The organism is Clostridium nigeriense (genome assembly GCF_050585245.1).
Taxonomy (GTDB): Bacteria; Bacillota; Clostridia; order Clostridiales; family Clostridiaceae; genus Clostridium; species Clostridium nigeriense_A.
Window position 1 is genome coordinate 230,686 of sequence record NZ_JBNOOF010000004.1, and the last position, 57,671, is coordinate 288,356.

The window sequence follows — 57,671 nt, forward strand, 5'->3', positions numbered from 1 at the left end:
TAATTGGAACTTTAACAACTAATTTGAAAAATTTTAAATTAAGTATAAAGAATAGTCTTAAATTTAAAATAATATTCAAAAAAATATTCTATACAATTACATTTTCGGCAGCGGTAATTTTTATTATTTATCAATTAAAAACAAGCAGTAATTATAGTATTTTTATAATATTAAATTTAATACCAGTATTTATTTTAGCATTACCAGAAGAAATTCTATTTAGGTGGTTTTTTCAAGAAAATTTAGAAGAACTTATTTCAAATAAGTTTATAGCAACGTTAATAACTGGGCTTTTATTTGCTATTATACATATTCCTAATGATATAAACTTGCATAAAAATATTGTAGCAATAGTATTTTTAATTGGTAGAAGAACAACGTTTCATTTTTTTATGAATTTTATTAAAGAAAAATCAAATTCAATTATAGTTCCAACTATAGTACATGCTATTTATAATTATATATTGTAGTATATAAAAAATATAAAATTTATTAATTTAGTATTATATAAAGAGTTATATAAATAGGAATTTGTAGGAGAAAAGATGATTATTTGTGAATACAAACCATCAGATTGCAAAGAAGTAGCAGAGCTATTTTATAATACTGTCCACACAGTTAATGCAAGAGATTACACAAAAGAACAATTAAATGTATGGGCAACAGGGAGGGTTGATTTAGAAAATTGGAATAAGTCATTTCAAGAGCATTATAGTATTGTTGCACTTGATGATAAACTTATCATTGGTTTTGGAGATATAGATAAAACAGGCTATCTTGATAGATTGTTTGTTCATAAAGATTATCAAGGAAAAGGTGTTGCTACTGCTATTTGTGATAGATTGGAAAAGGCAGTTCAAAAGAAAGTTATTACCAACGCTTCCATTACAGCAAAACCTTTCTTTGAAAAAAGAGGTTACAAGGTTATTAAAGAGCAACAGGTTAAGAGACACGGAATTGTTATTATAAACTTTGCTATGGAAAAAAGTTTCTGTTGAAGAATTATTTAAATTTGAAGATTAATAAATATATTTAAAGGGTCAAATTTAATATGGCCCTTTAAATTTTTAAAAAAATAATTATTTAAAATATATTAATCCTTGAAATTTTAGTCAAAAAGCCTTTATATGCAGATTTAATTTCTTCATTTTCTTCAAGCTTAATTAATAAATTTAATCTTGCTACTAATATTTTTCTAAAATCTCTCTCTATCTTTCCCATATAATCACCTCTATAGCTATTTTTTATTCGTATCACTTAAATTTTACATATATAGCATATTCCTTAGAGTTAACTTTAAGTCAAGAGTTTTTTATTTATATAATCATTATTTATAAATAAAAACATATTATATTAGGGTAATTTAGAGAGTTCAATAGTGAAATTCATTAAGAAAATTCCGAGGAATGAGGAATTTTTCCCTTTAGCTACAAATTAGGAGGTATCATATTTCGGTGACTTGGAGTTTACGACGGAACAAGAAATATGATACCTCCTAATTACTATTTTTTGAATGCAAAGAATTTTAATAGTATAAAGGTTACTGGTATTCCTATTATTGCTGCTAAACAATAAGCTATTAATTTATGTAATCCTAAAATATTAAAGGTTATTATTACTACTATATTTTGAATTATAAAGTTTGGTATATATGAAATAGCAAACTTTATGAACTTTGCAAAGGCTAGCTTTTCTTTGAAAGTTATATAACTATTTAAAATATAGGATACAGCTAGTCCAGAAATATATCCTAAAATAAAGGCTATATTTTCATTCAGTAAACTTGAATATATGAAGGAAAATACTACTCCATTAAAGGTATTTATAACACCTATAATTATGAATAATATAAATTCTTTATTTAAAAATATTTTCTTTAGATTGTCCATAATATTCATTTATCTTTTCATCCTTATTACTTATTAATTTATCCTTAATAATATATCTTGGTCTAGCTTTAGTTTCATTATATATCTTTCCTATATATTCTCCTATTACCCCTAATGAAAGTAGTTGAATTCCTCCTATCATCCAAATAGAAATTACAAGTGAGGTCCAACCTATTTGTGTTTTTCCAAGGAATTTTACTACTAGTGAATATATTAATGCAATTACGCTCATAAAGAATATTCCAAATCCTAAAAATGAAATTAATCTTATAGGTTTAATACTAAATGAAGTTATTCCATCTACTGCAAATGCAAGCATTTTCTTTAATGGATATTTAGACTCTCCTGCAAATCTTTCATGTCTTTCATATTCAACAATAGAATGCTTGTATCCAATTAATGGTACTATACCTCTTAAGAATAAATTTACTTCTTTGAATTCAGCTAGTCCCTCTAAAGCTCTTTTGCTCATAAGTCTATAATCAGCATGATTATAAACAACATTTACTCCTAAATTATTCATAACTTTATAAAAACCTAGAGCTGTTGTTCTTTTAAAGAAGGTATCTGTTTTTCTAGAACTTCTAACTCCATAAACTACATCACTACCTGAATAATATTCTTCAACAAACTTTTCTATAACATCTACATCATCCTGCAAATCTGCATCTAAAGAAATAACCATATCCGCATATTCCTTAGCTGTCATTAATCCTGATAGCAAAGCATTTTGATGTCCCCTATTTCTTGATAGATTTATCCCTGAAAATATACAATTACTATTATGCAATTCCTCTATTATGTCCCAAGTTCTATCTTTAGATCCATCATTAACGAATAATATTTTGCTATTCTCTGAAATTTGCTCATGATCAATCATTTTATTTATTTTTTCTAAAAGTCTTTTACTCGTTTCTCTTAAAACTTCTTCCTCATTGTAACAAGGGATTACTAAATATAATGTTTCTTTCATAGCACACTCTCTCCATATTTATTATATAAAAATTTAATTCCTTCTATAGCCATAATTATAAATGCCCATGCTATTATTAGTGAATATCTTCCTTGTGATTCTGTTACTAAATACATAACTCCATATCCACATAGGATTATATATAATAAATTAATCTCTGAATCTTTATTATTATTTTTTCTATTAATTAAACCTAAGAACACAAGTATCATAATAAATGCATAAATAATTTGAACTAACCAAATAGATAAGTCTATTTTAATATTATCTTCTGGTATATCTAACTCAGACCAAGAAATACCACCAAAATCTCCTATACTCCATTGTACTGCAAATTTAACCAAATAAAATCCAACTACTTTTAATGGATTATTAGTAGTTAATCTTTCTATAATAATTTCTTTACTAGCTTCAGTTATCTTATCATAATCGTAATTATATTTATCTACAATAGAGGCATCTTCTTCATTCCATCTTCCAAAGTTATCCATATTGGTTCCTTTTAAAATACTAGTGATTTTCGGCTCACTACCTTTCCATAATGGATATTCAGTTATACCTATCCCCTGCAAAGTACCACTTACAGTAAATAAAATTAAAAGATATGGTATTAAGTAAAAACCTATTTTCTTAACTTTTTCAAATAACTTATCCTTTGTATAAATTATTAAATACATTGCAAAAGCTATAACCATAATTGTTGCTACCATTCTAAATAAATTTCCAATAGCTAAGGTAATTCCCGATAATATTAAATAATATTTACTTTTTTTATTTTTAACTACTAATATAAATAAATATGTACTTATTAAATAAAATGGTATTGCTATATTTTCAGTACAAAAAACTCCAACATAAGTTACTAATGGTGGAAAAAAGGAAGCTAACCCTGCTGCGTATAATCCTAATTTTTTAGAGTTAAATATCTCTTTTGCTAGAATATATATAAAGTAAATTGTTAAGACACCAAAAAATAAATTAAAACCCTTCATTACAATTAAGTTACTAGCTGGAAATATCTTTATCATAAAAGCCATATATAGTACCATTATTGTTAAGTGTGGAAATCTAGCTATATATCCAGTTCCCCAAAAAGCTCCTGTATCTCCTGTTAGTAAATTCTGAGCACATTCATATATTACTTTAAAATCCGATGTTGGAACAGTATTTATATTTAGCAACCATAATCCTCTTAAAATAAATCCTATAGCTAAAATTAATAATATCTTCCACTTTGTACTTATTTTCTTTTTAATAATAAACAATTCTAAAGCAACTGTAATTGCTAAAATTAAAATTGGTATTATAACTTCTATAGTAAATCTCTCATAAGCTATTAAACTCCCAATAGCAATTACTCCACAGGAAAATATAACTATCCCCATTAAAACTGTTAATATATTTGTATAAAACTTTGTAAAACCTATTTTAAACTTATCCAAATCTGCCTCCTAATTTATACGATGGATAACTAGTCCACTTTTTTAGTCTTATAATAGTAATTATTTTTTATTATTTTATCCGCTATATCATATGCTTTCTTTAGCATCTCTTCTTCTTCCTCTGATGGATTTCCAACTACTATTCCCCCTTTAATAACAGTTGCATCCCTATTAGTATTTAATAAATTTCTCCCCATTTGATATCCCTTTGTATCTAATCCCATAAGATATGAAACAGTTGGCATAATATCTATTTGTCCGCCATAACTTTCAACAATCTTACTAGGTATATCACTTCCACAGATAATTAAAGGAACTTTATTATCCTTTTCTTGCCACCAATCACCTTCGAAATTACTAGCTTCTACGTCCTCCATATAATATTTATGAACTCCCCCATGATCTCCATAAATTACCACTATAGTATTATCTAACAAATTTTTTTCCTCTAATAATTCAAAAAATAATCCTATTTGCTTATCTGCATAATGAATACTTTGAAAATATCCACCTAATCTATTTTGATCTAATTCTGTTGGTAAATATAGTTCTCTATACTTTTCAGCTATATCAAAAGGTCCATGACTAGTTAAAGTAGGAACAACAGCTAAAAATGGTCCTTCTTCCTTCGAAAGCTTATCCACAAATTGTGTGTAAAGACTTCTATCAGATAATCCAAAACCTGCATATTCATCTATATTATAATCATTTATATCCCATATTGTCTTATATCCCGCTGCTGATTTACCTGCCTCAGCCCAATTCCAATCACCAGCTCTTTCAGCATGAGTTAAAATGGTATTATATCCCTCTTCATTTAGCAGTCTTGGTAACGAACTATATTTTACTTCTGGATAATTTAAATAAGTTATAACATCACCTAAAGGTAATACCCCTGAGGCTGCCATCATATCCATATCTATACTGTTTCCAGCATTATTTTGTTCATATATATTTTTAAAATATATATTATTTTTAATTAGCTTATTTAAATTAGGCGTGATTTCTTGTCCAAATACTTCTTCGTTAATTACAAAGTTTTCTAAAGACTCAATTTGAAGAAATATAACATTTTTACCTTTTGCAATAGCTTTATACTCATTATCTTCTATATCTTCTTTATTCCAAGCTAACCATTCATCTATTTCCTTAATTTCAGCTTCATTAACTCCCTTTATAAGCTTTAATACAGTTTTATAATCTTCATAAATATGGTTTCCCAAAAAAGATCTATAACAAACTCTAGTATAAGTATTCCATGATGCTTCCCAATCATCTTGAATAAATTTAACTTCTCCATTTGATACATCCCTTATATCAAATATATAATGATATAATCCTAAAATACTAAAACAAGCAGCTATAAGTGAAATTGAAATGCCTATCTTCTTTTTAAAATTAATTTTATTAACTACTTTTCTATAGATAAACATAATAAGAATAATATCAACTACAAAAATTAAATCCTTCATATTAGGATTAATTATTCCTTTATTTAAAGTGTTAAACCCTTCATTATAAAATAAGAATTTAAGAGCTAGTAAATGTCCTGTACCTCTGTAAGTCCATAAATCTAGAATAATAAAAATAGAATATATAATATCTATAAAAATTAAATATTTAATAGATGCTTTTCCTTTAAATAATAAACAAGGAAATATTATTATTCCTAATATAGCTATATGAGGAATTAATAATGCCTTCTCTATTTCTATTCCACTAAATAAAAGCCCATTATCTGAGTTAATAAATGATGTGAAAATTAACCCTTTTATATATAAAACTCCTATAATTAAAATAATCCATCTATATCTTTTCAAAGATTTCCTCCCTATTAGATTTTCTAAATAAAAATCTAATTCCTTCTGTTGCTAAAATAATAAATACCCATGCAATTATTAACGAATATCTTCCTTGTGATTCTGTTACTAAATACATAACTCCATATCCACATAAGATTAAATATAATAAATTAATTTCTAAATCCTTATGATTTTTTCTTCTATTGATTATTCCTAAAAATACAAGTATCATAACTAATATATAAATTATTTGTAGTAATTCAAGTGATACATCAAATATTATCTCATCTTCTGGAACATCTAGTTCAGACCAAAAAACTCCTCCGAAATCTCCTTCATTCCATTGCATAGCAAATTTATCTAGATAAAACTTAGCTAAATTTAAAGGATGTGTCGTAGTTAGTCTTTCAATTATAATTTCTTTACTTGCTTCTTCTATCATATCATAATCATACTCATATTCATCTACTATAGATGCATCTTCTTCATTCCATCTTCCTCCACTTTCTAAGTTACTGCCCTTTAATATGCTAGTACCCTTAGGCTCACTGCCTTTCCACAAGTGAAATTCAGTTACTTCAATCCACTGTAAAGTAAAACTTACTGTAAATAAAACTACTAAATATGGAATTAAATAAAGTCCTATTTTTCTAATTTTTTCAAATATCTTATCCTTTGTATATATTATTAAATACATTCCAAAGGCTATTATCATAATAGTTGCAACCATTCTGAATAAATTTCCAATAGATAAAATTACACCAGATAATATCAAATAATATTTACTTTTTTTATTTTTAACTACCAATATAAATATATAAGTACTTAATAAATATAAAGGAATAGCAATGTTTTCTGTACAATAAACTCCAACATATGTTACTAACGGAGGAAAAACTGAAGCTAAGCTAGCTGCATATAATCCTAATTTCTTAGAGTTAAATATTTCTTTTGCTAAAAGATATATTAAATAGATAGTTATAATTCCAAATGCTAAATTAAATATCTTCATTATAATTAAGTTATTAACAGGAAAAATTTTTATCATTACAGCCATATATATTACCATAATAGTTAAATGTGGAAACCTTGCTATATATCCACTTCCCCAAAAAGCGCTAGTATCTCCAGTTAATAAATTCTGTGCACATTCATAAATTACTCTAAAATCTGAAGTTGGCATACTATTTACATTTAATAGCCATAACCCTCTTAAGACAAATCCTAAAAATAAAATAGATATGAGTGTCCATCTTAGATTTAGATTCTTATTCACAATAAATAATTCCAAAGTAATTACAAATATCAAAATTATTCCTGGTACTATATCTGATTTATCAAGCTTTTCTAAATAAATAAAACAATAATATATAATTATTGACATTAGCACTAGTAATATATTTATATAAAATTTAGTAAAACAATTTTTAAACTTATCCAAAGCCAGACTCCTTACCTAGAATTTTTTGTATTTTTTTACATATACATATTGAATTATAGCATAAATATATTAATGTTCCTGTAATAAATTCTTAAGGAATAATTAAATAATTACTTATTTTATATTAATAACTTTCCTATGCTAACTTTTTCTTAATAAAATATAAAACTCAGACTATAACAAGCCTGAGTTTTATATTTTATTCTATTTATTTGAATATTTTTTATGAGTCAAAATAACTTCTTTTGCCATTCCTTTTAATAATTCAGTAGTCATTAATTGATCTTCTGCATGCATTAAAAGTAATGATATTTGGACTTTATCTCCTGATGCTTCTTGCATAATTAAAGAGCTGTGAGATTCATGAGCTTTAATTAATGAATCTTCTGCTTCTGCAACCAATTTATCTGCTTCTTCAAAACATTCTTCTCTTGCTGCTCTCATAGCTTCAAATAAAGCTGATCTAGCTTCTCCAACATTGCTTATTAATTGAAATGATATTAATTCTAAATTATCCATAGTTAACCCTCCATTTTATCTTGCTACATTTGTTTTTATTGCTGCTGTCTTTACTGCTTCTGCAACCTTTTCTCCAATGCCCTTTTCAAAGGCCTTTGGAAGTATTTTTTCTTCATTTAAGTCTTCTTTAGAAACTAAATCTGCAATAGCATATGCTGCTGCAATTTTCATTTCTTCATTAATCTCCTTTGCCCTAACATCTAAAGCCCCTCTAAATATTCCTGGAAAAGCAAGCACGTTATTTATTTGATTTGAATAATCTGATCTTCCTGTTCCAACTATTCTTGCACCAGCTTTCTTTGCATCTTCTGGGAATATTTCTGGAACAGGATTTGCCATAGCAAATATTATGGCATCCTTATTCATTTTTGAAACCATATCCTTACTTAAGATATTTCCAACAGAAACTCCAATAAATAAGTCTGCTCCATTTATAACTTTATTTAAAGTTCCTTTTTCATTATTCGGGTTAGATATTTGTGCTAGTTCTCTTATTGCTTCATTTGGATAATTCATCCCTTTATATATTGCTCCGTCTTTATCGCATATTACTAAATTCTTGACTCCTGAAGATAATAATAATCTGCTTATAGCACTACCGGCAGAACCAGCACCATTGACTATTACTTTTAAATCTTCTAATCTTTTATTTACTAACTTTAATGAATTAATTAAAGCTGCTAATACTACTATTGCAGTTCCATGTTGGTCATCGTGGAAAACTGGAATATCAAGTCTTTCTTTTAATAATCTTTCCACTTCAAAACATCTTGGTGCAGATATATCTTCAAGATTAACTCCACCTAAAGTTGGAGCTATTCTTACTATAGTTTCTACAATTTCATTAGTATCCTTAGTATCTAAAACTAAAGGAAATGCATCTACATCTGCAAACTTCTTAAATAATATACTCTTTCCTTCCATAACTGGAAGTGCTGCTAAAGGCCCAATATCCCCCAGTCCTAAAACTGCTGTTCCATCTGATACAACTGCTACTGTATTCCACTTTCTAGTGTAAATATAGGCTGCTTCTGGGTCTTTATGTATTTCTCTACAAGGCTCTGCAACTCCAGGAGTGTAAGCTAAACTTAAGTCCTTTTCATTTTCTATAGAAACTCTTGAAGATATTTCAAATTTCCCCCTAACTTCTTTGTGAAACTTTAAGGATTCCTCATATATATTCATCTTAATACCTCCATTTTATACTAAACTACTTTAGTTCCATGAATTTCTTTAGCTCCAGTATATTCTAAGATATACTCTCTATTTTCCTTATTTACACCTTTTCCTGGCATAATTATAATTCTATCATTAGCATATTCAACTAGATCCCTTAAGACATCCTTACCTGCTAGGGCATTTTCCATTCCACCCTTAGTTAGTATTCTATGAACTCCAAGTTCTACTAGTTCATCAATAGCTGCTTTTTTATCTTCGATACTATCAAAGGCCATGTGAAAAGTTATTTTCATAGGCTTAGCCTCTTCTACTAACTTCTTAGTTAAGTCTAAATCTATTTTGTTTCCCTTTAACGCTCCAATTACAACTCCATAAGCACCAATTTCTTTGCACATTCTAATATCTTCTAGCATAATCTCTGCTTCATCTTCAGAATACTCAAAGTTACCACCTCTTGGTCTTATAATGACCATTACTGGAACCTTAAGAGTTTTAATAGCCTTTTTAATATTTCCAAAGCTAGGTGTTGTTCCATCTTCTAAAAGATTATCACAAAACTCTATTCTATTAGCTCCTAAAGCTTCTGCTCTAATAGCTTCATTATAATTTCCTACACATGCCTCAAATATTTTCATAAAATTTACTCCTTATCTTAATCAAATGTTATAGGAGACTTAATTCTCTTTAAGTATGCATCTAACCATTCTTCACTTGCTACTTCATAAGTAGTTTTACCATTTTCTTGTTTATTACATACATAAACTGTTGGTTCTAATTCATCTGTAACTACTGAAAATGAAAAGCCTTCAATATTAGTAGCAACGCCAAATTCTCCTTTGTTATTTAATGCTACTACTGATAAATCTCCTGCTTTACCTCTTCTTCTAATAAGTTCTTTATCTAATCTTTCTACAGCCATGTCTGCTGCTTCCTGCGGATGATGTCCTTCTTTCATTAATCTAACTATTTCATAAGAAATACATCCCTTCATTAAATCTTCTCCAAGCCCAGTTGCAGTAGCTCCACCAACTTCGCTATCAACATAAAAACCTGAACCTGATAATGGAGAATCTCCAACTCTTCCCTTTTTCTTCATAAATAATCCACTTGTAGAAGTTCCGGCTACCATCTTATTATCACAATCTAATGCTACCATTCCAACTGTATCATGTCCATCGTATGGACTTAAACCTTCTCTTGAAATTTCTCTTCTCTTCTTCTCATAATGTAATTTTGCTCTATCTGTAAGCATATTTGCTCTTTCAAATCCATTTTTATGAGCAAATGCTTCTGCTCCTAGACCTTGTAAGAAGCAATTTACTTGTTCTTTGCTTAATCTTCTTGCTATACTAATTGGATTTTTAAAATCTTTAATTCCTGCTACAGCACCAATTGAAAGTGAGTCACCATCCATATAAGCAGCATCTAATTCTACTTCACACTCTTCATTTGGTAAGCCACCATATCCTACTGATTTATAGAAGGGAAAGTCCTCAACCATTTTTATAGCATTTTCTATTGCATCTCCTGCTGAATTTCCATCTTTTAATAATTCTGCAGAACTAGTTATTCCTTCTACAGCCATTCTCCATGTTGCTATCATTGCATATTTCATAAGTCTATCCTCCAAATTAATTTGTATGCAATAATTAAAAGCAATATCTATGCCAACCTTTTGCGTGATATGTATTTTGAAGAATATTAAAACTATTATTTTGCTTTCTTATTAAGTGTATTGTAAAATGATACATATAACAATAAATTCGATACAGTATGTTAAGATTTTAATTACAAAAATACAATTTATATATATTTTCTATACAATGACTATACGGGTAGAAAGGATCAACTTATGAAGAGAATAGATTTAATTTATAATACTATTAAAAATCTAGATAGTGGTGAAGGGGTTACTACTTTGGAAATAAGTAAATATCTAAATTTAGAGCGTTCTAATGTTAGTAAGGATTTAAATTTATTATTAAAAAATGGTAAGCTATTTAAAAATAATAGTCGTCCTGTGAAATACTTCTTTAATAACCCTAATGCTACTGACTTTTCTAAGAAGTCTGCTTTAGATAAACTTAGTTATTTATATCCGTCTCTTGCACCTGCTGTTAAATTAGCAAAGACTGCTATATTATATCCACCTAACGGAATGAACTCTTTAATAATAGGGGATACAGGTGTTGGTAAATCAATGCTAGCAAAGCTTATGCATGAATATGCTAACTCTTTAGATACTAGTAAAGATATGCCATTTATACATTTTAACTGTTCTGACTACTCAAATAATACCCAATTATTAAGTGCTCAATTGTTTGGAGTTAAAAAAGGTACCTTCACAGGTGCTAATGAAGATAGACCTGGATTAATAGAAGAAGCAAATGGTGGTATTTTATTTTTAGATGAAATTCATAACCTTCCAAGTGAAGGGCAAGAAATGCTATTTGTATTTATGGATACTGGGTATTTTAAAAGACTTGGAGAAGTATCTAAAAGAATAAAATCTTCTGCAAGAATAATCTGTGCTACTAATAAAGATATTAATCAATCATTATTAAATACTTTTATAAGAAGAATTCCTATTAAAATAAACTTACCTGATTTAAATGAAAGACTTATCGAAGAACGTTTAACCTTAGTAGAATACTTTATTAAAGAAGAAAGCTTAAAGTTAGATAAACCTATACTTGTTTCAAAGAATTCTATGCTAAGTTTATTATCATATGATTGTCCGTATAATGTAGGGCAATTAAAAAGCGATATTACACTAGCAGTAGCTAATTCTTACACAGATTATTTTATAAATAATAAAAAACATATTAAGATTAATAGTCCTGATTTGCCTAAAGATATTAAAAGTGCTCTTAATAAAAACTTAGATAAGGAAAGAAAATTACTTGAATCTTTAAATTGTGTAGATGGCTATTTTGTTTATGATAAAAATACTGAGATAACTAGTCATTCCTTTATTAAACAAAAGCATATTATTTTATCTAAATACAAGGACTTAATTAACAATATAGATGGGGCTATACATCATAAAGATAGTTGCACAAATTCTATAGTAAATCACTTTAATAACTATATAGATACAGTAATAGAAAATCAAAGTAACTTTAGCTATACTTTTGAAGAATCAGCTTATGATGAGCTTTTATCTAAGCTTCTAATCTTAGATAAAGATTTAAAAGAAAGGCTATCTAATGATACATTTAAAAGATTCCTTCATATACATATAGATATGATATATGACAGAATTGATCTTATAGATTCTACTACATTGCCATCGCTAAATAAACTAAAATCAATTTATAAGGATTACTATCCTTTAACTTTAGAAATAAAATCATTAATCGAGAAAAATTATAATATAAATCTATCAGATTTAGAAGTTGTTTTCTTAATAACACTTGTAATACTAATTAAGAATGAAAAATAAAAATGTAAATATAATGAAGAAATTCAGCCTGTAGCTGAATTTCTTCATTAATTATTTATTCTTAATTTTTCACTATACATTTCTTTTAGCTAACTTTAATCATGTCTTTAATATTCAATATTTTTGCAACTTCATTTTCTTTCATTCCACATTCTTCAACTGCTATATCTTTAACATATCTTTCTGTTTTCAAAGCTGTTTTAGCAATTGAAGCTGCCTTTTCATATCCTAATACTGGTGCTAATGCAGTTACTATACCAATACTTCCGTTTACAAGGTTATTGCATCTTCTTTCATTAGCTTCAATTCCTTTAATACAGTTATCCACAAAAGTTTTTACACCATTTGTTAATATTATTATAGATTCATAAAGATTGTGCATAATTATTGGATAAAAAGCATTTAACTCTAATTGTCCACTTTGAGTCGCCATAGTTATAGTTAAATCATTACCCATAATTTGAAATGCTATTTGTTTCATTACTTCTGGCATTACTGGATTAACTTTTCCAGGCATAATTGATGATCCATTTTGTTTTGCTGGTAACTTAATTTCAGCAAAACCAGTTCTTGGACCTGATGACATTAATATTAAGTCTCCTGAAATCTTACTAATATTCACTGCACAAACCTTTAATTGTGAAGATATCTCTGCATATTTATCTAGATTTTGAGTTCCATCTACTAAGTCATCAGCTTGATTAACTGCTTCTCCAAATAGTCCTGCTAATACATCATTAACTTTTTCAATGTATTCTTTACTAGCTGTAATACCTGTTCCCACTGCAGTACCACCAAGATTTACTGTAAGCAATGAATCTTTAATATTATTTAATCTTTTAACATCTCTTCCTATTGCTAGAGCAAAAGCTCTAAATTCTGAAGCTAAACTTATTGGAACTGCATCTTGCATTTCAGTTCTTCCCATTTTTATTATATCTTCAAACTCATTAGCCTTTTCTTCTAATGCTTCTTCTAAAACCTTTATGTTTTCAATGCACTTAACTAATAATTTATATCCTGTTATACTTGCAGCTGTTGGAATAACATCATTAGTTGATTGTCCCATATTAACATGATCATTTGGATGAATTGGATAATATTTTCCTTTTTCAAATCCTAATATTTCATTAGCCCTATTTGCTATAATTTCATTCATGTTCATATTCATAGATGTTCCTGCTCCTCCTTGGATAGGATCTATAATAAATTCATCTATAAATTCTCCAGAATAAACTTCATCACATGCTTTTACAATTGCATCACATAAATCACTTTTTAATTCTCCAACTTTTTCATTAGTAATAGCAGCTGCCTTCTTAACTAATGCTAGGTTTTTTATAAATTCTATATTTGTATTTAAGCCACTTATTCTAAAATTTTCATATCCTCTTAAGCTTTGCACCCCATAATAAGCTTCTTTCTTAACCTTCTTTTCACCAATAGAGTCTCTTTCATTTCTAAATTCCATACATATTCCCTCCTAAGTAATTTAAACACTTAAATATTTATCTTACTTATTGATAAAGCAATATATATGCCAAGTAAATTTAATTAGATTTTTAGTAACTATTTTTTATATTTTTCTATTCACTATAGATAACTGTATTAATAGAAGTCATTAACAATTTATACATCGACACACTATTTTATTTTTTAATAATATTTTATACACTATTTAAAAAATATATATTTTTTTATACTCTATTGTTTATAAAAATAATATCAAAGCTTTATATTAACAATAAAAATTCATATTATCACTAATGAAAATTTAGTTACTATAATTTTTAAAAGTAAAAAAGTCCTAAAGAGTTAAATTCTCTAGGACTTTTTATCTATTTTGCTAATTCATAAATTGCTCTTGCATAGGTTTCAACGCATTTTTTTAACTGAGCAACTTCGATATATTCATTTTTTTGATGAGCTAAATCAGGTTCCCCTTCATTAAGAGGGCCAAAAGCTACTGTATTAGGCATTAATTTAGCATATGTTCCTCCCCCTGAAGCTAAAAGTCTAGCTTCTTCATTGAAAGCTCCTTCATATGCTATTTTTAAGCTTTGAATAAGTTTATGATCCTTTGGAAAATGTAGTGGATAATTATGATTTCCCATAACAAAATCTATAGTACTTAACTTAACCTTTTCTTCTACCTTTTTTACTATCTCTTTAAAATCTATAGTAACAGGATATCTTATATTAAATCTCATTCTTATTTCTTCAGAGTTTCCATTTATAATTCCTAAATTCATAGTTAACTTTCCTGATTCTTCATCTTCAAAGTTAATTTCTAAATTTTCTCCATTATAACCTTTTCCAATAAGCTTATTAAAATCCTTTAAAAATGCTGTAAAATCATCTTCAAGGTCTAAAGTTTTATATAAGTATTCCATCATCTTACATACTGCATTATCTCCTTCTTCTGGAGTGCTAGCATGAGCAGATTTTCCAAAAGCCTTTATAATTATTGAATCTTCATTTACTAAGGTTTCAATATTATACTTCTTATTTAAATCTACATTATTGAAGTTATTTAAAAATTCTTTATCCTTAAAAGATAACTTAACTTCACAAATATCTGGAACTATATTAGATTTTTTCCCACCCTTGATATATTCAAGTTTATATTTTTCACTAGGCGATACTTTGTGAGTAAGCTCAAAAGTTAATATACCTTTTTCTGATGTTACTATTGGAAAGTATGCATCAGGAGTAAAACATAATACTGGTGGCTTTTCTCTTTCTAAGTAGTAATCTATATCTTCAGTTCCTGACTCCTCATTAGTTCCAAATATAATTCTAACATTCTTAGATAGTTTAATCCCTGAATCCTTTAAAAGTTTTAAAGCATATAATGATGCAAATAATGGACCCTTATCATCTAAAGCCCCTCTTGCATATAACTTTCCTTCTTTTATTACAGGTTTAAATGGGTCTGTATTCCAGCCATCACCTACTGGAACAACATCAATATGTCCAAGTACTCCTACATATTCATCACTATCTTCATTTTTATATTCTGCATAGCCTATATAGTTATCTAAGTTAGTTGTTTTAAAGCCATAGCTTTTACATATATCTAGTATGCATTCTAAACCTAGTTTAATGCCACCCCCAAAAGGAGCGGCATCTTTCTTTTCAGCTTTAATAGTATTTATTTCAAGAATTTTAAATAGATCTTGGAAAAATTCATATTCTAAATTTATATTCTCAAATAAATTCATATTTATTACCCCACTTTTAAATTATAGTGAGAAATCAAAATCATCATCATCTTCTTCAGCTTCTTTTATTTCTAATTCATATTGCTTCTTGTCCATCATCTTAATAAATGGATACCATATTCCCATAACAACAAACATATCGAATAATTGTAATAATGAACCTCTTATACTTCCTGTAATTAAGTATCCTTGAATTATTGGAGGAGTTGTCCAAGGCAAATAAATTCCGTTTGGTTTTGGTACTATTCCGGTACTCATGGCAAAGTAGTTTATACAAATAAGAGCAACTGGTGCTACTATTAATGGAATAAATGCAATTGGATTTAAAACCATAGGTAATCCAAACATAATTGGCTCATTAATATTGAACATACCTGGAACTGCTGATAACTTACCAATTTCCTTGTATTGTTTTGATTTTGCTCTTAAAGCTAAGAATATACAAACTGCAAGAGTTGCACCAATACCTCCCATCCATATTAGATCATAGAATTGTTCTGTTAAAATATGTGGTGGTTGTAATCCTGCTTGAATTGCAGCCATATTTTCTTCTTGTAATTGTAACCAGAATGGTCTAATAACACCATTTAATGTTGAAGTTGCATTAACTCCTAAGAACCAGAATAAAGTAGATAATATTGCTAATCCTATAGCTCCAAATATATTGTTACCAACTAAAGCTTGTGCTGGTGCTGATATAAGAGTATAAATCATATCAAATATTGATCCATATGAAGTCATTTGGAATAATGTACGAACTATTAACATTAATGTAATAATTACAAATCCAGGAATAAGTGCTGAGAAGGCCTTTGAAACTGCTTCTGGTACACTTGGTGGCATTTTAATTGCAATATTTTTCTTTACAAATATATTAAATATTTCTGTAACTGCAATACCTACAAATATAGCAACTATAATCCCTTTTGCTCCTACCCAGTTACCAATCTCGATCATTCTTCCAACATAGTGAGAAGTTCCTTCTATCTCAATATATTGATCAAATGGCATTAAAAGAATAAAGCTTGCTATACTTAACAAAGATACTGTAAAAGCATCTATTCTATATCTCTTCGAAAGGTTATATGCTATAGCACCTGCTATATATACAGCCATAAAATCAAATGTCACTCTAACTGGAGTCTTTATTAATTGATAAAAACCTTCCCCAAAAAGCTTAACTTGCAAGTCTTCCCAACCTGGAATAGGGAAATCAGCTATAATCATAAATACTGACCCTATAATTAAGAAAGTCATTATTGTTGCAAATGAATCACGAATAGCTCTTAAGTGCCTTTGTGCAGATATCTTTTGAGCTATTGGAATAACCTTTTCTTCTAACATTGCCTCAAACTTATTCATTATATCCCCTCTTCTTTCTTACTAATACTATTGATTAGCTTTTATCATTTTTATTGCTTGTTTTAAAACTTTTTCACCATTCATAGTTCCATAATCAGCGGCATTAATAACAGCTACAGGAACATTTTTTTCTTTACAAGGTCCTTCTATATCTTTAAGTAAGAACTTAACTTGTGGTCCTAAAAGTACACAATCAACTTGCTTTTCATTTAATGTTTCAAAAGACTTTGCAAATGGAAGCGCTTCTATGTTAACATTTACATTATGCTTAGCTGCAACCTCTCTCATTTTTGTTACTAATAAGCTTGTTGACATTCCAGCGTCACAGAATAAATAGATATTTTTCATAATAAATCCTCCTAAAAAATTATTTTATTATTTCTGAAATTATATATAGCAATTATTATACCAACTTTAAAAATATTTAGTAATCCCTTTATTTTCTTAAGATTTTTTATATTTTTTAAAGTATAAAAACATAGTAAATGCTAGTGTATAACTTATTAACACACTTATTTTTATATTTTTTCGACTTTTTTGTATAGTGTATCATTTTAAAAATCAATCTATACATTGTGATTGTTTACAAAATACATATTAAGATACATATTATTTTTTTACTTGTCGTAAACTCCAAGTCATGGAATATGATATAAAGAAGATTAATGGTTTAAAGCAGAGTTAGAAGTTATAAATAAAAAATAGCCCTAATAGTTCCAAAATTTCCATGCTAAAAGCTAATGAATGTATTGAATCTAAAAAGGCTATATTCCATATCTTAGTCATTTATCTTTTGCAACTTAATATTATTTTACTTAAGATAAATTTATGTGTCTACTATATTAAATTATAATATTGTATTTTGTGATAAACTCTTATATCTTTCGTATCTTTCCTTAGCATTTTGCTCTGTTTTTTCAAATAACTCATCTGCTATTTCCGGGAAAGCTTTAGCTAATGATGCATATCTAACTTCTCCCATCAAGAAATCTCTTAAGCTATTACTTGGCTCCTTAGAATCTAAGTTAAATGGATTCTTTCCTTCAACCTTTAAATCTGGATTATATCTATATAGATGCCAGTATCCTGAATCAACAGCTCTCTTTTCTTCATATGGAGTATTAGACATACCAATCTTAATTCCATGAGATATACAAGTAGCATAAGCTATTACTAATGAAGGGCCCTTATAAGCCTCTGCTTCTGCAATTGCTTTAAGAGTTTGATTTAAGTTAGCTCCCATACATACTTGTGCTACATAAACATAACCATATGTCATAGCCATTAGACCTAAATCTTTCTTCTTAGTTCTCTTTCCATTTGCTGCAAACTTAGCAACAGCTGCTTCTGGTGTAGATTTAGAAGACTGTCCTCCAGTATTTGAATAAATTTCAGTATCAAATACTAAAACATTTATATCTTCTCCAGATGCTAATACGTGATCAAGGCCACCATATCCAATATCGTAAGCCCATCCGTCTCCACCAAATATCCATTGAGATCTCTTAACAAAAAATTCTTTATCCTTTAATATTTCTTTTGCTATATCTGAATTTTGTGCTTCTAGAACTCTTCTTAAGCTTTCAGCTCTTTGTCTTGTTCCTTCTCCATTATCTACATTATCTAACCAATCTTTTAATACAGCATTAGTTTCTTCAGACATATTTCCTTCTTCTAAAGCTATTCTTACATTATCAGCAATTCTATCTCTAATTGTCTTAACTCCTAAGAACATTCCTAATCCGTATTCTGCATTATCTTCAAATAATGAATTAGCCCAAGCTGGACCATGGCCATTATGGTTTGGTCTATATGCAGTAGCAGCTCCTGACGCAGCCCATATTGATGAACATCCTGTTGCATTGGCAATCATCATTCTATCACCAAATAATTGGGTTACAAGTTTAGCATAAGCAGTTTCACCACATCCTGCACATGCTCCTGAGAATTCAAGTAATGGTTCTTCAAATTGGCTACCCTTAACTGTAGTCTTACTCATTGGATTTTCTTTTGGAGTAAGTTCTTCAATAGCATAATTCCATGCTTCAATTTGTTCACTTTGAGTATCCATAGGCTTCATTACTAAAGCTTTTCCTGGTGCTGGACAAATTTGAGCACAGTTTCCACATCCAGTACAATCTAAAGGAGTTATTCCAATAGTATAATGGAATTCTTTATCTCCCTTAACTCCATTAGCCTTTACACTCTTATAACTATCTGGAGCATTTTCTATCTCCTTTTTAGTTGCTAAGAATGGTCTAATAACTGCATGAGGACAAACAAATGAACATTGGTTACATTGAATACACTTATCTGGAAGCCATTCAGGAACATTAACTGCTATTCCTCTCTTTTCAAAGGCAGTTGTACCAGCCATAAATGTTCCATCTGAAACTCCTGAATCTACAAATGTTGATACAGGTAAACTACCGCCCTCTAATTTATTTATTGGAATACATATTTCTTCTACAAACTTCGGAACATTCATCTTTTCTTCAAGCATATCATCTTCAGCATTTTTCCAATCTTCTGGAAGATTTACTTTAATTAATGATTCTAATCCCTTATCAATGGCTTCAAAGTTCATATTGATAACTTTTTCACCTTTTTTACCGTAGGAAGTAACTACTGCATCCTTTAAATACTTAACAGCATCTTCAATAGGAATAATATTAGCTAGCTTAAAGAATGCTGCTTGCATTATCATATTAATTCTTCCCCCAAGACCTATTTCTTGAGCTATTTTTATTGCATTAATAATATAGAACTGTATATTATTTTCTGCTATATATCTCTTCATCTCAGCAGGAAGCTTTTTATTTAATTCTTCCTCACTCCAAATAGTATTTAAAACAAATACTCCATTCTTTTTAAGTCCTTTTAATACGTCATAATTATAAACATAAGATTGATTATGACATGCAACAAAATCTGCTTTATCTATTTCATAGTGAGATTTTATTGGAGTTTTACCAAATCTTAAGTGGGAAACTGTAATTCCTCCTGATTTTTTAGAATCATAGGCAAAATATCCTTGTGCATACATATTTGTATGATCACCTATAATTTTAATAGCACTCTTATTCGCCCCAACTGTACCATCTGAACCTAGCCCCCAGAACTTACATGCTGTTATTCCTTCTGGTGTAGCATCTATATCTTCCTTAGGTGATAGTGATAAATAAGTTACATCATCTTCTATTCCTATAGTAAATCTATTCTTTGGTTTCTCTTCTTTTAAGTTATCAAAAACTGCTGCTATATGAGATGGGTATGGATCCTTTGAACCAAGTCCAAATCTACCTCCATATACCTTTGGTGGATTTTCCATTTCATTAACTGCTCTAACTATATCTAAATATAAAGGCTCGCCAATAGAACCAGGCTCCTTAGTCCTGTCTAATGCAGCAATCTTTTTAACACTCTTTGGAATAACCTTTAATAACTTTTCTATTGAAAATGGTCTATAAAGTCTTACCTTTACAAGTCCTACTTTTTCTCCCTTTGATCTTAAGTAATCTATAGTTTCTTCTGCAACTTCAATTACTGAACCCATAGCTACTAATATTCTATCTGCTTCTGGATCTCCATAGTAATCAAAACAATGATATTCTCTTCCAGTAAGCTCAGTTATTTTTGACATATATTCTTCAACTATATCAGGAATATCTTCATAATACTTATTTAATGATTCAGTTAATTGGAAGTATACATCTGGATTTTGTGCTGTTCCTCTTATAACTGGATGATCAGGATTTAAAGCACTTTTTCTAAACTCATTTAAAGCTTCATAATCAACAAGATTTGCTAATTCATCATATTCTAAAACCTCAATCTTTTGTATCTCATGAGATATTCTAAATCCGTCAAAGAAATTTACAAAAGGCATTCTAGCTTTAATTGCTGTTAAGTGAGCTACAGGTGCTAGGTCCATAACTTCTTGAACAGATCCTTCTGAAAGCATTGCAAAACCAGTTTGTCTTGCTGCCATAACGTCTTGGTGATCACCAAATATACTTAATGATGATGTTGCAATTGCTCTTGCAGCTACATGAATAACTGCTGGAAGCCTTTCACCAACAATCTTATACATATTAGGAACCATAAGTAATAAACCTTGTGAAGCTGTAAAAGTAGTACTTAAAGCTCCTGCTTGAAGGGAACCATGAAGTGCTCCTGCTGCTCCTGCCTCAGATTGCATTTCAACTACATTTACTGGTTTACCGAAAATATTTTTTCTTCCTTTTGCAACCCACTCATCTACATGCTCAGCCATAGGTGAAGAAGGGGTGATTGGGAAAATTGAACTTACTTCTGTAAGAGCATAAGCAACATAAGCTGCTGCGGTATTTCCATCCATGGTTTTTGTTTTTCTCATTTGCCTGTTAATCCTCCTTTAAATTCTAATAAGATATAATTTCCTAAATAATAAAATTAATTTATATAAAAACACTTTAATATTTTAAGTATTTGCATTGCCATGTTCTATTATGCAATTAATATTTTCTCTAATAAACATAGCGTAAATTCACTATACCAAATTTTTCTTGTATTTAAAAGATAATAATTATTTTAAAATAATTACTGTAATCAAAATAAGAGAAGCTGTATCAAACAGCCTCTCTTATTTTAATTATGCGACAGCACCTACCACTTTAATGCTTTTTTCATTTCAATAACAAGTATATGTGATTTTTTATTTGCTTTAATTTTTATATCTTCCTCAACTATTTCAAGTCCATCTCTTTCATCAATATCAATATTATTAATAGTAGAATCTCCTTCTATTTGAACTAAATACCCTTGTCTTCCTTTGCCTACTGGAAAATCTATTTCTTTTCCTTCATCTAATTCAACTACATAAAAGTTTGCATCTTGATTAATCTTTATAGGTGCATTTCCTTCATTACTTGATACTATATTAAGCCATTTATTTTGTCTATCTTCTTCTTTAAATCTGTGATCTCCATATGCTGGCTTATATCCCTTATTATCTGGAACTATCCATATTTGAAGTATTCTTGTAGTTTCAGTACCTAAGTTATGCTCGCTATGATAAACTCCTGTTCCAGCACTCATATATTGAACTTCGCCTCTATATACAGTGTTTTTATGCCCCATTGTATCTGCATGGGTTAATCCACCATTAATAACATAAGATACAATTTCCATATCCTTATGTGGATGAAAATCAAAACCAGTTCCTGCTGATATTAAATCATCATTTATAACTCTTAAAACTCCAAAGTTCATGTTATCAATATTAAAATAATCTGCAAAAGAAAAATGGAATATACTTCGTAGCCATCCTAAATCACTCTTTCCCATATTTCTATGATCTAACTTTCGTAACATTTTAACCTCCTTATTTTAAGACTTTAACCCTATCTTCTATTGGATTAAAAGCTTTTTCACCTGCTCCTGCTACAATCTTACCAAAAGGCATTTGGGCCATCATCTTCCAAGTACTTGGTATATTGAATTCCTTCTTAACTCCTGCATCTATTAATTCAGTATAGTGTTGAAGACTTGCTCCAAGACCTTCTGTTGCAAAAGCAGTCCAAACTGAGAATTGCATCATACCTGAAGTTTGTACAGCCCATACTGGGAAATTATCCTTATATAACTCAAATTGTTGTTGTAATGATTCTACCATTCCAAAATCTTCAAAGAATAATACTGTTCCATATCCACCCTTAAAAGAATTAATTTTTCCTTCAGTTGATGCAAAATCACTTACTGGAACTATCTTTCTTAAAGCTTCCATAGTTATATCCCATAGTTTATCATGAGATTCTCCTAATAAAATAACAGTTCTTGTTGTTTGAGAATTAAAAGCAGATGGTACGTGCTTTACTATATCCTCTACTATTTCCTTAATTCTTTCATCTGATATTGGTGACTCCTTACTTATTGCATAAATACTTCTTCTTTCCTTTATTGCATCATAAAAATTTTTATTCATTTATAATCCTCTCCTATCTTCCATTACCCTATTTTATTTTTATATATTTTCAATGAAAAAAATTACTTTAAAACTTTTCTTAATTGAATTAAATTTTCAAGAAGTTGAATTTTATTTTCTTCACTTATATCTTTAAATAAATTATCTATAAAGTCCTTGTGCTTAGGAAATATATAGTCTATAAAATCATGTCCCTTTTCCGTTAATGAAACATAATAAACTCTTTTATCTTTATTACATTTTCTACGAACTACAAAATCCTTTTTTTCTAGCTTATTTATTACATAAGTAATAGTCCCACTAGTAACAAGAATCTTTTCGGCTACCTTTTGCACAGGTTGATCACCTTTATGATATAACATTTCTAAAACACCAAATTCACTTATATTTAGCTCAAATTCTTTAAGACTTTTTTCTACTTCAAAAAATAAACTATCATAAGTTCTAGCCATTGCAATAACTAGCTTTAAATTCACATTATCCATATATTCACCTACATTATCTTGATTTCAAGATAATTATAATCCTATTATATCTTGAAGTCAAGATAATTATTGAAAATTATTTTCAATTACTTATTAAAACCCTTTTTGATTTAGAAATTCATAAAAAAATAAGTAAAATAGGTGTTGCAAAATTACTTGATATTTTAAAAAAGCTATGCATCTTTTGATGCATAGCTTTTAGTTGAAATTTATATATTAGTTAGCTGATGTTTCAGATAACTGCTCTAAGTCTTTAATTATTACTTTCACTAGGTCTAGCTTCCCCATAGCATAGTCCTTTTCATTTAACCAATCTATTCCTAATTCTAAGGCTTTTTCTGTCTCCTTATAATCTTCTAATAATTTTTTAACTAATTCTTCTCTCATATTATTTCTCTCCTTAAATATATCATTACTCAACAGTAACTGATTTTGCTAGGTTACGAGGCTTGTCTACATCACAACCCTTTTGTTTTGCCATATAATAAGATATTAATTGAAGTGGTACTACTGATAATACTGGACTTAATAATGGGTTTGTTTTTGGTATATAAATTACATCATCACACACTTCTTTAGCATCTTCGTCACCTTCATTTGCTATTCCTAAAACTCTTGCACCTCTTGTAACTACTTCTCTAATATTGCTTATCATCTTATCTTTTAACCTATCTTCAGTTAATAATGCTATTACTGGAGTTTCTTTTTCTATTAATGCTATTGGACCATGCTTAAGTTCTCCACCAGCATATGCTTCTGAATGAATATAAGATATTTCTTTAAGTTTTAATGACCCTTCTAATGCTACAGCATAATCAACTCCTCTTCCTAAGAAGAATAAGTCTTTATTCATATAATGCTTTGAAGCATATTTTTGTAATTCATCTTTTTTATTTAAGATTAATTCCACTTTTTCAGGTAATTCTAGTAATTCTTCTTTTATTTCTTCTGATAAGTTACTATCTAAAGTTCCCTTAAGCTCTCCAAAGTATAATCCTACAACATAAAATGCTATTAATTGTGTTTCATATGCCTTTGTTGATGCAACTGCAATTTCTGGACCTGCCCAAGTATAAATAACATGATGAGCTTCTCTTGAAACTGAGCTTCCAACAACATTTGTAATAGCAAGAACCTTTGCTCCTATTTTCTTAGCATCTCTTAAAACTGCTAGAGTATCTGCTGTTTCTCCAGATTGGCTAACAACTATTACTAATGATTTTTCTGTTATAAGTGGATCTCTATATCTAAATTCTGAAGCTATATCAACCTCTACTGGTATCTTAGCTAATTTTTCTATTATAGTTTTTCCAACTAATCCTGCATGATAAGCTGTTCCACATGCAACTATAAATACTCTATCGAAAGATTCTAGTTCTTCCTTTGTAAGATTTATATCATCTAATTTAACTGGTGTATTCTTTAAAACTCTAGATGTTAATGTATCTTTTATTGCCTTTGGCTGTTCATGGATTTCTTTTAACATGAAATCTTCATAACCACCTTTTTCTGCTGCATCTACATCCCAAGTAACGTGATAAACTTCCTTAGTAATTTCTTCCCCATCTTCTGTTTTAATTTCTACTCCATCATTAGTTATTATTACGAATTCTTTATCTTCTAATAAATAAACTTCTCTTGTATGATTAAGAACTGCTGGTATATCAGAAGCTATGAAATATTCACCTTTTCCAAGTCCAACTATTAATGGACTATCTTTTCTAACTGCTACTATTTTATCTGGCTCATTTTTACAGATAACTCCAATAGCATAACTTCCTTCCATCTTTGATGTAGCTTTAGTTACAGCTTCAAATAAATCTCCATTATAATAGTAATCTACTAAGTTTGGAATTACTTCTGTATCAGTTTCTGAATAAAATTTATATCCCTTAGTTTTTAACCATTCTTTTAATTTTATATAATTTTCTATAATCCCATTATGAACAACACTAATTGTTGCATCCCCATTGGTATGAGGATGTGAATTAACATCTGATGGTTCTCCATGAGTTGCCCATCTAGTATGTCCAATCCCTATATTCCCATTTAAAGGATTTTGCTTTAAGTTATCTTCTAAATTCTTTAAGCGACCCTTATACTTTCTAACTTCTATTTCTCCGTCTTCTAATACAGCCACTCCTGCTGAGTCATATCCTCTATATTCTAACTTTGATAATCCCTCAACTAATATTGGAGATGCTTCTTTCTTTCCTACGAATCCAACTATTCCGCACATATTTCTTTCTTCCTTCCATTGTCTATTATTTTTTGCTTCTAAATTAAGGATCTGTCACATACATCGCAAAATTTAAAATTTAGAATGTAAAATATCTAATTACCTATTTACTTTAAAATAAACTACTAAAAATATATTTATTTTAGTAGCTACTTAAAGATTTTCTTCTTTAATTTTACATTTTCATTGTGAGACATCACCTTGAAGGCTTTAACACCAAGCTAATATTGTCCTGCAAATCACTTCACAGTTTTGTTAGCTGTTAACGGTAGTGTGCAATACCGTGGGGCACCCGCCGAAGTATCGATACTCCCCAACCTCGTCCACTTAAGTAAGCCTCTAAGTTTTATTTTTGGCTATTAGAGCTTCCCTTTACATCTTTTAGGAAACTCCTTCTCATATTCATTCGAATGAGTAAGTTCGCCTGACTAAATCATAGATTTAGAGGCTCACTTAAGTTCTGGCGCTTTATTTTCTTTTTCTATCCTCCTTTATTTTATTATGTCCTTTAATTTATAGTACATCGTATGCACTTAAAATTAAAATCTACACTAATTTTATCATACTTTTCATCAAAATCAACGATTTTAATTTAAATTTAATTATTTTTAGTTATTTTATAAGTTTATTTTTATATTTCTCTCATTTACTCTTGTTTACTCTTATTAACAACTATACATGTAGATGTCTAGACATATTTACAATTCATAATAGTTAATGTATAATTGCTGAAACGTAGCTTAATCTGAGTTTTCATTATTCACTTTTCTATCTATTAATTTTAATTTTTCTTGCCTAGATAATTGCTTTATGGCATATTCTCTTTTCATAGCTTCTATCTTATTATCAAATTCTTCAAAATAAACTATTTCTACTGGTAACCTAGCCTTAGTATATTTTGCTCCTTTTCCACTATTATGAGCCTTAAGTCTTTTTTCTAAAGAGGTTGTCCATCCAGTATATAAAGTATTATCACAACATTTTAATATATAAACGTAATTCATTTAATCTCTCCAATATAATCTATTTATTAACTTTAATAAATAGATTATACATTAAAAAAGTGCTTCTATATAATTCCCTAAATATTAAACAAAGGTTATCTTAAAACAATGATATTTAAGATAACCTTTTAATTATTTATTTAAATGCATTTTCAATTCTTGTTTTTATCTCCTCAACTTTATCTTTAGCGACAGTTGATTTTTCTCTTATAGCTGTATCATATTCATTAAATAGATTTTCCATATCAGTAACAGTGCTTCTTAAAGAAGCGTCTTCAACTGTATTCTTTAAATTGGTAAGTTTCCCTTTAAATTCAGTACTATATTTATCCCAGTCCTCAGTTTTTATATTCTCTATTCCACCTTCAACTTTTCCCTTAAATTCTGTATATAAATTATTTACAGAAGTTCTACTTTCATCCATTGATGATCCAGGCATATTGGCGCCATTAGTATTTGGGTTAGTTCCACCGATTCCATCTGTTACACCTGTACCATTTGTATTTCCATTTGTTCCATCTGTTACACCTGTACCATTTGTATTTCCATTTGTTCCGTCTGTTACACCTGTACCAGCATTATTATTTGTTGATGGGTTTTCTGTATTAGTTTTTCCACAAGCAACTATTCCTAAACTACAAGTTATCAACATTCCAATTAATATTTTTTTCACTTTAACTCCTCCTCTCTTGCTACATAATTATTTTCTCTCTAATTTTATAAATTATACTGTTAGTGAAATGTTATATTTCTTGTAGCACCTGAATCTAAAAGTTAAAACAAAAAAAATATATTAAAATCTTATTTTAGTAATTTAAATAAATTACTTTCCTAATTGTCCATTGTTAACTGTTAATTATTAATTGTAATAATACTCCACCTAATATAGTTAAAGCATAAACTAAATTCGTAATTACAAAATTCTTCACAGCCAATATAAATGTATCTTTTTTTGTTTGAAGTTTGTTGAATTTATTTATATTTCCTTGAACTAATTTTAAGGCTAGTAGAGTTACTATTGAAATTGTAGGTAATGCTCCAATTAATACACCTATAACTATTGCTATAAAGCCAATATAATATAAGAATTTAAATAACTTTAATGCATTTTCCTTTCCTATATAAATTGGTAATGTATATCTCTTATTTTCAATATCATCTTCTATATCACAAATATTATTTGCAAGCATTATATTGGATATTCCCATTATTGGACATACGCTTATTAAAAATATATTTATTAACTCAATAATATTAAAGCTAATACTTATATTACTTAATTCATTAAAACTTATATTTAATATTCCCGCATCAAATACATGAATATAAATAGTTAGAAATGTTATTATAAATCCCATAGCTAGTCCCGAAAAAATTTCACCAAAAGGTGTTCTTGAAATTGGAATTGGTCCAAAAGAATATGTAATTCCTATAACAAAGGATACTGCTCCAATTAATAGAACTATTATATTTGTATTTTTAACTAATAATAATCCTAAAGTAGTCGCCATGATTAGCATAGTGAAAATAGTTACTCTTACTATCTTTGGATTTAAATTATGGCTTACTATTGCATTATGCGTTTCATATCCATAGCCTTCTTTTTTTATTGCTTTAGAATAATCCATATAATTATTTATAGCTGTAGTAGTCATATCAAATATTATCATTGAAGAAAACATTATAATAGCATTCTTCACATTAAAAGTATCAAATCTATATATTGCATAAAATGTTCCTAATAAAAAAGGAATAACACTTGCTACCTTTGTTCGAATCTCTACTAAATTTAAAAAACTTTTAATATTCATTTAATTTCCTCCTTATTTATTACTTAATATTTTAGCATAAACTAAAAAAATATATAAATAATTTCAAATAAAAAAGTATTAAAATATCATATCTAGGTTCTGTCGCTTCGCTCCAAGTCACCTTGCTATGATATTTTAATACTTCAAAACTGAAGGATGGAAATTATAAAAGCTACCTTTCGGCAGCCTTTATATTAATCTAACTTCTTAGCATCTATCCAACTCATCATTTCTCTAAGTTCTTTACCAACTACTTCAATTGGATGTTCTGCTTCCATTTTTCTTCTTGCATTAAACATTGGTCTTCCAACTTGGTTTTCTAATAACCAGTTCTTTGCAAATGTTCCATCTTGGATTTCTTTTAATACTTTCTTCATTTCTTTCTTTGTTTCATCTGTTACTATTCTATCCCCAACCATGTAATCACCATATTCAGCAGTATCAGATATTGAATATCTCATCATGCTCATACCACCTTGATATAGTAAGTCTACAATTAATTTCATTTCGTGTAAACACTCAAAATATGCATTTTCTTGTGCATATCCAGCTTCAACTAAAGTTTCAAAACCTGCTTTTATAAGAGCTGTACAACCTCCACAAAGAACTGCTTGTTCTCCAAATAGGTCTGTTTCTGTTTCATCTTTAAATGTAGTTTCTAGAACTCCTGCTCTAGCTCCACCTATTCCATTAGAATATGCAAGTGCTAAATCACGAGCATTTCCTGTTGCATTTTGATATACAGCTATTAAACATGGTACTCCTGATCCTTCAGTATAAGTTCTTCTTACCATATGTCCAGGTCCCTTAGGTGCACACATAAATACATCTACATCTGCTGGTGGAACTATTTGTCCATAATGAATATTGAATCCATGAGCAAATACTAAAGCATTTCCTGCTTCTAAGTTTGGTGCTATTTCTGTTTTATAAACCTGTGCTTGTTTTTCATCTGGTAATAAAATCATTATAACATCAGCAACCTTTGTTGCTTCTGCAACTGTTGCTACTTGTAATCCTGCTTTTTCAGCTCTTTCCCAAGACTTACTTCCATTATAAAGTCCTACAACAACATCTACTCCACTTTCTTGTAAGTTTAATGCATGTGCGTGTCCTTGGCTACCATATCCAACTATAGCAACCTTCTTCCCCTTTAATAAATCTAAATTTGTGTCCTTTTCATAATACATTTTTGCCATTTGTCTAACCCCCTGTTATTTATACATCTTCTTCGCTTATTATTTCATTAATTGGTGCACCAGGTGCAACCATAGGAAATACTTTTTTATCATTGTGAATTACATAATCTATTACAACAGGCCCTTTATATTCTAGGGCTTCCTTTAATACTGGCACAAGCTCCTCTTTTTCGAAGACTCTGTATCCCTTGCCACCAAAAGCTTCTGCTACCTTTACAAAATCTGTAGTGCTATTTAAAGTTGTTGATGAATACCTTCCTTCATAGAAAAAGTTTTGCCATTGTCTAACCATTCCTAATGAATTGTTATTTACTATTATAACTATTATCGGTAACTTATTTTTGGCTGCTGTAGCTAATTCATTACAGTTCATTCCAAAACTTCCATCTCCGGCAATATTAATTACTTGTTTATCTTTTAATGCCATTTGTGCTCCAATTGAAGCTCCAAGTCCGTATCCCATAGTTCCAAGACCACCTGATGATATGAAAGTTCTTGGTGTCTTAAACTTAAAGAATTGAGAAGTCCACATTTGATGCTGTCCAACTTCTGTTGTAATTACGAAGCTACCATCGTCTAATTCACTAAGCTTTCTAAATAAAAACTCTGGAGTTAATTCTCCTGTTTCAGAAGTTTCTTCAATATTTATAGCTTTAAGTTCTCTCATTTTTTCAAGCCACTCCGCATTCTTTTTTTCTTTAAGAAGTGGTATTAATCTCTGGAGAACTATTTTTAAATCTCCAACTACAAAAGCATCTACTTTTACATTTTTATTTATTTCTGCTGGATCTACATCTATATGAATTATCTTTGCATTTCTAATATGATCTTGGTTACTTATAACTCTATCACTAAATCTCGCACCAAGATTTATTAATAAATCACATTTACTGGTTAATATATTTGAAGCCTTACTTCCATGCATTCCAATCATTCCAGTATATAGTGGATGATTATATGGAAATGATGACATTGCCATAAGCGAAGTTGCAATTGGTGAATTTATCTTATTAACTATCTCCATAAGCTCTTCATAAGCTCCTGATGCTACTACTCCTCCCCCTGCATATATAAATGGATTTTCTGCTTCATTAATTAATTTTGCTACACTTTGTAAAGCCTCATCAGTTATATGCTTAGTTTTTCTTTCAACTTCCTTCGGAATTAATGATTCATATATTGCTTTAGCTTGTGTTATATCTTTAGGTATATCTATTAGTACAGGTCCTGGTCTTCCTTCCCTTGCTATATAAAATGCTTCTTTTACTACTCTTTGCAAATCATTAACATCTTTAACTATATAATTGTGCTTTGTTATTGGTATTGTTATCCCTGTAATATCAACTTCTTGAAAACTATCCTTGCCTAATAATTGCTTTGTTACATTCCCCGTGATAGCAACTATAGGAATAGAATCCATATATGCCGTAGCAATACCAGTAACTAAATTAGTTGCTCCCGGACCAGAAGTAGCTAGACAAACTCCAACTCTCCCAGTAGCCCTTGCATATCCATCTGCAGCATGCGAAGCTCCTTGCTCATGAGCTGTTAATATATGAGTAAGCTTATCTCTATATTTATATAACTCATCATATATATTAAGAACAGCACCACCTGGATATCCAAATATAGTATCAACACCCTCATCTAAAAGAGATTTTATTAATATTTCAGCTCCAGTTATGATCATAAATACCCCCCTTTTTTCAATTCATAATGCATAATTGATAATTAATAATTATGGAAATAATTCAGCTAAGCTGAATTATTAAAATTCTCCAAACTCCAATGGAGTTTATTTCTAAATTATTCATTATGCATTATTAATTATCCATTATTTCAAAATTGCCCCTGTGCTTGCCGAACTTACTAATTTAGCATATCTTGCTAAATATCCTTCTGTAACTTTTGGTGGTAATGTCTTAAAATTTTTTCTTCTCTCAGATAAAATTTCATCATCTACCAATAACTCTAGTCTTCCCTTTGGAATATCTATTGAAATAATATCTCCTTCTTCTACTAAAGCTATAGTTCCACCTTCAGCGGCTTCTGGGGAAATATGTCCTATTGCAGCACCTTTTGTTGCCCCACTGAATCTTCCATCTGTTATAAGTGCTACATATTTATCTAATCCCATTCCTGCAATTGCTGATGTTGGTGATAGCATTTCTCTCATACCGGGACCTCCCTTTGGTCCTTCGTATCTTATTACTACTACATCACCTTTAACTATTTTCTTAGAAAGAATTGCGGCAATTGCATCTTCTTCTAAATCAAATACTCTTGCTGGCCCCTTATGAGTTAACATTTCTTCTAATACTGCTGACTTCTTAACTACTGCTCCATCCTTTGCTAAATTCCCTTTTAATACTCTAATTCCACCAGTTGTACTAAATGGTTCATCTATATTCTTAATTATATTGTAGTCAAGGACTTCTACTCCCTCTAAGTTTTCTTTATGAGTTTTAGATGTCGCTGTTACGCAATCTAAATTTAATAAATCTTTCTTTGAAAGCTCTTTCATAACTGCTTGAATACCACCAGCCCAATACAATTCTTCAATATGTGTATCTGATGCTGGTGCTAACCTACAAAGATTAGGTGTTATTTCTGATATTTCATTTATCATATCTAGGTTTAACTCTACCTTTGCTTCATTAGCAATAGCTGTTAAATGAAGAACACTATTTGTAGAACATCCTAACGCCATATCAACTGTTAATGCATTTCTTATAGATTTTTCATTTACTATATCTCTTGGTTTAATATCTTTTTCTAATAAGTCCATTATTTTCATACCTACATATTTAGCAAGTCTCATTCTTTCTGAATACACTGCTGGTATTGTTCCATTTCCAGGTAACCCTAAACCTAAAACTTCGGCTAAACAATTCATTGAATTTGCTGTAAACATCCCTGAACATGATCCACATGTTGGACAAGCTTTATTTTCCATATCACATAAATCACCTTCTAACATAGTCCCATTCTCAAATGCTCCTACTGCTTCAAACATAGTTGAAAGTGATACATCCTTCCCCTTAAACTTACCAGCTAACATCGGCCCTCCACTAATTACTATTGCTGGAATGTTAAGTCTTAATGCAGCCATCATCATACCTGGAACAATCTTGTCACAGTTTGGAATTAATACTAAAGCATCAAAAGCATGTGCCTTAACCATACACTCTATAGTGTCTGCAATAAGCTCTCTTGTAGCTAATGAATATCTCATTCCTTCATGTCCCATTGCAATTCCATCACATACTCCTATAGTTGGAAATACTATTGGAGTTCCTCCAGACATCAATATCCCTTTTTTAACTGATTCTACTATTTTATCTAGATTTATATGACCTGCTATTATGTCATTTTGTGAAGTTACAACACCTATTAAAGGTCTATTTATTTCTTCATCTGTTAATCCTGTTGCCTTTAGTAATGATCTATGCGGGGCTTTTTGTGGCCCTTTCTTTATTACGTCACTCCTCATATAATCCACCTCATAAAATTTAAATTTTTTCTAATACTAGCTCTCCTATCTCACTAGTTCCAACTAGCTTCATTCCATCGCTCATTATATCCCCCGTTCTATACCCTTCTTCTAAAACTTTAACTACAGCTCCTTCTATAACTCTTGCTTCGTCCTCTAAATTAAAACTGTATCTAAGCATCATTGCTGCAGAAAGTATAGTTGCTAATGGATTTGCTATGCCTTTTCCTGCGATATCTGGTGCACTACCATGTATAGGCTCATACATTCCAAGCTTTCCTTCCCCTAAAGATGCTGAAGGCAACATACCAATAGATCCCGTTATCATACTTGCTTCATCTGATAAAATATCCCCAAACATATTAGAAGTAACTATTACATCAAATTGCTTTGGATCCCTTACTAATTGCATAGAAGCATTATCTACATACATGTGATTAACTTTTACATCTGGATAATCTTTGGCAACCTCTTCTATAACACCTCTCCAAAGTCTTGAAGTTTCTAATATATTTGCTTTATCTACACTTGTAAGTTTTTTATCTCTCTTCATAGCTGTTTCAAATGCGATTTTTGCTATTCTTCTTACTTCATTTACATTATATCTTTCAGTATCATAAGCACCTTTTACTCCGTCTAATTCTTCTCTGCCTCTTTCTCCAAAATATATACCTCCAGTTAATTCTCTAACTACGCATATATCTATTCCATCTCCAATTATGCTATCTTTAAGTGGAGATGCATCCTTTAATGGTGCATATAATAAAGCTGGTCTTAGATTGCAATATAAGTTAAGACCTCCTCTTAATCCAAGTAATGCTTGCTCTGGTCTTACCTTTGCATTTAGATCATCCCATTTAGGTCCCCCAACTGCTCCAAGTAATACTGCATCAGACTTTTTGCAAGCTTCTAAAGTTTTTTCTGGAAGTGGAGTTCCCTGTTCATCTATAGCACATCCTCCAGCTAATAAGTACTCATATTCAAAAGTATGATTAAACTTATCCCCAACACAATTTAAAACATTCACAGTTTTCTCAACAACCTCTGGACCAATTCCATCTCCTGGTATAACAGCTACTTTATAATTCATCTTAATAACCCCCTATTTTACAATTAATAATTGATAATGCATAATTTATAATTGTAGATATAATTCAGCTTGCTGAATTATGAAATTTTCTAAACTCCTTTGGGAGTTTATTCCTTAATTATTCATTATCCATTACGCATTATGAATTGCTCTTAATGTAGTTTACTAATCCACCACAGTTAATTATATTTTGCATAAACTCTGGGAATGGCTCCCCTTGATATTCTTGATTTTTTGTATTATTTTTTATAATTCCTGTTGTAAAATCTATTTCAAGTTCATCTCCTGCATCTATTGATTTTACTGCTTCATCACATTCTAATATAGGTAATCCTATATTAATTGCATTTCTATAAAATATCCTTGCAAAAGTTGATGCAATAACACAACTTACTCCACTTTCCTTTATAGCTATTGGAGCATGTTCTCTTGATGAACCACAGCCAAAATTCTTATTTGCGACTATAATATCTCCTTTTTGCACTTTCTTTATAAATTCTTTATCTATATCTTCCATACAGTGAGTTGCTAATTCCTTTGGATCAGAGGTATTTAAATACCTTGCTGGAATTATTACATCTGTATCTACATTATCTCCATATTTAAAAACTCTACCTTTTGCTTGCATTTATATTTGCCCCCTTTTTATAATTGATAATTTATAATGTATAATTGATAATTATGGATATAATTCAGCTTAATCTGAATTATTAAATTTTTAGATAACTATGCTCTGCTTAGTTATTTCCTAAATTATGCATTATCAATTATGCACTATGCATTGCTACTGCTTCTGGACTTGTTATTTTTCCTGTAATTGCTGATGCTGCTGCAACTGCTGGACTTGCTAGATATACTTCTGATTCAACATGTCCCATTCTTCCCACAAAGTTTCTATTTGTAGTTGAAACTGCTCTTTCACCTTTTGCTAAGATTCCCATATGACCTCCTAAACAAGGTCCACAAGTTGATGTCGAGAATACAGCTCCTGCTTCTACTAAATCTTTTATTATGCCTTCTTCTAAAGCTTGAAGGTAAATTTTTTGAGTTCCTGGGAACACAATACATCTAATTCCTTTTTTAATTTTTTTTCCTTTTATTATATCCCTTGCAATTCTTAAATCAGATATTCTACCATTGGTACACGATCCTATAACTACTTGATCTATTTCTACTTCCCCAACTTCATCAATAGTTTTTGTATTGTCTGGTAAATGAGGGAATGCTACTGTTGGTCTTAATGTACTTAAATCTATTTCATAAACCTCATCATACTCTGCATCTTCATCTGCTTCATAAACCTTCCATTCCCTATCTGAATGCTCCTTTAGATACTCAATAGTTACATTATCTACAGGAAAAATTCCATTTTTTCCACCTGCTTCTATAGCCATGTTTGCCATTGTAAATCTATCATCTATTGAAAGATATTTTATCCCATCCCCAACAAATTCTATTGATCTATATAAAGCTCCATCAACACCTATCATACCGATAATATGGAGAATTATATCTTTACCACTTATCCAATTAGCCGGTTTATTCTTTAAAATAAACTTTATAGATGAAGGCACCTTAAACCAACACTTTCCTATAGCCATTCCCGCTGCCATATCTGTAGACCCTATTCCTGTTGAAAAAGCTCCTAATGCTCCATAAGTACACGTGTGTGAATCTGCTCCAATTACAACATCTCCAGCAACTACTAGTCCTTTTTCTGGAATTAAGCAATGCTCAATTCCCATTTCTCCAACATCAAAGTAATTTGTTATATCCTTTTCCCTAACAAATTCTCTTATCATTTTATTTTGCTCTGCTGCCTTTATATCCTTATTAGGAGTAAAATGGTCAGGTACTATTGCAACCTTATCCTTATCAAAAACTTTTTCTAGTTTTAATTTATAAAATTCATTAACTGCTACTGGTGATGTAATATCATTACCTAGCACTAAATCTAAATTTGCTTCTATTAATTGCCCCGCCTTTACACTTTCTAACCCTGCATGGGCTGCAAGAATTTTTTGAGTCATAGTCATTCCCATATTTTTAGTCCCCCTTAAAATCAATTGATAATTAAAAATGAATAATTAATAATTATGGAAATAATTCAGCTAACTGAATTATTTAATTTCTAAACTCCTATGGAGTTTTTTCATTAATTATCAATCATGCATTATTAATTAAAGTATTCCCCATACTCAGTTATATCTTTGTCTCCTCTTTCTAAAGCTGCTATTCCTGTTCTCACTATTTCTACTATTCCGTAGTCTTCCATAAGTTCTATCAAAGCATTAATTTTGCTTTCATCTCCTGTTAATTCAATAGTTACTGTATTATGTGCAACATCTATAATCTTACTTCTAAATATCTTAACTATTTCATTTATTGCCCCTCTTTTTTCTGATGAAGCTTGTACTTTTATTAAAACAAGTTCCCTATATACCGAATATTCAGAATTCAATTCATGTACTCTTAGAACATCTTCCAACTTATTAAGTTGCTTAGTAAATTGTTCTAAGACATCATCATTTCCCATTAATACAATTGTCATTCTGGATATTTCTAGATTTTCTGTTCTACCAACTGTTAAACTATCAATATTAAATCCACGTCTTGCAAATAATCCTGAAACTCTCGTTAAAACTCCTGATGAATTTCTAACTAATACAGATAATACATGTCTCTCCAAATTTTTAGCCCCCTTTAAAAAATTGTGTAAAAAAACCACCCTTAATGATAGCTCATTCTGGTGGTAATAAATTTCCGCCTTAATTTATACAATCACTAGGTTCTAACAAACCCTTGCCTTTAACGGTGCTTACCGGTTATCACTTACTAATACATCTTTGTACTTTCTTAGATACTGCTCCAGAGTGATTATTATTTAGTAAAATATCCATTCCCACCAACCATGGACTCTCTGAAAGTTTTAATCTAAATAAACGTCTCCTTCATTGCATTTATATTCATAAGGTCATATTAAATTTTAGTATTGTTAAAATTTTACTACCCATCCTTTCCAGTGTCAAGAATTTTTTGAAAACTTTGTAAATTTACTTTTAAAACACTTTTTTAAATATAGTTTATTAATACTTTATTATAAAACTAATGATATTATTAATAATTTAATATTTTTATTGAGTTATATATTTATATTTTTTTATTTTTTTATTTAAATATTAATAAATTAATTTACTGAGATTCTGTAAAATTAATGTGCAAAATAATAGTAATTTTGAGATAATTATATAAAATATAAGATTAATAAAAGGAACTCAATAATATGAATTCCTTTTATTAATCTTATATTTTTAACACTATCCTATTTTAATGCATGACATTGAAACAGAGCTGTTCTGTATACTTCTATGAATTACTTCTACATTATCATTTTTATCTTGGGCTCCAGCTACGTATAATAATGGTAAAAAATGTTCATCTGTTGGTACTGCAAGCTTGGATATATCACCTAATACTTTGTATTTAATTAATATATCATGATTATTATTTTTTATTGCATTAATTATATACTTATCAAAAGCTTCTGCCCATTCATGTGGTTTCCCATAAATATCATAGTCTGCTGCTCTTAAATTATGGACTATATCTCCACTACCTATAATTAGTATTCCTTCTTCTCTAAACTTTGCTAACTTTTGACCTATCTTATAATGTTGTTCTTCTGTAAGTAAAGCATTTAAACTCATTTCAAAGGTTGGTATATTAGCATTTGGATATAGGTATTTTAAGACTCCCCACGCCGCATGGTCTAACCCCCACTCATCAGTAAGTTCTGCTCCCTCTTCCTTTAACTCATTAGCAATCATTTCAGCGTACTTTTCTCCACCATCTGGTTCATATTTTATATTATATATTTCCTCTGGAAATCCATAAAAATCATAAATCTGTCTTGGTTTTTTACTATATGTTAGATATGTTCCTCTAGTTTTCCAATGAGCTGAAATTATAATTATAGCTTTAGGTATTTCTAACTCTTGTCCAAGTTTTATTAATGATCTTGTATATTCATTATCTAAAACTACATTCATTGGACTCCCATGAGCTAAAAATAAAACTGGCATTTTTTTATCCATTCTTATCACCTCATAAAATTCGTTTATTATACACATAATAACTATAACTACATATTATGTCAAATCTGTTATTATCTAATTTACTCCCTATAGTTGCTCATTATTCATCTTATTCTATCCAACTGTTACACATAAATTAAATAATATATCTCAAATCAGTAGTAAATTTTGATAACCATTAATCTTTGTACTTCAAAAAATAATTACTACTTTTTGAGAAGAATTTATTGACCTGCACGCTACGTATAGTGATAAACTCTATGTAGAAAGAGGTGAAAATTATGAGAATAAATGAAGTTGTGGAGCGTGTAGAGTTAAGTAAAAGAGCAGTAAAGTATTATGAAGAAAAAGGATTAATTAAAATTAATAAAGATGAAAATGGATATAGAAATTATACTGAGAAAGATATAGAAGTTTTAGAACAAATATCTGTGTATAGGAAAATTGATATGGACTTAAATTCAATCAAAAATATTTTAACTAATCCAGAAATAGAAAGGAAAGTACTAGAAGATCTTTATACTAAAAAGAAATGTGATATAGAAAATCAAAAACAGCAACTTTTAATATTAGAAGAAATGATACATAGTAGAGAAATTAAATATAGAACCCTAAATCAGGAATTAGATTATACAAGTATTGCAGATTCAATTAAAGAAATGATACCAGGAGTATACGGACAAATGTTTATGTACCATTTCTTACCGTATTTAAATATACCTTTTGAAACTGAAGAGCAAAGGGATGCATATAACAAGATTATAGAGTTTTGGGATAATATCGAAATAAAGATTCCATTATCAATGAGAATTTCTAATTTTATAAATAAATCTTTAATGAAAAATAACATAGAGGAAGTAACAAAAAAAATAGATAAAACTATTTCAATGATTCTAAATCCTTCCGAAGAAGAATATGAAAAAACTAAAAAAATGATATATTCTAGCTATAAAATTCAAAATAATTTTTTATATAAATACAGTATTGCTTCAATTGCTAAAAGAAAGATGATGAAGGAATTACAAAGATGTGGATATAATGATATTTTTATTCCTAATTTAAAAAGACTTAGTCCTAAATATAATGAATACCATAATGCATTAATGAATTTAAATAATAGGATATGCGATGAATTAGGATTAAAATATGACTCTAATTATAATTTAATAATAGATAAAAATAAACAATAAAGCGTTATTCTAACAAATAGAACAGTAGAAAGATTTAATTTTTATAAACCTATCTACTGTTCCTTTAATTTTCTTATATTTTACTTAATATTAAATCTGCTAATCCATGAGCCATTTTGTCTATTTCTTCTTGGTTTTCTCCCTCTAACATAACTCTTACTAGAGGTTCTGTACCTGAAGGTCTTATTAAAACTCTTCCTGCACCATGTAAAGCTTCTTCTATTTTCTTTATTTCATTTACTATTTCTTCATCTTCTAAATATATGTTTTTCTTATCATTTGGAACCTTAGCATTAACTAAAACTTGTGGAAGTTCTTTCATTATTGCTGCAAGCTCACTTAAAGATTTTCCACTTCTCTTTCTTATAGCTGCTACTTGAAGTGCTGTAACCAATCCATCTCCAGTAGTATTGTAGTCTAAGAATATTATATGTCCTGATTGCTCCCCACCTAGAACATATCCATCTTTAATCATTTCTTCTAATACGTATCTATCTCCAACTTTAGTTTTTATAGTTCTAATCTCTTCTTTATTACATGCTATATCTAATCCTAAGTTACTCATTACCGTAACTACTAATGTATCATCTTTAAGCTTTCCTAAGTCTTTAAGATGCTTTGCACATAGCATTAGTATGAAGTCTCCATTAATAAGGTTTCCTTTTTCATCTACTGCTAAACATCTATCAGCATCTCCATCAAAAGCAAAACCTAAATCACACTTCTTTTTAACTACATATTCTTGTAACTCTTCTGGATGAGTTGAACCACAATTTTCATTTATATTAGTTCCATCTGGATTATCATTAATTACATAAACCTCCGCTCCTAATTGTCTAAAAGCCTTTACTGCTGCTTTATAGCAAGCTCCATTTGCACAATCTAAAGCAACCTTTAATCCTTTTAAATCTACCGGTATAGTTGATAGAGCGTAATCTGTATATTCATCAAGGGCACCAACTTCAATATGGGATCTTCCTAAATCATGTCCTGTTGGACTTGGAACTCCTTCAAATCCACTTTCAATTACTCTTTGAATCTCATCTTCTAATTCATCTGGTAACTTATATCCCTTATTATCAAAAAACTTAATTCCATTATACTCAACTGGATTATGTGAAGCTGATATCATTATACCTGCATCAGCATTGTATTCTCTTATTAAATGTGCTACTGCTGGTGTAGGAACTACTCCTAATATTACAGCTTCGGCACCTACTGATAATATCCCTGACACTAAAGCTGCTTCTAACATATCTCCTGATATTCTTGTGTCCTTAGCTACTAATATCTTTGGTTTATGAGTTCCTTCTGTTAATACATAAGCACCTGCTCTACCTAGTCCATAAGCAATTTCAGATGTTAATTCTGTATTAGCAATTCCCCTAACTCCATCTGTACCAAACATTCTACCCATATTTTTTACCTCGCTTTTTTCTATTGGTTATACATAATAATAGTATATATTTATAGTTTATACATTACAACTTTATTATTTCTTAATTTTTTCTAATCTATCTAAAATTAACCCATATCCACCAGGCCCATAATTTAAACATTTATTAACTCTACTTATAGTTGCTGTACTTGCACCTGTTTTCTCTGCAATCTCTGTATAAACCTTCTTTTCATTTAGTAGTTGTGCAACATGTATTCTTTGAGCTAATGCCTTTAGCTCGTTTATAGTTGCTACATCTTCAAAAAAACTATAGCATTCCTCTATTGTTTCCAATTTTAAAATTGCCTCAAAAAATAAATCTAATTCTGGATTTTTTAGTTTACTTTCAACTATACCCAAATAACTCACTCCTAACTTTCATTATTATCTTTAGAATAAGCATTATATAAATAAAATTATAACTTTACTTTTTGCAATTTACAACTATGTCAGACTAAAGTGATCATTCATCTAACATTCCTTCATCTATATATCTTAAATTTTTAAGACCCCTATTTTTTAAATCATCATAAACTGAACTTGTTGGTGCTAACCAAACTTCACCAGTTCCTTTATAAACATTAAGTAAACCTTCTCCATTTAATGCTGTTCCTATAAGAGTTGTTCCTGATTTTTCTACTGTAAATTCAATATTTCCACTTCTCAATATTGCAAAATTACCATCTACTTTTAACACATCCCTAAATATCTTACATCTTAATATTTCTTTTTCTGGAACAGGAATTTCTAAGACAACTATTCCACTTCCTTTTAGTCTTGTCTGATATAATCCCTCATTTCCAAAGAGCATAGATGATATATTTTTTTGAATTATAGGTTCTACTTCTACTTCTTCTTCACATGCATAAAATAATCCATCATCTATTATAATTTCTTCATCTTCCAATTCTATTAATGTAAAATGTCCAAAACTAGATTCTAAAAATACTTCACCTGTTCCTCTTAATATTGGCTTATACATAGACTCTCCAGTTACCTTACTAGAGAAAAACTTTTTACCTAGTCCTATTAATCCACCTGCTTTATTTACTATATCAATATTTCCTTTCATATAGCTTAACGTACCTGCTTCAATCTTAACTGCACTATCATCTAAAATAATTCTAATTTGCTTTAATCTAATAGATGAATTTTTCATCAAATTTATTTGCATAGCAGTATTTAAATCTTTTGCTCCTTGTAAGTCATCATATTCTAATACTTGAAAAGTACTTTCATTTTTCATTTCTGATATCATAGTAAGCCTATTTTTCATATTTTCTGAAGTTATCAAAGTATCCCCTCCTTTTTATCATTTTACCATATTCTATAAACTCTAAACTATATATATTATTTTACCTCTATACAGATAAAAAAAACTATATAGAATACTTGGTTAAATTAATAATAATTATTTCAACCAAGTATTCTATATAGTAAAACTTTAATTATATATTTAATGTGTTAAATTTATATGGTACCTTATGTTCAAATTTATATCTCAATATTCTACTTTTAAGATTTTATTTATATTCTCTAGCTTCCTCTTCTCCTGTTAATACTCTAAGAGCTCCTTGTGCTAATGCTAGTAATTCATCTTCTCCAGGATAAACTATAATTTCTCCAATCCATCCTATTCTCTTCTTCAATTCTGATACAACTTTTTCTGAGTAAGCTATTCCCCCTGTAAGAATTATTCCATCAATTTTCCCATGTAGTACAGTTGACATCTCTCCAACAGATTTTGAAACTTGATATATAAATGCATCAAGGCATAATATAGCTTTTTTATTTCCTTCTTCTGCAAGCTTTAATACATCTCTTGCATCATTTGTATTTAAGTATGCTACATATCCACCTTTTCCAACTATTTTACCATAAATTTCCTTTTCTGAATGCTTTCCACTATAACACATTCTAATTAGTTCGCCTACTGGAACTGTTCCAGCTCTTTCTGGTGAAAATGGCCCCTCTCCATCTAAAGCATTATTAACATCTATAACTCTTCCATTTCTATGAGCGCCAACAGAAACTCCTCCACCCATATGAACTACGATTAAATTTAAATCAGAATACTTAACTCCACTCTCTTTTGAATATCTTTTTGCAACTGCTTTTTGATTTAGCGCGTGGAATTTACTTACTCTTGGAAGTTCTGGAACCCCTGAAATCCTAGCTACTTCTTCAAGCTCATCTACAACAACTGGATCAACTATAAATGATGGTATGTTTAATTCACCAGCTATTTTATTAGCAAGTATACCTCCTAAATTGGAAGCATGTTGTCCTTGTATTCCTATCTTTAAATCTTCTATCATAGTATCGTTAACCTTATAAGTACCACTTTCCATAGGCTTTAGCATACCACCTCTACCTACTACTGCTGATAAAGTCTTTAAGTCGAAGTTTTTTTCCTTTAATATATTTATTATTATATCTTTTCTAAAATCTATTTGATCAAATATTGTTTCGTATTTTTCTATTTCCTCTGATGAATGTCTTAAAGTTTCTTGAAATAATTCTCTTTCACCTTCAAATACACCTATTTTAGTTGATGTTGACCCCGGATTAATAATTAATAGCATGTCTGACATAACATAACCTCCCAATATAATATTACTTCTTTGCATCTGCTACTAATGCAGCTAAAGCAATTGAATTAACCTTAGTTTCAAATTTATCTGCTCTTGAAGTTAAGATAACAGGTGCTGATGTACCCACTAAAAGTCCACCATTTTTTGTTTTAGCTGTATATGTTAAAGTCTTATACATAACATTTGCAGTTTCTATATTTGGAAGTAAAATTATATCTGCTTTTCCTGCAACTTCTCCTGTTATTCCTTTATGATGTGCTGCTTCTTCTGATAAAGCATTATCAAGTGCTAAAGGTCCATCTACAAGACAGCCTTTTATTTGTCCTCTATCATTCATTTTTGCTAGTAATGATGCATCAATAGTCGCTGGCATATCTGGATTTACAACCTCAACAGCACAAACAGCTGCTACCTTTGGAACTTTTATTCCACAGGCATGTGCCACATCTACTGAATTATTAAGAATTTGAACTTTAGCTTTTAAATCTGGATAAGTATTAAATGCTGCATCTGTTAATAGAATTAATCTATCAATTCCTTCTATCTCAAATACAGATACATGAGACATAAGCCTTCCTGTTCTTAATCCTACTTCTTTATTAAGTACACTTCTTAAAAAAGTAGCAGTATCTACTAAACCTTTCATAACCATATCAGCTTTTCCAGTTGAAACTAATCTTATTGCTTCTAATGAAGCTTTAGTAGTATTTACTTCATTAACTACTTCATAATCTGAAAGATCCATCCCAATCTTATCTGCTATATTTTTTATTTTCACTTTATCCCCTACTAATATTGCATCTGCAATACCTTTTTCTTTTGCTAATTTAATTGCTTCTAATACAGGTTCGTCTTGGGCAACTGCAACTGCAACCTTTTTATTAGAGCAAATATTAGCTTTAAGTAATAGATCCTCAAAATTTTTACTCATAATTACACCTCTGATACTCTAGTTGATTTTCTTCCCTCTACAATATTAAAAATTGTTAAAAATATGTCATATTCTTATATGATTAACTTCTTTTCCTTTATATTGTAACAAAAAAAATTCTGAAAACAATAATTTTCAGAATTTTCCTTAATATTTATTTTATTGGCTTATATTCTCTTATTATTTTCTCTGCAACCTTAAGTCCATCAACGGCTGCCGAAATTATCCCTCCAGCAAAACCTGCACCTTCTCCTGCTGGAAATAATCCTTCTACAGAAATACTTTGTAAGTTTTCATTTCTATTTATTCTAACAGGTGCTGAAGTTCTTGTCTCTATACCTGTTAAAATTGAGTCATAGTCTCCATATCCCTTTATTTTTCTATCAAAATCAACAACAGCTTCCTTTAATGCTTCTATCACATAAGATGGTAAGCATTTTCTTAAATCTTCAAATATATATCCTGCTGTGTAACTAGGTTTAACATTTCCAAGTTTTTTACTAACCTTATCTTGCATAAAGTCTCCAAGTAATTGAATCGGAGCCTTATAGCTTTCTCCGCCTAACTTATAAGCTAAACTTTCATAATGTCTTTGGAATTCCATTCCTCTTAATGGAGATGAACCTTCAAAGTCATCTGGTCCCACAGTAACTACTAATGCTGAATTTGCATTTTCTAAATCTCTTGCATGATAACTCATTCCATTAGATACTAATCTTTCATTTTCAGAAGCTGCTGCTACTACAACTCCACCTGGACACATACAGAAAGAATAAACAGCTCTTTTTAATTTCTCACTTTGATATGTTAATCTATATTCAGCTGCCTTTAGTCTTGGGTGGTTATACATCTCTCCATATTGACTCTTGTTTATTACCTCTTGTGGATGTTCTATTCTAACTCCAATAGCAAAAGCTTTTGGTTCCATAAATACACCAACTTTATGTAGCATTTCATATGTATCTCTTGAACTATGTCCTATTGCTAAAATTAAATTTTCGCATTGAATTTCTTTACCATTTACTATAATAGACTTTACTTTACTATCCTCTATTTTTATTTCTTCTAATTTAGAAGAGAATAAAACTTCTCCACCTAATTCTTTAATTCTTTCTCTTATATTTTTAACTACTCCCTTTAAAAGATCTGTTCCAACATGAGGCTTTGCAATATAAGTTATTTCTTCTGGTGCCCCAGCCCTAACTAATTCCCTTAATACATAATCACATCTAGTATCCTTAATTCTAGTAGTTAATTTTCCATCAGAAAAAGCTCCAGCTCCACCTTCACCAAATTGAACATTAGACTCAGTATTTAATTCACCAGTCTTCCAGAACTTATCAACAGTGTCAGTTCTTTTATCCACATCTTCTCCACGCTCAATTACTAAAGGTTTATATCCCTTTTCTGCTAATAGCAATGCTGCAAAAATTCCAGCTGGCCCAAATCCAACTACTACAGGTCTATTTTTAAGTTCCTTGTCACCAAATTCAATATCCGCATTATAGGAGGTAGTTTCTAATTTTATATCTTTATCCTTAAGTTTCTTAACTAATTTTTCTTCATTTTTATGCTCAACTTCTACACAATATATGTACTTAATATCATTTTTCTTTCTAGCATCTAAACTTTCTTTTATTATCTTAAAATTAATTATTTCTTCTTTAGGAATTTTCAACTTCTTTGAAATCTTATTTATTAATAAGCTTTTATCATCATCTATACTTAAGGCAATATTATTAATTTTTATGGCCATTTTATCTTCCCCTCTCTAAGGTATTAATACTCTTATAAAGATATTTACAGTTTTTAATTTTATCATATATTAAACAAAAAAAGTAGAATATATACTATATTACTTATGGCTTTATCAACCTTTGGCAATTTCATATATATTCCACATATAATAATTATTCTCCAGTCCCTTCAGTATTCTCACTATTATTATTGTTATTATTGTTCTCTTGTGATCCTTGTGCAATTTCTTTAGATACTGTAAGAGTAACATGTTCTACTGATTCTACGGATATGCTTCCACTTAGATTTTTCAATGTTACTTTCGGTTCCACATCAAAAGTTCCTTCTTCCTTATAGCTACTAACATCCAAAGAGTTTATAATATTTTCTTCAGTAACATTTGATAATTCATCCTCAAACCCTTTTATCGTTACTTTGATATTTTCTTTATTAGGAAGTACTTTTATCCCATCCGCAGCTCCAGTAATATTTAACTTAACACTAAAGTCCTTAGTTGTCATAGATATAACATTAACTCGTGCACTTAACAATTCTTCTCCCTGAGCTACACTTATTCCATTAGGTATTATAACACTAAGATTTACATCCTGATTTCCAGTTATTGATGAAAGATCAATTGCAGTTGTCGATAACTCATTTATAGTATCTAATACTTCAGTAGGCCCAATAATTTCTACCGTTTTTCTACTACTTTCTATAGACTTTAATTTCATAGTACTTGGTAATTCTCCAACAGTGGCAACATTTATCTTAACTGATTTTCCTTTACTAACATTTATTTCAACTTTTGCAGTTTCTACAGAAAGATTAACATCTGTTACCTCAGCTCCTGACTCATCTACTGGTACTATTGGATAATTATCAACAATATCCTCATTAATATCTTCTTTATTATCCGTTACTACTAATTTAGATACTTTATTTACTACAGATTCTGCTCCCGTTACTTTAACTTCTTCTGGAGTTATAGTTGGCTCTGAAGCAAAATATCCAGATTTAGGAGTAACCTTAATATTAGATGTTATAGGCATAGTCTTTTCTACCATATCTTCTATATTAATACTTACAGTTAATGTGTTAGTATTTTTTATACTAACTGTAATTGGATAATCAACTATTGAAACTGTTACTTTATTTTCTCCCTTTTTCCAAGCATATTCACTTAAGTCAACTTGAACCTTAAAGTCGCTTTTCTTTATTTTATTAATATCATTAGTATTTCCTTCTACTTTTAATGTTACATAAAACTCTTGTCCAGGAGTTAATGCTAATTTAGATGAAGTTAAAGCCTCAGAATTAACTAATTCAACTGGTATCTTACTAATTTCAGTAGTTCTTATTTTATTCTCTACATTAGTAACATAAACCCACAAGCCTATAGATATTAAAAGGCATATTATAGGTACTACTATCTTATTTTTTTCCTTTTTATCCATACCTTCACCTTCTCCCCAGCTGATTTAAATTTAACATTTTTCTTATCACTATGCTGTAGCATCTTAAGTAAAACAATCCTTAATTTCTCTTTATTGTAATTCCTTGTTAATCTACCATTAATAGCTAAAGATATAACTCCTGTTTCCTCTGAAACTATAATAACTATAGCATCGGAGATTTCTGATAATCCTATACCAGCTCTATGCCTTGTTCCCAACTTTTTATTTATATTATTATTATTAGTTAAAGGTAATACACAACCTGAAGCTAATATTCTATCGTTTCTTATTATAGTTGCTCCATCGTGTAATGGTGTATTAACTACAAAGATATTTTCAAGTAAATTTGATGTGACATTTGCATCTAATATAGTACCTGAATTTAGTACATCTCCAAGTCTAGTTACTTGCTCTATTACTATTAATGCTCCTGTTTTAGATTCAGCTAAATTACATACTGCATTTACTATTTCATTTACAGTTATATTTCTCTTTTCGGCATCTTGAATAATATGAATCTCTTCGAATGCACTTCTACCTATATGTTCTAAAGCTCTTCTTATTTCAGGTTGAAAAATAATAACTACTGATAACAATCCTATAGTAAGAGTTTTATTTAATATAAAATTAAGTACCTCTAACTTCAATATATAGCTTATTGGTATAAGTATAATCATCAAAATAATACCTTTTAAAAGTTGTTCTGCTCTCGTTTCTTTTATTAATGAATATCCTTTATAAAAAATATAGGCCACTACTAATATATCTAAAATTGATGAAATTGATATGTTTTTTATTGTATTAATTAAAATTGTACTTATTTCTTGCATCTAAGGGTCCCCCCAACTACTTATATATTATAATTATACACCAATTAATATCATCTTAGTATAAGACTTTATTTTTTTTGATTAATTTAATAATATTTTAAGAGTTTCTATAATATAAATTTATGTAAAGAGAATTAGGGGTGATTTATTTATGGATAAAAATTTTTTTACTTATGTTAAAGAGCATAAAAATATTGTTATTGCTTCTTTATTATTACTATTTATATTATCATTTTCTTTATTTTTCATAACATATAATTCAAAAGATAATAGAACAAAAAGATATTTAAAAAATCTAGCTGAAGAGTTAAATGATGTTAATTCAACTCTTACTAATGGAGTAAAAGACTTAACTATAGATACAAATAATACTAAGGATATATTGTCTACAGGCATTGAAAACCTAAATAAAATTATTATATCTGTTTCAGAGGTTAATAGTGAATCTTCTGATGTCTCATCATTAAAAGAAAATTTAACTAATGCTTTAAACTCCACAATAAACTTGTATGATAATAGTCTTATAATTTTATCTAATCCGGAGAATGTTAAAAATAATGATGATTTAAATAAATTTAATACTTTTAAGGAAAACTGTATCTTAGATTACTCAAAACTAGTAGATAATAATATAAAAATAAGTTTTTCAGATGACTCACTAAAATTTATAGATAATTTCAATAACTATATGAATACATTAATTAAAATTAATAGAGATTCGGAATTTAAGAATAGTCAACAAAAAGATTTTATATATACACTTGAAAGTTTTAATGATGACATTACTTATTTGAATGAAGATTTAACTTTAGCAATCAATAAAATAAGAGAAGATAAGAGAGATTTTCAAGGGATTATAGATGATATATATAATAAAGAGGACACCTTTAATAATTTAAAGAATAAGTTAGCCTTCTTATCTATTCCAGAAGGTTGCATGGAAATATATGAATCCTTAAATGAATATTTAAATACTTATTCAGCTTATTTAAATACTATAAAAGAAGCTGTAATATATGAAAAAACATCTTCAGATGTAGATGATGCTTCTGAGAAAATTACTAAAAATTATAAGAACTCTACATCAAAAAGAAATGATGTCCTAAAGGCTTATTCATCTTATGAAAATAAATTAAAAAATTTCTAGTATTAAAATTTTCCTTTTGGTAATAATAATTTTGGATATCTATTATCCAAAAGGAGGTTGTTTATGAAATATTTAAAAACAATATTTATTTTATTAATAGCCCTTTTATTTTCAGCAGAAATTAAAGTATTGGCTTATAGCAATACTATAGAAATGAGGACGAAAAATTTAAATGACGAATTAAATACTATATTAATAAATATTCCAAAAGAAAAAGTTGTTCAAGTTTTTAATCACAATGACAACTTAATTTATTTAACCAAAGACGATTTAGACCTAATGGCTAAAATAGTCTATGCTGAAAGTAAAGGTGAGCCCTACGAGGGTAAGGTTGCAGTTGCATCGGTTATTTTAAATAGAGTGTTGACCCCTGGATTTCCAAATAGCGTTAAGGAAGTTATTTTTCAACCAAATGCATTTTCCTGCGTAAATAATGGTGAAATTAATGTTCTTCCTACTGAAGAATGCTATAATGCTGTTTATGATGCTATTGAAGGAAATGATCCAACTAATGAAGCTTTGTTCTTTTATAATCCTGCAATAGCTACATGTGCTTGGATGCAGGATGTTGAGAAATCAGATAGTAAACTCATTGGTCAACATTTATTTTTTAAAACTAGTTACTAAAAAGTACTTCTATATAATTTTACTTATTCTGTCGCAAGCTCCAAGTCATCACAAAATTAATAGAAGCACTTCATAACTAAAGGAAGGAAATTATAAAAAGTCATTCACAGGATAACATCTTTATTATAATTTCCTAAAGAGTAAAAAATGGCTGTCATAAAGACAGCCATCCCTATTTTTAGGGTAACTTATATCAAAGACTTAAAACAAGTAAATCTATACTTTTAGCCCTCAAAAGTTCCTTTTACAATAGCATCTCCATTCTTAACCATAACCTTTCCCATAGATATAACAATATCTATTTCTAGATTATCCTCATTAACTAAAACTAAATCTGCATCTTTTCCACTTTCTATTGATCCCTTATTTTTTAGCTTCAATACCTTTGCAACATTTGAAGTTATAACCTTAATCGCATCATCTATTGGAATATTATAAGTATTAATACACTCCTTAACCTCTTCATATAAACTTGCTACCGAGCAAATACCTACTTTTATTAATCTTCCCTTCTCATCAAAGGTTGGCATACTTCCATTTCCGTCAGATGAAAATGTAACATTTTTAATATTGGAGTTATTTTTTGTTAAAATGCTTAATGCTTCACTAGCTCTTAATTCTCCTGGTGCTAATAATTCTACTGGTGTACTTGTAGTAAAATCTATATATCCACCCTTATTAATATACTCTTCTCCTGATTTAAATAAATCTCCATTTCTATTTATATGAGTTGGAAGAATTTGAGTTATAGGAATCTCTGTTTCATCTGCTAATCTAAATAAATAACCTAACTTTCTAGTTCCATCTCCTAAATGAATATTAACTATTCCTGATTTTCCTGATAATAATCCACCTACTCTAGATTGAGCTATAGCTTGAATTAACTCATCATATGTTGCTTGAGAACTCCTAGTATCTGATATTGCTATTTCTCCAACACCTATAATCTTATCTATTAACATAATATCCTTTTTAATGCTACCTGTTAAAGTTTTTACTGGTATTTCATAAGACCCAGTATAACAATATGTAGTTATTCCCTCTTCTTCTAAGGCTTTAGCTTTTGCTATTAAGCTTGCCATATCTCTACAAACTCCATCAGTTCCTATACATCCAACTACTGTTGTAATTCCTGCCTTAGTTATATCTGATAATTTAATTTCAGGTGTTCTCATATTAAATCCACCTTCACCACCGGCTCCATTAATATGGACATGATTATCTATAAATCCTGGAAATAACAGTTTTCCCTCACCATTTATAACTTCAATGTTAATAAAGTTTTCCGGTATATTTAAATCATCATAGATTCCTTCAATTTTATTAGATGATATAACAACATCCTTAACTCCTAAATACTCTGGAGCATAAACCTTTACCTTTTTAATTATCTTTATCATTTTCGCCTCCTATAAATCTATAATTTCTTATATACTATTATTATCATAACCTCAATTAATATTAAATATAAAATATTATTCCTATAATTGCTGCTATAACTATTACTAATATTGGATGCACCTTTTTGCTTAATAGTACTAAGCCCATGATTCCAGCTATTATTAAACTTTTTATATCTAAATATGATTCTTTAGCTAAATCTAAAAAGGCTTTAATTATTAATGCAATTAATACTGGTCTCATTCCCATTAGAGCTGATTTTATCACGATTGATTCTTTAAATTTTTCTAGCATCTTGCTTATTATGGAAACTAATATAAATGAAGTAAAGACAACTCCTAATGTTGCCATAATGCTTCCAAGTACTCCGGAAAGCTTATACCCTACAAAAGTAGCTGAATTTATAGCAATTGGACCTGGTGTCATTTGTGATACACCTATAATATCCATAAACTCACTTATACTAATCCAATTATTATTATCAACTATTTCCTTTTGTATAAATGGCAGCATTGCGTATCCACCACCAAAGCTAAATGTTCCAATTTTAAGAAATGCTAAAAATAGTTTAATTAATAAATACAACTACTCCACCTTCTTTCTTAAAAATATAACTCCATATATGGCAGATACTATTATTACTATTACTGGATGAATATCAAAAACTACTAAAGCTATGAGAGCTACTATAATAGTTAATATTGTTCTAATATTTTTTTCTAATCCCTTACTTAAGCTAATAGCGCCAACTAACACTAGTAATGGAACTGCTGCATTTATCCCCATAAAACCTGCATTAACATAATAATTATTTCTGAATTTCATAAAGAAAGCTGCAATTAAAAGTATAATTAGAAAAGATGGTAAAATTACTGCTAATAATGCCATAACAGCTCCAAGAAAACCTGCTATTTTATATCCTAAAAATATTGAACAGTTTACCGCTAAAGCTCCTGGAAGACTTTGTGAAACTACTAATATATCCATAAATTCATCTTTTGCTATCCATTTCTTATTGTTAACTACTTCTTCCTCAATTAATGGAATCATAGCATAGCCTCCTCCGAATGTAAAAGCTCCTATTTTAAAAAAGGCTACAAACATTTCTATAATTTTTTTCATTCCTTCACCACCTTAATGATTATATTTATATAATTTTATCCCAAAATAAAAAAGCCGCATTTATAGTATGCGACTTTTCATGAATTTAATTATTCTTGTTCTAATATTATTTTCTTAGCTGTTAATATTGATGTAGCACTCATTGAGAATTCATCTAAACCATATTCAACTAATGTTGGAATAGCAGCTTCGTCTCCTGCCATTTCTCCACACATTCCAACCCACTTACCATGTTTGTGAGCTCCATCTATAGTCATCTTTATTAATCTTAATACAGCTGGATGCATTGGGTTGTAAAGGTATGATACCTTTTCGCTCATTCTGTCAGCAGCTAATGTGTATTGAATTAAGTCGTTAGTTCCGATTGAGAAGAAGTCTACATGCTTAGCTAACTCATCAGCATATACAGCAGCAGCAGGTATTTCTACCATTATACCCCATTGGATTTTTTCTGAGTATTCTTTTCCTTCTGCTCTTAATTCAGCCTTACATTCTTCAACGAATTCTTTTGCAGCTTGGAATTCTTCTAAGCCTGAAATCATTGGGAACATAACTGCAAGGTTTCCATATACAGAAGCTCTTAATAAAGCTCTGATTTGAACCTTGAATATATCTTTTCTATCTAAACATAATCTAATTGCTCTATAACCTAAGAATGGATTCATTTCTTGTGGTAATGGTAAGTATGGAAGTGTCTTATCTCCACCGATATCTAGTGTTCTTATTACAACTTGCTTTCCATCCATTATTTCAAGAACCTTCTTATAAGCTTCGAATTGTTCTTCTTCTGTTGGAGCTGAGTCTCTATCCATGTATAAGAATTCAGTTCTGAATAATCCAACACCGTCTCCACCATTTGCAACTACTGCTTCAGCGTCAGCAGGTGATCCTATGTTTCCACAAACTTCAACTCTTCTTCCTGATTTAGTAACTGTTTTAACAGTTATTAATTTCTTTAACTCTTCTTGTTCTGCTAAGAATTTTTCTCTCTTTGCAGTATATTCATCTATAACTGATTGTTCTGGGTTTATTATGCATATACCTTCGATACCATCAACTATAACCATATCTCCATTTTTAACTGAAGTAGTTATATCTTTTAATCCAACTATTGCAGGAATTTCTAATGTTCTAGCCATGATAGCTGAGTGAGAAGTTCTTCCTCCAATGTTAGTTAAGAAACCAACTACCTTACTTCTATCTAATTGAGCTGTATCTGATGGAGTTAAGTCGTGTGCAACAACTATTGTATTTGCTTCTGTTATAGCAAAAGCATCTCCACCTTTTCCTGCTAGATTAGAGATTATTCTCTTTGAAACGTCCTTTATATCAGCAGCTCTTTCCTTCATATATTCATCTTCCATTGAGTCGAAGATCATTACAAATGTGTTAGTAACACTTTCAACTGCCTTCATTGCATTTATGCTATTTGATTCTATTTCTAGTAACATTCCACCAGTGAATTCTGGGTCATCTAATAAAGTAAGATGTGCTTCGAAAACTTGAGCTTCATGTTCTCCAATTTCTTCTAAAGCCTTATCTCTTATTTTGCTTAATTGAGATTTTGATTGATCTAAAGCTTTTCTTAGAGCTTCCTTTTCAGCTTCTACGTCAGAAACCTTTGCATCTGTTATAACTATCTCTTCATGTTCTTGTAAAAATACTTTTCCTATTGCATATCCTTTAGATGCGGCTATACCTTTTTTCATTGTTGAGATTCCTCCTTAAATAATAGCTATAAATTCAAAAAAATATATGAATTTTATAGAACGTACTAATCTATTTTTATAAATTACAACTACTATGTATTATAACATATTTTTTCTTTATGTTAATAAGAATACACGCAATTTTTATTATTTTCTATCTTTAATTTTATTTTTCATTTATTTTATTTATATTATTACTATATAAGTATATTTTATCTAAAAATTTTTCCTAATATTTCAATTTAAATGAAATTTAATCATAAGAAAGAAGGTATCCTAAACTAAAATATTAGTTTTTAGATACCCTTCTTTTTTCATTACTGCATTATAAATCATCTACTAAAGCCCCTGCTTTTGCATAAGCAGTTGATTTTGCTTCAAAGAAATCCGTTTTAACTGTATTTGCATCTGCTAATATATCTACCCAATCTGCTGGATTTTTGCTATGTCCTTCGTATATTTCGTCAAAACCTATGGCTCTCATTCTTATGTTACCTAAATACTTAATATAATCACTTATTAATTGCTTATTAATTCCTTGAATATTATCTCCAATTACATAATGCCCCCAAGAAATTTCATGCTCAACTGCTATTTTCATCATTTCTTTTAATTCATCTTTTAGCTTTTCAGTAAAAATTTCTGGTTCTTCTAATTGTAATTCTTTTAATATGTTTCTAAATAACCATAAATGAGTATTTTCATCTCTATTTATATATCTAATTTCCTGAGCTGAGCCTGGCATCTTTCCATTTCTTTCAAGATTATAAAAAAACATAAAGCCAGAATAAAAATAAATTCCTTCCAGTATATAATTTGCCATTATAGTTTTAACTAAGTTTTTTTCTGTTGGTGATTCTAAAAAATTATTATAAAGATCTCCTATAAATTTATTTCTTTCCAATAATATTTTATCATTTTTCCATTGATACAATATTTCATTTCTCTTTTCTGGAGAACAAATTGTATCTAGCATATAGCTATAACTTTGCGAGTGAACTGCTTCTTGAAAGGCTTGAATAGTTAAACATAAATTTACTTCACTAGCTGTTATATAGCTATTTATATTTGATAAATTTGCAGTTTGAATTGAATCTAAAAATATTAAGAATGAAAGAATTTTATCATAGGCCGTTCTTTCTTCTTGTGTTAATTTATTATAATCCTTAAGGTCTTGTGCAAGATTTATTTCTTCTGGTATCCAGAAATTATTCATCGCTTGCCTATACCAATCAGCCACCCATTTATATTTCATATTATTAAAATCATTTAAATTTGTTGTATTTCCATTTATCATCCTCTTTTTTGATGTTTCTATATCTCCTAACTCATTGAAAAGAGGTTTTTTATTAATAACCATTCTAACCCTCCAAAAATTAATTTTCTATTTTCTTATTATGCTGAGCAGCTCTCACAATCACTAACTGTTAATGATTTTGATCTTACATAATAAATTGATTTTACGCCTACCTTGCATGCTTCTATATATAAATTCATAATTTGTCTCATAGTGTAATCTGTAGTTATATATAAATTAAAGGATTGACCTTGATCTATATGTCTCTGTCTTATTCCATTAATTTGTACACACCACTTTTGATCTATATTATAAGCTGAATTATAATACCAATAGTTTTCTTCATTTAAGTTAGGTGCTGTCTTTGGTATTATACTTCCCTTCTTTTCTTCAAGCCAGAATCTTGCCATTACTGGATCTATTCCTTCTGATGTTCCAGCAATAGTTGCTGTAGATCCATTTGGTGCTACTGCAAATAAATATCCATTTCTAAGTCCATAAGTTCCTACTTCTTCTCTTAGCTTATTCCACTTATCTGAATTGTAATTTCTAAGTTTGAAATATTCACCAGTTTGCCAATCTGATCCCTCAAAGCAAGAATATCTTCCTTTTTCTTTTGCAATATTCATACTTGCTTTTATGGCATGATAATTTATTCTTTCATAAACATCATCTGCAAATTCTTTATGCTCATCTGCTGTCCAATGAATTAAATTATTTGCTAGCATATGATGATATCCACTAGTTCCAAGACCTATTGCTCTATATTTCTTATTTGTTACTTCTGCAAATGGCACTGAATAGTAGTTTAAGTCTATTACATTATCCATAGCTCTTATTTGCGTTTCAACTACATATCCAAGTTCCTCATCATCCTTAACTTCTACATTTCCTAAAACTACTGATGATAAATTACAAACTACGAAATCTCCTGGTTTAGTCTTTTCAATTACTACAATATCTCCATTTTCATCAACAATCTCTGATTTTTTAATATCCATAGAACTCATATTTTGCATAATTTCTGTACAAAGGTTTGATGAGTATATTATTCCCTTATGTTTATTAGGATTCATCTTATTTACTGTATCTCTATAAAAAGCAAATGGTGTTCCAGTTTCTGCAGCACTTTTTATTATTAGTCTAACTATATCCTTAACCGGCATAACCCTTTTACTTATATTTTCATCTTCAACACATTCATAGTATCTTCTTTCCCACTCTTCTCCATAGAAATCTTCTAATGAATAGCCCTTTGCTAATCTAATTTCATGTGGGCACATCATATACCAGTTAGCATCTATATTTGTTTCTGCTAACTTCCAGAATAAATCTGGGTAACATATTCCAGGGAAAACATCATGGGCTTTCTTTCTATCATCACCATTATTAGTTCTTAATTGTAAGAATTCAGGTATGTCTTTATGCCAAGCATCTAGCCATATTGCTACAGATCCATTTCTAACACCTAATTGATCAACTGCAATTGCTGTGTCATTAAATAATTTAATCCAAGGTATTACTCCTCCAGATGC

51 protein-coding genes (2 of these 51 only partly in view) are annotated in these 57,671 nt (G+C 29.4%); 6 read left to right on the top strand and 45 right to left on the bottom strand.

Annotated elements, in window-relative coordinates; all coding sequences use genetic code 11:
* Together ACQPUY_RS08745 and ACQPUY_RS08750 are read left to right on the top strand one after the other, a co-directional pair.
* Window positions 1-470: the 3' portion of a CPBP family intramembrane glutamic endopeptidase gene (locus ACQPUY_RS08745; protein WP_430840763.1), read on the top strand. 181 nt of this gene lie to the left of the window's left edge; the window shows 470 of its 651 coding nt (coding positions 182-651); its start codon lies beyond the left edge, outside the window; it ends in the stop codon at window positions 468-470.
* Between the two features lie 75 nt (window positions 471-545).
* On the top strand, window positions 546-998 hold the full coding sequence (locus tag ACQPUY_RS08750; RefSeq protein ID WP_430840764.1) for a GNAT family N-acetyltransferase: 453 nt from the start codon (window positions 546-548) through the stop codon (window positions 996-998).
* 85 nt (window positions 999-1,083) lie between these two features.
* Here the strand turns inward: ACQPUY_RS08750 and ACQPUY_RS08755 are convergent, their stop codons facing one another.
* From ACQPUY_RS08755 to ACQPUY_RS08800, 10 genes are all read right to left on the bottom strand, one after another.
* Window positions 1,084-1,221, bottom strand: a complete 138-nt coding sequence (locus ACQPUY_RS08755) for a hypothetical protein (protein WP_430840765.1) — start codon at window positions 1,219-1,221, stop codon at window positions 1,084-1,086.
* A 281-nt stretch (window positions 1,222-1,502) separates the two neighbouring features.
* Window positions 1,503-1,889: a GtrA family protein gene (locus tag ACQPUY_RS08760; protein ID WP_430840857.1), complete on the bottom strand. Its 387-nt coding sequence runs from the start codon at window positions 1,887-1,889 to the stop codon at window positions 1,503-1,505.
* Window positions 1,858-2,862: a glycosyltransferase family 2 protein gene (locus tag ACQPUY_RS08765; RefSeq protein ID WP_430840766.1), complete on the bottom strand. Its 1,005-nt coding sequence runs from the start codon at window positions 2,860-2,862 to the stop codon at window positions 1,858-1,860. Before ACQPUY_RS08765 ends, ACQPUY_RS08760 begins: the two co-directional genes overlap by 32 nt.
* Window positions 2,859-4,304, bottom strand: a complete 1,446-nt coding sequence (locus ACQPUY_RS08770; protein WP_430840767.1) for a glycosyltransferase family 39 protein — start codon at window positions 4,302-4,304, stop codon at window positions 2,859-2,861. The genes ACQPUY_RS08765 and ACQPUY_RS08770 overlap by 4 nt, the downstream gene beginning before the upstream one ends.
* Window positions 4,305-4,333: 29 nt before the next feature.
* Entirely contained in the window at window positions 4,334-6,124 is a 1,791-nt protein-coding gene (locus tag ACQPUY_RS08775; protein ID WP_430840768.1) for an LTA synthase family protein, read from the bottom strand.
* Window positions 6,111-7,547, bottom strand: a complete 1,437-nt coding sequence (locus ACQPUY_RS08780) for a glycosyltransferase family 39 protein (RefSeq protein ID WP_430840769.1) — start codon at window positions 7,545-7,547, stop codon at window positions 6,111-6,113. Before ACQPUY_RS08780 ends, ACQPUY_RS08775 begins: the two co-directional genes overlap by 14 nt.
* A 204-nt stretch (window positions 7,548-7,751) precedes the next feature.
* On the bottom strand, window positions 7,752-8,066 hold the full coding sequence (locus ACQPUY_RS08785) for a PTS lactose/cellobiose transporter subunit IIA (RefSeq protein WP_430840770.1): 315 nt from the start codon (window positions 8,064-8,066) through the stop codon (window positions 7,752-7,754).
* Window positions 8,067-8,081: 15 nt separating this feature from the next.
* Window positions 8,082-9,251: an NAD(P)-dependent malic enzyme gene (locus tag ACQPUY_RS08790; RefSeq protein ID WP_430840771.1), complete on the bottom strand. Its 1,170-nt coding sequence runs from the start codon at window positions 9,249-9,251 to the stop codon at window positions 8,082-8,084.
* Window positions 9,252-9,271: 20 nt separating this feature from the next.
* Window positions 9,272-9,880 carry a copper homeostasis protein CutC gene (locus tag ACQPUY_RS08795; protein ID WP_430840772.1) on the bottom strand — a complete coding sequence of 203 codons (609 nt, stop codon included), beginning with the start codon at window positions 9,878-9,880 and terminating at the stop codon, window positions 9,272-9,274.
* A 17-nt stretch (window positions 9,881-9,897) separates the two neighbouring features.
* The gene (locus ACQPUY_RS08800; RefSeq protein ID WP_430840773.1) at window positions 9,898-10,860 is read right to left on the bottom strand and encodes a N(4)-(beta-N-acetylglucosaminyl)-L-asparaginase; all 963 of its coding nucleotides are present in this window, start codon (window positions 10,858-10,860) and stop codon (window positions 9,898-9,900) included.
* A gap of 237 nt (window positions 10,861-11,097) precedes the next feature.
* Here ACQPUY_RS08800 and ACQPUY_RS08805 point away from each other — a divergent pair, with 237 nt between their 5' ends.
* A complete protein-coding gene (locus ACQPUY_RS08805) occupies window positions 11,098-12,690 on the top strand; it encodes a sigma 54-interacting transcriptional regulator (RefSeq protein WP_430840774.1) in 1,593 nt (530 codons plus the stop codon).
* Between the two features lie 85 nt (window positions 12,691-12,775).
* Here ACQPUY_RS08805 and ACQPUY_RS08810 read toward each other — a convergent pair whose 3' ends face one another.
* The 21 genes from ACQPUY_RS08810 to ygiD all read right to left on the bottom strand — a co-directional run bounded on the left by ACQPUY_RS08810 (window position 12,776) and on the right by ygiD (window position 38,656).
* A complete protein-coding gene (locus ACQPUY_RS08810; protein ID WP_430840775.1) occupies window positions 12,776-14,161 on the bottom strand; it encodes an aspartate ammonia-lyase in 1,386 nt (461 codons plus the stop codon).
* 367 nt (window positions 14,162-14,528) lie between these two features.
* Window positions 14,529-15,914 (bottom strand): dipeptidase PepV, encoded by a 1,386-nt coding sequence (gene pepV / locus ACQPUY_RS08815; protein ID WP_430840776.1) that lies wholly within the window; start codon window positions 15,912-15,914, stop codon window positions 14,529-14,531.
* 21 nt (window positions 15,915-15,935) lie between these two features.
* Window positions 15,936-17,276 carry a PTS sugar transporter subunit IIC gene (locus ACQPUY_RS08820; protein WP_430840777.1) on the bottom strand — a complete coding sequence of 447 codons (1,341 nt, stop codon included), beginning with the start codon at window positions 17,274-17,276 and terminating at the stop codon, window positions 15,936-15,938.
* Between the two features lie 27 nt (window positions 17,277-17,303).
* Window positions 17,304-17,624 (bottom strand): PTS sugar transporter subunit IIB, encoded by a 321-nt coding sequence (locus ACQPUY_RS08825; protein WP_430840778.1) that lies wholly within the window; start codon window positions 17,622-17,624, stop codon window positions 17,304-17,306.
* Window positions 17,625-18,123: 499 nt separating this feature from the next.
* Window positions 18,124-21,654 carry a pyruvate:ferredoxin (flavodoxin) oxidoreductase gene (gene nifJ, locus ACQPUY_RS08830; RefSeq protein ID WP_430840779.1) on the bottom strand — a complete coding sequence of 1,177 codons (3,531 nt, stop codon included), beginning with the start codon at window positions 21,652-21,654 and terminating at the stop codon, window positions 18,124-18,126.
* Between the two features lie 269 nt (window positions 21,655-21,923).
* Window positions 21,924-22,631, bottom strand: a complete 708-nt coding sequence (locus tag ACQPUY_RS08835) for a pirin family protein (protein WP_430840780.1) — start codon at window positions 22,629-22,631, stop codon at window positions 21,924-21,926.
* A 10-nt stretch (window positions 22,632-22,641) separates the two neighbouring features.
* Window positions 22,642-23,241, bottom strand: coding sequence for a nitroreductase family protein (locus ACQPUY_RS08840; RefSeq protein ID WP_430840781.1), 600 nt, complete (start codon window positions 23,239-23,241; stop codon window positions 22,642-22,644).
* Window positions 23,242-23,303: 62 nt separating this feature from the next.
* On the bottom strand, window positions 23,304-23,726 hold the full coding sequence (locus ACQPUY_RS08845; protein WP_430840782.1) for a MarR family winged helix-turn-helix transcriptional regulator: 423 nt from the start codon (window positions 23,724-23,726) through the stop codon (window positions 23,304-23,306).
* 216 nt (window positions 23,727-23,942) lie between these two features.
* Window positions 23,943-24,113, bottom strand: coding sequence for a hypothetical protein (locus tag ACQPUY_RS08850; protein WP_430840783.1), 171 nt, complete (start codon window positions 24,111-24,113; stop codon window positions 23,943-23,945).
* Between the two features lie 25 nt (window positions 24,114-24,138).
* Window positions 24,139-25,965 carry a glutamine--fructose-6-phosphate transaminase (isomerizing) gene (gene glmS / locus ACQPUY_RS08855; RefSeq protein ID WP_430840784.1) on the bottom strand — a complete coding sequence of 609 codons (1,827 nt, stop codon included), beginning with the start codon at window positions 25,963-25,965 and terminating at the stop codon, window positions 24,139-24,141.
* A 740-nt stretch (window positions 25,966-26,705) separates the two neighbouring features.
* Window positions 26,706-26,969 (bottom strand): GIY-YIG nuclease family protein, encoded by a 264-nt coding sequence (locus tag ACQPUY_RS08860; RefSeq protein WP_430840785.1) that lies wholly within the window; start codon window positions 26,967-26,969, stop codon window positions 26,706-26,708.
* Between the two features lie 136 nt (window positions 26,970-27,105).
* Window positions 27,106-27,642 carry a hypothetical protein gene (locus ACQPUY_RS08865; protein WP_430840786.1) on the bottom strand — a complete coding sequence of 179 codons (537 nt, stop codon included), beginning with the start codon at window positions 27,640-27,642 and terminating at the stop codon, window positions 27,106-27,108.
* 172 nt (window positions 27,643-27,814) lie between these two features.
* Entirely contained in the window at window positions 27,815-28,780 is a 966-nt protein-coding gene (menA, locus tag ACQPUY_RS08870; protein WP_430840787.1) for a 1,4-dihydroxy-2-naphthoate polyprenyltransferase, read from the bottom strand.
* Window positions 28,781-28,974: 194 nt separating this feature from the next.
* Window positions 28,975-29,979 carry a ketol-acid reductoisomerase gene (gene ilvC, locus ACQPUY_RS08875; RefSeq protein WP_430840788.1) on the bottom strand — a complete coding sequence of 335 codons (1,005 nt, stop codon included), beginning with the start codon at window positions 29,977-29,979 and terminating at the stop codon, window positions 28,975-28,977.
* 19 nt (window positions 29,980-29,998) lie between these two features.
* Window positions 29,999-31,669 (bottom strand): biosynthetic-type acetolactate synthase large subunit, encoded by a 1,671-nt coding sequence (gene ilvB, locus ACQPUY_RS08880; RefSeq protein ID WP_430840789.1) that lies wholly within the window; start codon window positions 31,667-31,669, stop codon window positions 29,999-30,001.
* Between the two features lie 144 nt (window positions 31,670-31,813).
* Window positions 31,814-33,472 (bottom strand): dihydroxy-acid dehydratase, encoded by a 1,659-nt coding sequence (gene ilvD / locus ACQPUY_RS08885; RefSeq protein ID WP_430840790.1) that lies wholly within the window; start codon window positions 33,470-33,472, stop codon window positions 31,814-31,816.
* Between the two features lie 19 nt (window positions 33,473-33,491).
* Window positions 33,492-34,562 carry a 3-isopropylmalate dehydrogenase gene (gene leuB, locus ACQPUY_RS08890; RefSeq protein ID WP_430840791.1) on the bottom strand — a complete coding sequence of 357 codons (1,071 nt, stop codon included), beginning with the start codon at window positions 34,560-34,562 and terminating at the stop codon, window positions 33,492-33,494.
* Window positions 34,563-34,701: 139 nt separating this feature from the next.
* Window positions 34,702-35,190 (bottom strand): 3-isopropylmalate dehydratase small subunit, encoded by a 489-nt coding sequence (leuD, locus tag ACQPUY_RS08895; RefSeq protein WP_430840792.1) that lies wholly within the window; start codon window positions 35,188-35,190, stop codon window positions 34,702-34,704.
* A gap of 139 nt (window positions 35,191-35,329) precedes the next feature.
* Window positions 35,330-36,604 carry a 3-isopropylmalate dehydratase large subunit gene (gene leuC, locus ACQPUY_RS08900; RefSeq protein ID WP_430840793.1) on the bottom strand — a complete coding sequence of 425 codons (1,275 nt, stop codon included), beginning with the start codon at window positions 36,602-36,604 and terminating at the stop codon, window positions 35,330-35,332.
* A gap of 134 nt (window positions 36,605-36,738) precedes the next feature.
* Window positions 36,739-37,251: an acetolactate synthase small subunit gene (gene ilvN / locus ACQPUY_RS08905; protein ID WP_430840794.1), complete on the bottom strand. Its 513-nt coding sequence runs from the start codon at window positions 37,249-37,251 to the stop codon at window positions 36,739-36,741.
* Window positions 37,252-37,879: 628 nt separating this feature from the next.
* Window positions 37,880-38,656, bottom strand: a complete 777-nt coding sequence (ygiD, locus tag ACQPUY_RS08910; RefSeq protein ID WP_430840795.1) for a 4,5-DOPA dioxygenase extradiol — start codon at window positions 38,654-38,656, stop codon at window positions 37,880-37,882.
* 281 nt (window positions 38,657-38,937) lie between these two features.
* On the opposite strand from ygiD, the gene ACQPUY_RS08915 reads away from it, so the two are divergent.
* Window positions 38,938-39,846, top strand: a complete 909-nt coding sequence (locus ACQPUY_RS08915) for a MerR family transcriptional regulator (RefSeq protein ID WP_430840796.1) — start codon at window positions 38,938-38,940, stop codon at window positions 39,844-39,846.
* Window positions 39,847-39,919: 73 nt separating this feature from the next.
* Here ACQPUY_RS08915 and glmM read toward each other — a convergent pair whose 3' ends face one another.
* The 8 genes from glmM to cdaA all read right to left on the bottom strand — a co-directional run bounded on the left by glmM (window position 39,920) and on the right by cdaA (window position 48,833).
* The gene (gene glmM / locus ACQPUY_RS08920) at window positions 39,920-41,263 is read right to left on the bottom strand and encodes a phosphoglucosamine mutase (protein WP_430840797.1); all 1,344 of its coding nucleotides are present in this window, start codon (window positions 41,261-41,263) and stop codon (window positions 39,920-39,922) included.
* Between the two features lie 75 nt (window positions 41,264-41,338).
* Window positions 41,339-41,644 carry a YerC/YecD family TrpR-related protein gene (locus ACQPUY_RS08925; protein WP_430840799.1) on the bottom strand — a complete coding sequence of 102 codons (306 nt, stop codon included), beginning with the start codon at window positions 41,642-41,644 and terminating at the stop codon, window positions 41,339-41,341.
* A gap of 103 nt (window positions 41,645-41,747) precedes the next feature.
* Window positions 41,748-42,578 (bottom strand): AIM24 family protein, encoded by an 831-nt coding sequence (locus tag ACQPUY_RS08930; RefSeq protein ID WP_430840800.1) that lies wholly within the window; start codon window positions 42,576-42,578, stop codon window positions 41,748-41,750.
* Between the two features lie 229 nt (window positions 42,579-42,807).
* Entirely contained in the window at window positions 42,808-43,878 is a 1,071-nt protein-coding gene (buk, locus tag ACQPUY_RS08935; protein WP_430840801.1) for a butyrate kinase, read from the bottom strand.
* A gap of 22 nt (window positions 43,879-43,900) precedes the next feature.
* The gene (gene ptb / locus ACQPUY_RS08940; RefSeq protein ID WP_430840802.1) at window positions 43,901-44,809 is read right to left on the bottom strand and encodes a phosphate butyryltransferase; all 909 of its coding nucleotides are present in this window, start codon (window positions 44,807-44,809) and stop codon (window positions 43,901-43,903) included.
* 154 nt (window positions 44,810-44,963) lie between these two features.
* On the bottom strand, window positions 44,964-46,565 hold the full coding sequence (locus ACQPUY_RS08945) for an NAD(P)/FAD-dependent oxidoreductase (RefSeq protein WP_430840803.1): 1,602 nt from the start codon (window positions 46,563-46,565) through the stop codon (window positions 44,964-44,966).
* A 154-nt stretch (window positions 46,566-46,719) separates the two neighbouring features.
* The gene (locus tag ACQPUY_RS08950) at window positions 46,720-48,003 is read right to left on the bottom strand and encodes a CdaR family protein (RefSeq protein WP_430840804.1); all 1,284 of its coding nucleotides are present in this window, start codon (window positions 48,001-48,003) and stop codon (window positions 46,720-46,722) included.
* Window positions 47,976-48,833 carry a diadenylate cyclase CdaA gene (gene cdaA, locus ACQPUY_RS08955; RefSeq protein WP_430840805.1) on the bottom strand — a complete coding sequence of 286 codons (858 nt, stop codon included), beginning with the start codon at window positions 48,831-48,833 and terminating at the stop codon, window positions 47,976-47,978. Before cdaA ends, ACQPUY_RS08950 begins: the two co-directional genes overlap by 28 nt.
* Before the next feature lie 151 nt (window positions 48,834-48,984).
* Here cdaA and ACQPUY_RS08960 point away from each other — a divergent pair, with 151 nt between their 5' ends.
* Window positions 48,985-49,980, top strand: a complete 996-nt coding sequence (locus tag ACQPUY_RS08960; protein ID WP_430840806.1) for a hypothetical protein — start codon at window positions 48,985-48,987, stop codon at window positions 49,978-49,980.
* Between the two features lie 63 nt (window positions 49,981-50,043).
* Window positions 50,044-50,607: a cell wall hydrolase gene (locus tag ACQPUY_RS08965; RefSeq protein ID WP_430840807.1), complete on the top strand. Its 564-nt coding sequence runs from the start codon at window positions 50,044-50,046 to the stop codon at window positions 50,605-50,607.
* Window positions 50,608-50,831: 224 nt separating this feature from the next.
* On the opposite strand, the gene iadA is transcribed toward ACQPUY_RS08965, so the two are convergent.
* From iadA to ACQPUY_RS08995, 6 genes are all read right to left on the bottom strand, one after another.
* Complete coding sequence (iadA, locus tag ACQPUY_RS08970) at window positions 50,832-52,007, bottom strand: beta-aspartyl-peptidase (protein ID WP_430840808.1); 1,176 nt, start codon at window positions 52,005-52,007, stop codon at window positions 50,832-50,834.
* A 61-nt stretch (window positions 52,008-52,068) separates the two neighbouring features.
* Window positions 52,069-52,593: a chromate transporter gene (locus tag ACQPUY_RS08975; protein WP_430840809.1), complete on the bottom strand. Its 525-nt coding sequence runs from the start codon at window positions 52,591-52,593 to the stop codon at window positions 52,069-52,071.
* The gene (locus tag ACQPUY_RS08980) at window positions 52,594-53,130 is read right to left on the bottom strand and encodes a chromate transporter (protein WP_430840810.1); all 537 of its coding nucleotides are present in this window, start codon (window positions 53,128-53,130) and stop codon (window positions 52,594-52,596) included.
* An 89-nt stretch (window positions 53,131-53,219) separates the two neighbouring features.
* Window positions 53,220-54,839 carry a phosphoenolpyruvate--protein phosphotransferase gene (gene ptsP / locus ACQPUY_RS08985; RefSeq protein ID WP_430840811.1) on the bottom strand — a complete coding sequence of 540 codons (1,620 nt, stop codon included), beginning with the start codon at window positions 54,837-54,839 and terminating at the stop codon, window positions 53,220-53,222.
* Window positions 54,840-55,164: 325 nt separating this feature from the next.
* Window positions 55,165-56,199, bottom strand: a complete 1,035-nt coding sequence (locus ACQPUY_RS08990) for a ribonucleotide-diphosphate reductase subunit beta (protein ID WP_430840812.1) — start codon at window positions 56,197-56,199, stop codon at window positions 55,165-55,167.
* Between the two features lie 35 nt (window positions 56,200-56,234).
* Window positions 56,235-57,671, bottom strand: partial view of a ribonucleoside-diphosphate reductase subunit alpha gene (locus ACQPUY_RS08995; protein ID WP_430840813.1) — the 3' portion only. The gene runs 792 nt beyond the window's last position; the window shows 1,437 of its 2,229 coding nt (coding positions 793-2,229); its start codon lies off the right edge, out of view; the stop codon is at window positions 56,235-56,237.

What these genes read in the sequence shown, in the direction of transcription:
- ACQPUY_RS08845 (WP_430840782.1), bottom strand. Translation starts at nt 23,726, where the DNA reads ATGGATAATGTGAATTTAAAGCTAGTTATTGCAATGGCTAGAACTTAT.
- glmS (WP_430840784.1), bottom strand. Translation starts at nt 25,965, where the DNA reads ATGTGCGGAATAGTTGGATTCGTAGGAAAGAAAGAAGCATCTCCAATA.
- ilvD (WP_430840790.1), bottom strand. Translation starts at nt 33,472, where the DNA reads ATGAGGAGTGACGTAATAAAGAAAGGGCCACAAAAAGCCCCGCATAGA.
- ACQPUY_RS08990 (WP_430840812.1), bottom strand. Translation starts at nt 56,199, where the DNA reads ATGGTTATTAATAAAAAACCTCTTTTCAATGAGTTAGGAGATATAGAA.
- ilvC (WP_430840788.1), bottom strand. Translation starts at nt 29,979, where the DNA reads ATGGCAAAAATGTATTATGAAAAGGACACAAATTTAGATTTATTAAAG.
- menA (WP_430840787.1), bottom strand. Translation starts at nt 28,780, where the DNA reads ATGAATATTAAAAGTTTTTTAAATTTAGTAGAGATTCGAACAAAGGTA.
- glmM (WP_430840797.1), bottom strand. Translation starts at nt 41,263, where the DNA reads ATGGGTAGAATGTTTGGTACAGATGGAGTTAGGGGAATTGCTAATACA.
- ACQPUY_RS08860 (WP_430840785.1), bottom strand. Translation starts at nt 26,969, where the DNA reads ATGAATTACGTTTATATATTAAAATGTTGTGATAATACTTTATATACT.
- ACQPUY_RS08820 (WP_430840777.1), bottom strand. Translation starts at nt 17,276, where the DNA reads ATGAATAAGTTTGAGGCAATGTTAGAAGAAAAGGTTATTCCAATAGCT.
- iadA (WP_430840808.1), bottom strand. Translation starts at nt 52,007, where the DNA reads ATGATAAAGATAATTAAAAAGGTAAAGGTTTATGCTCCAGAGTATTTA.
- buk (WP_430840801.1), bottom strand. Translation starts at nt 43,878, where the DNA reads ATGTCAGACATGCTATTAATTATTAATCCGGGGTCAACATCAACTAAA.
- ACQPUY_RS08805 (WP_430840774.1), top strand. Translation starts at nt 11,098, where the DNA reads ATGAAGAGAATAGATTTAATTTATAATACTATTAAAAATCTAGATAGT.
- ACQPUY_RS08800 (WP_430840773.1), bottom strand. Translation starts at nt 10,860, where the DNA reads ATGAAATATGCAATGATAGCAACATGGAGAATGGCTGTAGAAGGAATA.
- ACQPUY_RS08810 (WP_430840775.1), bottom strand. Translation starts at nt 14,161, where the DNA reads ATGGAATTTAGAAATGAAAGAGACTCTATTGGTGAAAAGAAGGTTAAG.
- ACQPUY_RS08965 (WP_430840807.1), top strand. Translation starts at nt 50,044, where the DNA reads ATGAAATATTTAAAAACAATATTTATTTTATTAATAGCCCTTTTATTT.
- ptb (WP_430840802.1), bottom strand. Translation starts at nt 44,809, where the DNA reads ATGAGTAAAAATTTTGAGGATCTATTACTTAAAGCTAATATTTGCTCT.
- ACQPUY_RS08840 (WP_430840781.1), bottom strand. Translation starts at nt 23,241, where the DNA reads ATGAATAAAAATTTTTATGATGCAATAAAGGAAAGAAGAAGTATTTAT.
- ptsP (WP_430840811.1), bottom strand. Translation starts at nt 54,839, where the DNA reads ATGAAAAAAGGTATAGCCGCATCTAAAGGATATGCAATAGGAAAAGTA.
- ygiD (WP_430840795.1), bottom strand. Translation starts at nt 38,656, where the DNA reads ATGGATAAAAAAATGCCAGTTTTATTTTTAGCTCATGGGAGTCCAATG.
- leuC (WP_430840793.1), bottom strand. Translation starts at nt 36,604, where the DNA reads ATGGGAATGACTATGACTCAAAAAATTCTTGCAGCCCATGCAGGGTTA.
- ACQPUY_RS08980 (WP_430840810.1), bottom strand. Translation starts at nt 53,130, where the DNA reads ATGAAAAAAATTATAGAAATGTTTGTAGCCTTTTTTAAAATAGGAGCT.
- cdaA (WP_430840805.1), bottom strand. Translation starts at nt 48,833, where the DNA reads ATGCAAGAAATAAGTACAATTTTAATTAATACAATAAAAAACATATCA.
- ACQPUY_RS08945 (WP_430840803.1), bottom strand. Translation starts at nt 46,565, where the DNA reads ATGGCCATAAAAATTAATAATATTGCCTTAAGTATAGATGATGATAAA.
- ACQPUY_RS08765 (WP_430840766.1), bottom strand. Translation starts at nt 2,862, where the DNA reads ATGAAAGAAACATTATATTTAGTAATCCCTTGTTACAATGAGGAAGAA.
- ACQPUY_RS08760 (WP_430840857.1), bottom strand. Translation starts at nt 1,889, where the DNA reads ATGGACAATCTAAAGAAAATATTTTTAAATAAAGAATTTATATTATTC.
- ACQPUY_RS08950 (WP_430840804.1), bottom strand. Translation starts at nt 48,003, where the DNA reads ATGGATAAAAAGGAAAAAAATAAGATAGTAGTACCTATAATATGCCTT.
- ACQPUY_RS08750 (WP_430840764.1), top strand. Translation starts at nt 546, where the DNA reads ATGATTATTTGTGAATACAAACCATCAGATTGCAAAGAAGTAGCAGAG.
- pepV (WP_430840776.1), bottom strand. Translation starts at nt 15,914, where the DNA reads ATGAATTTATTTGAGAATATAAATTTAGAATATGAATTTTTCCAAGAT.
- nifJ (WP_430840779.1), bottom strand. Translation starts at nt 21,654, where the DNA reads ATGAGAAAAACAAAAACCATGGATGGAAATACCGCAGCAGCTTATGTT.
- ACQPUY_RS08785 (WP_430840770.1), bottom strand. Translation starts at nt 8,066, where the DNA reads ATGGATAATTTAGAATTAATATCATTTCAATTAATAAGCAATGTTGGA.
- leuB (WP_430840791.1), bottom strand. Translation starts at nt 34,562, where the DNA reads ATGAATTATAAAGTAGCTGTTATACCAGGAGATGGAATTGGTCCAGAG.
- ACQPUY_RS08960 (WP_430840806.1), top strand. Translation starts at nt 48,985, where the DNA reads ATGGATAAAAATTTTTTTACTTATGTTAAAGAGCATAAAAATATTGTT.
- leuD (WP_430840792.1), bottom strand. Translation starts at nt 35,190, where the DNA reads ATGCAAGCAAAAGGTAGAGTTTTTAAATATGGAGATAATGTAGATACA.
- ACQPUY_RS08915 (WP_430840796.1), top strand. Translation starts at nt 38,938, where the DNA reads ATGAGAATAAATGAAGTTGTGGAGCGTGTAGAGTTAAGTAAAAGAGCA.
- ACQPUY_RS08795 (WP_430840772.1), bottom strand. Translation starts at nt 9,880, where the DNA reads ATGAAAATATTTGAGGCATGTGTAGGAAATTATAATGAAGCTATTAGA.
- ACQPUY_RS08850 (WP_430840783.1), bottom strand. Translation starts at nt 24,113, where the DNA reads ATGAGAGAAGAATTAGTTAAAAAATTATTAGAAGATTATAAGGAGACA.
- ACQPUY_RS08825 (WP_430840778.1), bottom strand. Translation starts at nt 17,624, where the DNA reads ATGAAAAATATCTATTTATTCTGTGACGCTGGAATGTCAACAAGCTTA.
- ilvB (WP_430840789.1), bottom strand. Translation starts at nt 31,669, where the DNA reads ATGATCATAACTGGAGCTGAAATATTAATAAAATCTCTTTTAGATGAG.
- ACQPUY_RS08755 (WP_430840765.1), bottom strand. Translation starts at nt 1,221, where the DNA reads ATGGGAAAGATAGAGAGAGATTTTAGAAAAATATTAGTAGCAAGATTA.
- ACQPUY_RS08835 (WP_430840780.1), bottom strand. Translation starts at nt 22,631, where the DNA reads ATGTTACGAAAGTTAGATCATAGAAATATGGGAAAGAGTGATTTAGGA.
- ACQPUY_RS08790 (WP_430840771.1), bottom strand. Translation starts at nt 9,251, where the DNA reads ATGAATATATATGAGGAATCCTTAAAGTTTCACAAAGAAGTTAGGGGG.